59 protein-coding genes (1 of these 59 only partly in view) are annotated in these 55584 nt (G+C 71.7%); 28 read left to right on the top strand and 31 right to left on the bottom strand.

The window, feature by feature from the left end; genetic code table 11:
- Both AB0C38_RS37375 and AB0C38_RS37370 read right to left on the bottom strand, forming a co-directional pair.
- Positions 1-552 carry the 5' portion of a glycosyltransferase gene (locus AB0C38_RS37375; protein ID WP_360682503.1) on the bottom strand. Its footprint begins 1950 nt before the window's first position, so only the first 552 of its 2502 coding nucleotides appear in the window; the start codon lies at positions 550-552; its stop codon lies off the left edge, out of view.
- Between the two features lie 31 nt (positions 553-583).
- Entirely contained in the window at positions 584-1519 is a 936-nt protein-coding gene (locus AB0C38_RS37370) for a glycosyltransferase family 2 protein (RefSeq protein ID WP_360682502.1), read from the bottom strand.
- Positions 1520-1528: 9 nt separating this feature from the next.
- Here AB0C38_RS37370 and AB0C38_RS37365 point away from each other — a divergent pair, with 9 nt between their 5' ends.
- The 3 genes from AB0C38_RS37365 (at position 1529) to AB0C38_RS37355 (ending at position 4866) form a co-directional block, all read left to right on the top strand.
- A complete protein-coding gene (locus AB0C38_RS37365; RefSeq protein ID WP_360682501.1) occupies positions 1529-2605 on the top strand; it encodes a glycosyltransferase family 1 protein in 1077 nt (358 codons plus the stop codon).
- A 53-nt stretch (positions 2606-2658) separates the two neighbouring features.
- On the top strand, positions 2659-3807 hold the full coding sequence (locus AB0C38_RS37360) for a glycosyltransferase family 1 protein (RefSeq protein WP_360682500.1): 1149 nt from the start codon (positions 2659-2661) through the stop codon (positions 3805-3807).
- Positions 3808-4005: 198 nt separating this feature from the next.
- Complete coding sequence (locus AB0C38_RS37355) at positions 4006-4866, top strand: glycosyltransferase family 2 protein (RefSeq protein ID WP_360682499.1); 861 nt, start codon at positions 4006-4008, stop codon at positions 4864-4866.
- Here AB0C38_RS37355 and AB0C38_RS37350 read toward each other — a convergent pair.
- On the bottom strand, positions 4863-5339 hold the full coding sequence (locus AB0C38_RS37350; protein ID WP_360682498.1) for a hypothetical protein: 477 nt from the start codon (positions 5337-5339) through the stop codon (positions 4863-4865). The two genes, AB0C38_RS37355 and AB0C38_RS37350, sit on opposite strands and share 4 nt — an antisense overlap.
- A gap of 141 nt (positions 5340-5480) precedes the next feature.
- On the opposite strand from AB0C38_RS37350, the gene AB0C38_RS37345 reads away from it, so the two are divergent.
- Positions 5481-6560 (top strand): NDP-sugar synthase, encoded by a 1080-nt coding sequence (locus tag AB0C38_RS37345; RefSeq protein ID WP_360682497.1) that lies wholly within the window; start codon positions 5481-5483, stop codon positions 6558-6560.
- Positions 6561-6562: 2 nt separating this feature from the next.
- Complete coding sequence (locus AB0C38_RS37340) at positions 6563-7459, top strand: DNA-3-methyladenine glycosylase 2 family protein (protein ID WP_360682496.1); 897 nt, start codon at positions 6563-6565, stop codon at positions 7457-7459.
- 88 nt (positions 7460-7547) lie between these two features.
- On the opposite strand, the gene AB0C38_RS37335 is transcribed toward AB0C38_RS37340, so the two are convergent.
- From AB0C38_RS37335 to AB0C38_RS37305, 7 genes are read right to left on the bottom strand one after another with little or no spacing between them, the layout of a single operon-like run.
- Positions 7548-7811: a hypothetical protein gene (locus AB0C38_RS37335; protein ID WP_360682495.1), complete on the bottom strand. Its 264-nt coding sequence runs from the start codon at positions 7809-7811 to the stop codon at positions 7548-7550.
- A gap of 2 nt (positions 7812-7813) precedes the next feature.
- Complete coding sequence (locus AB0C38_RS37330) at positions 7814-8176, bottom strand: GntR family transcriptional regulator (protein WP_360682494.1); 363 nt, start codon at positions 8174-8176, stop codon at positions 7814-7816.
- Entirely contained in the window at positions 8173-8598 is a 426-nt protein-coding gene (locus AB0C38_RS37325; RefSeq protein WP_360682493.1) for a hypothetical protein, read from the bottom strand. The genes AB0C38_RS37330 and AB0C38_RS37325 overlap by 4 nt, the downstream gene beginning before the upstream one ends.
- Positions 8599-8624: 26 nt before the next feature.
- On the bottom strand, positions 8625-9170 hold the full coding sequence (locus tag AB0C38_RS37320) for an NUDIX hydrolase (protein ID WP_360682492.1): 546 nt from the start codon (positions 9168-9170) through the stop codon (positions 8625-8627).
- Positions 9167-10513: a coenzyme F420-0:L-glutamate ligase gene (locus AB0C38_RS37315; protein WP_360682491.1), complete on the bottom strand. Its 1347-nt coding sequence runs from the start codon at positions 10511-10513 to the stop codon at positions 9167-9169. The genes AB0C38_RS37320 and AB0C38_RS37315 overlap by 4 nt, the downstream gene beginning before the upstream one ends.
- Positions 10506-11495, bottom strand: coding sequence for a 2-phospho-L-lactate transferase (cofD, locus tag AB0C38_RS37310; RefSeq protein ID WP_360682490.1), 990 nt, complete (start codon positions 11493-11495; stop codon positions 10506-10508). The genes AB0C38_RS37315 and cofD overlap by 8 nt, the downstream gene beginning before the upstream one ends.
- Positions 11492-12244 carry a GNAT family N-acetyltransferase gene (locus AB0C38_RS37305; protein ID WP_360682489.1) on the bottom strand — a complete coding sequence of 251 codons (753 nt, stop codon included), beginning with the start codon at positions 12242-12244 and terminating at the stop codon, positions 11492-11494. Before AB0C38_RS37305 ends, cofD begins: the two co-directional genes overlap by 4 nt.
- A 58-nt stretch (positions 12245-12302) precedes the next feature.
- Here AB0C38_RS37305 and AB0C38_RS37300 point away from each other — a divergent pair, with 58 nt between their 5' ends.
- The 3 genes from AB0C38_RS37300 (at position 12303) to dapC (ending at position 14013) form a co-directional block, all read left to right on the top strand.
- Positions 12303-12485: a hypothetical protein gene (locus AB0C38_RS37300; RefSeq protein ID WP_360682488.1), complete on the top strand. Its 183-nt coding sequence runs from the start codon at positions 12303-12305 to the stop codon at positions 12483-12485.
- Between the two features lie 113 nt (positions 12486-12598).
- Entirely contained in the window at positions 12599-12925 is a 327-nt protein-coding gene (gene fdxA / locus AB0C38_RS37295; RefSeq protein ID WP_360682487.1) for a ferredoxin, read from the top strand.
- Entirely contained in the window at positions 12922-14013 is a 1092-nt protein-coding gene (gene dapC, locus AB0C38_RS37290) for a succinyldiaminopimelate transaminase (RefSeq protein WP_360682486.1), read from the top strand. Before fdxA ends, dapC begins: the two co-directional genes overlap by 4 nt.
- Here dapC and AB0C38_RS37285 read toward each other — a convergent pair.
- The 3 genes from AB0C38_RS37285 to AB0C38_RS37275 are packed head-to-tail and all read right to left on the bottom strand — an operon-like array spanning position 14010 to position 15738.
- Positions 14010-14834: an LLM class flavin-dependent oxidoreductase gene (locus tag AB0C38_RS37285; RefSeq protein ID WP_360682485.1), complete on the bottom strand. Its 825-nt coding sequence runs from the start codon at positions 14832-14834 to the stop codon at positions 14010-14012. The genes dapC and AB0C38_RS37285 overlap by 4 nt on opposite strands.
- On the bottom strand, positions 14831-15067 hold the full coding sequence (locus tag AB0C38_RS37280; RefSeq protein WP_360682484.1) for a hypothetical protein: 237 nt from the start codon (positions 15065-15067) through the stop codon (positions 14831-14833). The genes AB0C38_RS37285 and AB0C38_RS37280 overlap by 4 nt, the downstream gene beginning before the upstream one ends.
- A 23-nt stretch (positions 15068-15090) precedes the next feature.
- On the bottom strand, positions 15091-15738 hold the full coding sequence (locus AB0C38_RS37275) for a TetR/AcrR family transcriptional regulator (RefSeq protein WP_360682483.1): 648 nt from the start codon (positions 15736-15738) through the stop codon (positions 15091-15093).
- A 44-nt stretch (positions 15739-15782) separates the two neighbouring features.
- Between AB0C38_RS37275 and AB0C38_RS37270 the strand changes: the two genes are divergently transcribed.
- Complete coding sequence (locus tag AB0C38_RS37270; protein WP_360682482.1) at positions 15783-17195, top strand: FAD-dependent monooxygenase; 1413 nt, start codon at positions 15783-15785, stop codon at positions 17193-17195.
- A 118-nt stretch (positions 17196-17313) separates the two neighbouring features.
- On the opposite strand, the gene AB0C38_RS37265 is transcribed toward AB0C38_RS37270, so the two are convergent.
- From AB0C38_RS37265 to AB0C38_RS37255, 3 genes are read right to left on the bottom strand one after another with little or no spacing between them, the layout of a single operon-like run.
- Entirely contained in the window at positions 17314-18246 is a 933-nt protein-coding gene (locus AB0C38_RS37265; RefSeq protein WP_360682481.1) for a CHAD domain-containing protein, read from the bottom strand.
- A 28-nt stretch (positions 18247-18274) separates the two neighbouring features.
- The gene (gene dapD, locus AB0C38_RS37260; protein WP_360682480.1) at positions 18275-19258 is read right to left on the bottom strand and encodes a 2,3,4,5-tetrahydropyridine-2,6-dicarboxylate N-succinyltransferase; all 984 of its coding nucleotides are present in this window, start codon (positions 19256-19258) and stop codon (positions 18275-18277) included.
- Between the two features lie 28 nt (positions 19259-19286).
- Positions 19287-19694 (bottom strand): hypothetical protein, encoded by a 408-nt coding sequence (locus AB0C38_RS37255; protein WP_284748515.1) that lies wholly within the window; start codon positions 19692-19694, stop codon positions 19287-19289.
- A 44-nt stretch (positions 19695-19738) separates the two neighbouring features.
- Between AB0C38_RS37255 and dapE the strand changes: the two genes are divergently transcribed.
- Positions 19739-20809 carry a succinyl-diaminopimelate desuccinylase gene (dapE, locus tag AB0C38_RS37250; protein ID WP_360682479.1) on the top strand — a complete coding sequence of 357 codons (1071 nt, stop codon included), beginning with the start codon at positions 19739-19741 and terminating at the stop codon, positions 20807-20809.
- A gap of 219 nt (positions 20810-21028) precedes the next feature.
- Positions 21029-21829 carry a DUF3152 domain-containing protein gene (locus tag AB0C38_RS37245; RefSeq protein ID WP_360682478.1) on the top strand — a complete coding sequence of 267 codons (801 nt, stop codon included), beginning with the start codon at positions 21029-21031 and terminating at the stop codon, positions 21827-21829.
- Here the strand turns inward: AB0C38_RS37245 and AB0C38_RS37240 are convergent.
- The 6 genes from AB0C38_RS37240 to AB0C38_RS37215 form a co-directional block, all read right to left on the bottom strand.
- Positions 21826-22878, bottom strand: coding sequence for a chitinase (locus AB0C38_RS37240; RefSeq protein WP_360682477.1), 1053 nt, complete (start codon positions 22876-22878; stop codon positions 21826-21828). The two genes, AB0C38_RS37245 and AB0C38_RS37240, sit on opposite strands and share 4 nt — an antisense overlap.
- Positions 22879-23014: 136 nt before the next feature.
- The gene (locus tag AB0C38_RS37235; protein ID WP_360682476.1) at positions 23015-24619 is read right to left on the bottom strand and encodes a M28 family peptidase; all 1605 of its coding nucleotides are present in this window, start codon (positions 24617-24619) and stop codon (positions 23015-23017) included.
- Between the two features lie 96 nt (positions 24620-24715).
- Positions 24716-26980: a M4 family metallopeptidase gene (locus AB0C38_RS37230; RefSeq protein WP_360682475.1), complete on the bottom strand. Its 2265-nt coding sequence runs from the start codon at positions 26978-26980 to the stop codon at positions 24716-24718.
- A 333-nt stretch (positions 26981-27313) separates the two neighbouring features.
- Positions 27314-28579, bottom strand: a complete 1266-nt coding sequence (locus tag AB0C38_RS37225; RefSeq protein ID WP_360682474.1) for a helix-turn-helix domain-containing protein — start codon at positions 28577-28579, stop codon at positions 27314-27316.
- A 74-nt stretch (positions 28580-28653) separates the two neighbouring features.
- On the bottom strand, positions 28654-30681 hold the full coding sequence (locus AB0C38_RS37220) for a M4 family metallopeptidase (protein ID WP_360682473.1): 2028 nt from the start codon (positions 30679-30681) through the stop codon (positions 28654-28656).
- Positions 30682-30947: 266 nt separating this feature from the next.
- The gene (locus AB0C38_RS37215; protein WP_360682472.1) at positions 30948-32222 is read right to left on the bottom strand and encodes a tetratricopeptide repeat protein; all 1275 of its coding nucleotides are present in this window, start codon (positions 32220-32222) and stop codon (positions 30948-30950) included.
- Between the two features lie 120 nt (positions 32223-32342).
- On the opposite strand from AB0C38_RS37215, the gene AB0C38_RS37210 reads away from it, so the two are divergent.
- The 3 genes from AB0C38_RS37210 to AB0C38_RS37200 are packed head-to-tail and all read left to right on the top strand — an operon-like array spanning position 32343 to position 35557.
- On the top strand, positions 32343-34178 hold the full coding sequence (locus AB0C38_RS37210) for a glycoside hydrolase family 9 protein (RefSeq protein ID WP_360682471.1): 1836 nt from the start codon (positions 32343-32345) through the stop codon (positions 34176-34178).
- 9 nt (positions 34179-34187) lie between these two features.
- On the top strand, positions 34188-34973 hold the full coding sequence (locus AB0C38_RS37205) for a TIGR00730 family Rossman fold protein (protein ID WP_284750483.1): 786 nt from the start codon (positions 34188-34190) through the stop codon (positions 34971-34973).
- Positions 34973-35557: a TIGR00730 family Rossman fold protein gene (locus AB0C38_RS37200; RefSeq protein WP_360682470.1), complete on the top strand. Its 585-nt coding sequence runs from the start codon at positions 34973-34975 to the stop codon at positions 35555-35557. The genes AB0C38_RS37205 and AB0C38_RS37200 overlap by 1 nt, the downstream gene beginning before the upstream one ends.
- 98 nt (positions 35558-35655) lie before the next feature.
- Here the strand turns inward: AB0C38_RS37200 and AB0C38_RS37195 are convergent, their stop codons facing one another.
- On the bottom strand, positions 35656-36501 hold the full coding sequence (locus tag AB0C38_RS37195; RefSeq protein WP_360682469.1) for a LysR family transcriptional regulator: 846 nt from the start codon (positions 36499-36501) through the stop codon (positions 35656-35658).
- Positions 36502-36571: 70 nt separating this feature from the next.
- Here AB0C38_RS37195 and AB0C38_RS37190 point away from each other — a divergent pair, with 70 nt between their 5' ends.
- The 3 genes from AB0C38_RS37190 to AB0C38_RS37180 all read left to right on the top strand — a co-directional run bounded on the left by AB0C38_RS37190 (position 36572) and on the right by AB0C38_RS37180 (position 38102).
- Positions 36572-37288 (top strand): SDR family oxidoreductase, encoded by a 717-nt coding sequence (locus AB0C38_RS37190; RefSeq protein WP_360682468.1) that lies wholly within the window; start codon positions 36572-36574, stop codon positions 37286-37288.
- Positions 37289-37428: 140 nt separating this feature from the next.
- Complete coding sequence (locus AB0C38_RS37185) at positions 37429-37755, top strand: hypothetical protein (protein WP_360682467.1); 327 nt, start codon at positions 37429-37431, stop codon at positions 37753-37755.
- A gap of 20 nt (positions 37756-37775) precedes the next feature.
- Positions 37776-38102 carry a hypothetical protein gene (locus AB0C38_RS37180; protein ID WP_360682466.1) on the top strand — a complete coding sequence of 109 codons (327 nt, stop codon included), beginning with the start codon at positions 37776-37778 and terminating at the stop codon, positions 38100-38102.
- On the opposite strand, the gene AB0C38_RS37175 is transcribed toward AB0C38_RS37180, so the two are convergent.
- Positions 38103-38777: a lysophospholipid acyltransferase family protein gene (locus AB0C38_RS37175; protein ID WP_360682465.1), complete on the bottom strand. Its 675-nt coding sequence runs from the start codon at positions 38775-38777 to the stop codon at positions 38103-38105.
- A gap of 51 nt (positions 38778-38828) precedes the next feature.
- Here AB0C38_RS37175 and AB0C38_RS37170 point away from each other — a divergent pair, with 51 nt between their 5' ends.
- Complete coding sequence (locus tag AB0C38_RS37170; protein WP_360682464.1) at positions 38829-39731, top strand: glucosyl-3-phosphoglycerate synthase; 903 nt, start codon at positions 38829-38831, stop codon at positions 39729-39731.
- On the opposite strand, the gene cydC is transcribed toward AB0C38_RS37170, so the two are convergent.
- From cydC to AB0C38_RS37150, 4 genes are all read right to left on the bottom strand, one after another.
- Positions 39667-41244 (bottom strand): thiol reductant ABC exporter subunit CydC, encoded by a 1578-nt coding sequence (gene cydC, locus AB0C38_RS37165; RefSeq protein ID WP_360682463.1) that lies wholly within the window; start codon positions 41242-41244, stop codon positions 39667-39669. The genes AB0C38_RS37170 and cydC overlap by 65 nt on opposite strands.
- Positions 41245-41384: 140 nt before the next feature.
- The gene (cydD, locus tag AB0C38_RS37160) at positions 41385-42941 is read right to left on the bottom strand and encodes a thiol reductant ABC exporter subunit CydD (protein ID WP_360682462.1); all 1557 of its coding nucleotides are present in this window, start codon (positions 42939-42941) and stop codon (positions 41385-41387) included.
- Positions 42942-42950: 9 nt separating this feature from the next.
- Entirely contained in the window at positions 42951-43931 is a 981-nt protein-coding gene (gene cydB, locus AB0C38_RS37155; protein ID WP_360682461.1) for a cytochrome d ubiquinol oxidase subunit II, read from the bottom strand.
- A 3-nt stretch (positions 43932-43934) separates the two neighbouring features.
- On the bottom strand, positions 43935-45095 hold the full coding sequence (locus AB0C38_RS37150) for a cytochrome ubiquinol oxidase subunit I (RefSeq protein WP_360682460.1): 1161 nt from the start codon (positions 45093-45095) through the stop codon (positions 43935-43937).
- A gap of 141 nt (positions 45096-45236) precedes the next feature.
- Here AB0C38_RS37150 and AB0C38_RS37145 point away from each other — a divergent pair, with 141 nt between their 5' ends.
- Genes AB0C38_RS37145 through AB0C38_RS37125 form a run of 5 tightly spaced genes read left to right on the top strand, consistent with a single transcriptional unit; the run spans position 45237 to position 47550 of the window.
- The gene (locus tag AB0C38_RS37145) at positions 45237-45554 is read left to right on the top strand and encodes a helix-turn-helix transcriptional regulator (RefSeq protein WP_003086561.1); all 318 of its coding nucleotides are present in this window, start codon (positions 45237-45239) and stop codon (positions 45552-45554) included.
- Positions 45551-46219 (top strand): permease prefix domain 1-containing protein, encoded by a 669-nt coding sequence (locus AB0C38_RS37140; RefSeq protein WP_360682459.1) that lies wholly within the window; start codon positions 45551-45553, stop codon positions 46217-46219. The genes AB0C38_RS37145 and AB0C38_RS37140 overlap by 4 nt, the downstream gene beginning before the upstream one ends.
- Entirely contained in the window at positions 46216-46539 is a 324-nt protein-coding gene (locus AB0C38_RS37135) for a DivIVA domain-containing protein (RefSeq protein ID WP_285482672.1), read from the top strand. The genes AB0C38_RS37140 and AB0C38_RS37135 overlap by 4 nt, the downstream gene beginning before the upstream one ends.
- On the top strand, positions 46536-46994 hold the full coding sequence (locus AB0C38_RS37130) for an SRPBCC family protein (RefSeq protein ID WP_360682458.1): 459 nt from the start codon (positions 46536-46538) through the stop codon (positions 46992-46994). The genes AB0C38_RS37135 and AB0C38_RS37130 overlap by 4 nt, the downstream gene beginning before the upstream one ends.
- Positions 46987-47550: a DNA-3-methyladenine glycosylase I gene (locus AB0C38_RS37125; protein ID WP_360682457.1), complete on the top strand. Its 564-nt coding sequence runs from the start codon at positions 46987-46989 to the stop codon at positions 47548-47550. The genes AB0C38_RS37130 and AB0C38_RS37125 overlap by 8 nt, the downstream gene beginning before the upstream one ends.
- Positions 47551-47570: 20 nt before the next feature.
- Here the strand turns inward: AB0C38_RS37125 and AB0C38_RS37120 are convergent, their stop codons facing one another.
- On the bottom strand, positions 47571-48365 hold the full coding sequence (locus AB0C38_RS37120) for an enoyl-CoA hydratase-related protein (protein ID WP_360682456.1): 795 nt from the start codon (positions 48363-48365) through the stop codon (positions 47571-47573).
- A gap of 197 nt (positions 48366-48562) precedes the next feature.
- Here AB0C38_RS37120 and AB0C38_RS37115 point away from each other — a divergent pair, with 197 nt between their 5' ends.
- Both AB0C38_RS37115 and AB0C38_RS37110 read left to right on the top strand, forming a co-directional pair.
- Positions 48563-48730 carry a DUF3117 domain-containing protein gene (locus AB0C38_RS37115; RefSeq protein ID WP_013222969.1) on the top strand — a complete coding sequence of 56 codons (168 nt, stop codon included), beginning with the start codon at positions 48563-48565 and terminating at the stop codon, positions 48728-48730.
- 90 nt (positions 48731-48820) lie between these two features.
- Positions 48821-50281 (top strand): leucyl aminopeptidase family protein, encoded by a 1461-nt coding sequence (locus tag AB0C38_RS37110; protein WP_360682455.1) that lies wholly within the window; start codon positions 48821-48823, stop codon positions 50279-50281.
- Between the two features lie 334 nt (positions 50282-50615).
- Here AB0C38_RS37110 and AB0C38_RS37105 read toward each other — a convergent pair whose 3' ends face one another.
- Positions 50616-51518 carry a LysR family transcriptional regulator gene (locus tag AB0C38_RS37105; RefSeq protein WP_360682454.1) on the bottom strand — a complete coding sequence of 301 codons (903 nt, stop codon included), beginning with the start codon at positions 51516-51518 and terminating at the stop codon, positions 50616-50618.
- A 62-nt stretch (positions 51519-51580) separates the two neighbouring features.
- Between AB0C38_RS37105 and AB0C38_RS37100 the strand changes: the two genes are divergently transcribed.
- The gene (locus tag AB0C38_RS37100; RefSeq protein ID WP_360682453.1) at positions 51581-52765 is read left to right on the top strand and encodes an MFS transporter; all 1185 of its coding nucleotides are present in this window, start codon (positions 51581-51583) and stop codon (positions 52763-52765) included.
- Between the two features lie 238 nt (positions 52766-53003).
- On the opposite strand, the gene AB0C38_RS37095 is transcribed toward AB0C38_RS37100, so the two are convergent.
- Positions 53004-53648, bottom strand: a complete 645-nt coding sequence (locus AB0C38_RS37095) for an O-methyltransferase (RefSeq protein WP_360682452.1) — start codon at positions 53646-53648, stop codon at positions 53004-53006.
- A gap of 191 nt (positions 53649-53839) precedes the next feature.
- Between AB0C38_RS37095 and sigE the strand changes: the two genes are divergently transcribed.
- Positions 53840-54454 carry an RNA polymerase sigma factor SigE gene (sigE, locus tag AB0C38_RS37090; RefSeq protein ID WP_360682451.1) on the top strand — a complete coding sequence of 205 codons (615 nt, stop codon included), beginning with the start codon at positions 53840-53842 and terminating at the stop codon, positions 54452-54454.
- The gene (locus AB0C38_RS37085) at positions 54451-55104 is read left to right on the top strand and encodes a zf-HC2 domain-containing protein (protein WP_360682450.1); all 654 of its coding nucleotides are present in this window, start codon (positions 54451-54453) and stop codon (positions 55102-55104) included. Before sigE ends, AB0C38_RS37085 begins: the two co-directional genes overlap by 4 nt.
- The last annotated feature ends 480 nt before the right edge of the window (positions 55105-55584 follow it).

Below are 55584 nucleotides of genomic sequence, written 5' to 3'. Positions count from 1 at the left end.
GCCGTCGAGCTCGGCGAACACGGCCGTGCGGACGAACATCGCGGAGCCGGTGCCGAACAGGACGTCCTTCGCGACCTCGTGCTCGGCGGCCGGGACGTCGGCCAGCGGCGAGCCCGCGTGCCGCTTGTAGCCCATGCCGAACCAGGTCAGGCCGCCGTCGACGAAGTCGGTGCCGGTGCCGTCCCAGTCGAGGACCTTGCTGGCCACGGCCGCGACGCGGGGCTGCGCGCGCAGCTCGGCGACCGCGGCGGAGACCCAGCCGGGCGCCGGGCGGGCGTCGTTGTTGAGGAAGCCGAGGACGGTGCCCTTCGCGTGCTTCGCGCCGAGGTTGCAGCCGCCGGCGAACCCGGTGTTGCGGCCGGCCTCGATGACGCGGGCCTGGGGGACGGCTTCGCGGATGCGGGCGGCTTCGTCGGAGTTGTCGACGCAGATCAGCTCGAGCTCGGGGTAGTCGTGCTCGGCGAGCGCGCGCAGGCAGGTGATCGTGTCGTCGGCCCCGCGGTAGTTCACCACGATCACCGAGACGAGCGGTTGCTGTTCCCCCTGCACCAAAGCCAGCTCCTTCGTCGGATTGAGCGCCAGCTTAAAGGCCTGCCCAAGCCTCCCAGACCGCGCCTCGGCCGAGTGCCGCCCGACGGCCGATCCCGCGGCGGGCCGCCAGCGTCGCGGGCAGCCTCGCCACGACCTCGGCCAGGACGCGGCAGCGCAGGCCGAACCGGAAGTTCGCGGCCCGGGGCCGCCCGGGCCGCAGCGGCAGCACCGCTGTCAACACGGCGAACCTGAGCAGCTGGTTCACCGCGACCCCACGAGGTGCGCAGCGCAGCAGCATGAGCAGCCGGTTGCGCTCGTTCCAGCGGTGGAACAGCGCCGAACCCAGCTCGGTGCTGACGCCGTGGGCGTGCCGGACGCGGGCGTCCGGTGCCGCGACGACGTCCCAGCCGGCGAGCCGCAGCCGCCACGCGGTGTCGGTGTCCTCGTAGTAGCAGAAGAACCCGGCCGGGACGCCGCGCACGCTCGTCAGCGCTTCGGTGCGCAGCAGCGCCGCGCCGCCGCAGAAGGCGAACACCTCGCCGGCGGGTTCGGTGAGGTCGGCGCCGTGGCCGTCGGCGGTCAGCCGGACCCCGGCGGACTGCGTGGTGCCGTCGGGCCGGACGAGCCGCGACGTCGCCGCGCCGGCCAGCGGCGCCTTGCCGAGCGTGTCCTCCAGCGTCGCAAGCCAGTCCGGCTCCGGTTCGGCGTCGTCGTTCAGCCACGCCATCAGCGGGGTGCCGACGCGCTCCGCGGCGACGTCGAGCGCGCCCGCGTAACCCGCGTTGCGGGGCAGGCGAATTACTTGCGGGTGCGAAGGATGGGCCGCGAGCAGGGCGGCGGTGCCGTCGTCGGAGGCGTTGTCCACCACGAGCGTCCGATGTGGACGCGTCTGCGCGGCGAGCGCGTCGAGGCACGCGGTGACGTGCCCGGCACCCCGCCAGGTCACGACGACCACCGTGGTGGCGGGATTCGCGGTCACGTCCCGCACAATAGCCGCGTGCCCGAACTGGTCGTGCTCGCCGAGCAGCTCCTCGCGCCCGTGCCCGGTGGCACCGGGCGCTACACGGCCGAGCTGCTGCCCGCGCTCGCGAAGTCCGCGCCGCCGGGCTGGACGGTGTCCAGCGTGGTCGCGCGGCACGCGGACGTGGACGCGGCCCGGCTGGAGGGCGTCGAAGGCCCGCGGGTGCTGCGGATCCCGCCGCGGGCGCTGGTGGGCGTCTGGCAGCTGGGGATTCCCTGGTGGCCGGGCGGCGACGCGGTGCACGCGCCGACGCCGTTCGCGCCGCCGCGCGCGCCGGCCGGGCGGACGTTGAGCGTGACCGTGCACGACACCGTGCCCTGGACCCACCCCGAGACGCTCACCGCGCGCGGGGTCAGCTGGCACCGGTCGATGATCGCGCGGGCCGCGCGGCGGGCGTCCGGGCTGGTGGTGCCGACACGGGCGGTCGCCGACGAGCTGGCCGTGCTGATCGACGTCGACGTCCCGGTGCGCGTGGTCCCGCACGGCGTGCGGGTGCCGTCGGGTTCGGCCGAGCTGGACCTGCCTGCGGAGTACGTCCTCGCGGTGGGCACGATCGAGCCGCGCAAGGGAATCGACGTGCTGGTCGACGCGGTCGCGACGCTCGAGGGCACGGTGCTCGTGCTGGCCGGGCAGACGGGCTGGGGCGGCATCGACCCGGTCGCGCTGGCCAGGGAACGCGGCCTTCCGGCGGAGCGGGTACGGATGCTGGGGAAGGTGTCGGACGCCGAGCTCGCGACCGCGTTGCGGCACGCGAGCGTGCTGGCCGTGCCGAGCCTCGCCGAGGGGTTCGGGCTGGGCCTGCTGGAGGCGATGGCGGCGGGGGTCCCGGTGGTCCACACCGACGCGCCGGCGCTGGCCGAGGTGGCAGGCGGCGCGGGGATCACGGTGCCGCGCGGCGACTCGGCGGCGTTGGCGGCCGCGTTGCGAGAGGTGCTGAGTTCACCCTCCGTGGCGGCCGAGCTCACCCGTTCGGGCCGGGAGCGCGCCAAGGCGTTCACCTGGCGTCGCGCGGCGGAAGCCGTCTGGGCGATCCACACGCGGGTGCGTGGCTGACCGGTTTGCCAGTTCCCCACCATGACGCAGGGTTGCCGCCGTACCCTGCAGGGGTGAGCGATGATCCCCGGGTCCTGATCGACGCGACCGCGGTTCCCGCGGACCGCGGCGGGGTCGGCCGGTACGTGGACTCGCTCGTCGCCGCCCTCGACGCGGACGGGGCGCGGATCACCGTCGTCTGCCAGCCCCGGGACCTGCAGCTTTACGATCGGCTGGCGCCGCGCTCGCGCGTCGTACCGGCGTCGCCGTCGACGACCACCCGCACCGCGCGGCTGACCTGGGAACAGGCGACCCTGCCGCGGCTGGTGCGTCGCCTCGGCGCGGACGTCGTCCACTCTCCGCACTACACGATGCCGGTGGCGACGTCGGCCGCATCGGTCGTCACGCTGCACGACGCGACGTTCTTCACCGACGCCGTGCTGCACTCGTCGGTGAAGGCCCGCTTCTTCCGCGCGTGGACGGCGACAGCGCTTCGGCGCGCGACGCTGTGCGTGGTGCCCTCGGCAGCGACGGCCGCGGAGCTGGCCCGCGTCGGCCCGGTGCGGCACGCTTCCCTGGAAGTGATTCACCACGGCGTCGACACCGAGCGCTTCCACCCGCCGTCACCCTCGGAAGTCGACGCGGCCCGTTCGGCGGTCGGGCTCGGCCGGACGCCGTACGTGGCGTTCCTCGGGGCGCTGGAGCCGCGCAAGAACGTGCCGGCGCTGATCCGCGGGTTCGCCCGGGCGGTGGCGGGGCAGCGCGACGCGCCGGCGTTGGTGCTGGCCGGCCAGCCGGGCTGGGACACGCAGGTCGAGCGGGCGCTGGACGCCGTCCCGCACCGGCTGCGCGTGATCCGGGCAGGATATCTGCCCTTCGATACCCTGGCCGGCTTCCTCGGCGGAGCTTCGCTGGTGGCTTATCCGTCGCTGGGCGAGGGTTTCGGGCTCCCGGTGCTGGAAGCGATGGCGTGCGGAGCGTGCGTGCTGACGACCCGGCGGCTGTCGCTGCCGGAGGTCGGCGGGGACGCGGTGGCGTACTGCGGCGTCGGCGCGGGAGACGTGGCCGCGGCGATCGCGGAGCTGCTGGCCGACCCGGGCCGCCGCTCGGAGCTGGCCACGGCCGCTCAGCAGCGCGCGAAGGAGTTCTCGTGGGCGACGACCGCGGAGCGGCACCGTGAGGCGTACGCGAAAGCCTGGTCCCGCCACCTCAGCACCCGCTGACGCGTGATCCGAGAGCCGACACGCGTGATTGAAGGGTCGACTCGCGTGATTGGAAGGTCGACACGGCGGAACCCGGCCGCGCGCGGTGTGTCGACTCCCCAAACACGCGTGTCGGCTTCCTGATCACGCGTGTCGACCCTCCCGTCACCCAGCGCGGGGTGGCGGGGTCGCGTTCGGTGACCGGTGGACAATGGCCGGGTGACTGAGCACTCCCGCTATGGCGACGATGTCGGTGTCGTGACCGTGACCTACTTCTCCGAGGACACCATCGAGCGGTTCCTCGACACGCTCGAGAAGGCCACCGAGCGCGAGGTCAAGGTGGTCATCGCCGACAACGCGTCCGTCGAGGGTGCCCTCGAAAGGGCCATTGCCCACCGGAAGAACGCTCAGCTGCTCAGCATCGGGGAGAACGTCGGCTACGGGACCGCCGCCAACCGCGGGGTCGCCGAGCTGGACGACCGGTACGGCTGGGTCGTCGTCGTCAACCCGGACCTCGAATGGGAGCCGGGCTCGCTCGACACGCTCCTGGACGTCGCGAGCCGGTGGCCGCGCGGGGGTGCCTTCGGGCCGCTCATCCACGACCTCGACGGCACCGTCTACCCCTCGGCGCGGCTGCTGCCCTCGTTCGGGCGCGGCATCGGGCACGCCGCCTTCGCGAAGGTCTGGCCGGGCAACCCCTGGACGAAGCAGTACCGCCAGGAGACCGGCACGCCGGTCGAGCGCGTCTCGGGCTGGCTGTCCGGCTCGTGCCAGCTGATCCGCCGGGAGGCGTTCGACTCCGTCGGTGGCTTCGACACGCGCTACTTCATGTACTTCGAGGACGTCGACCTCGGCGACCGGCTGGCGAAGGCGGGCTGGCTGAACGTCTACGCGCCGTCCGCGAGCGTCACCCACGAGGGCGGGCACTCGACGTCGCAGGCGTCGGAGAAGATGCTCAAGGCCCACCACGACAGCGCTTACCGCTACCTCGCCGACCGTCACCCGGGCCTCGCCTGGAAGCCGGTGCTGGCCGCCGCGAAGCTCGGCCTGGCGCTGCGGCTGAAGCTGGAGACCCGCTAGATCCCGTCGAGCCGGCGCGAAAGGTCGGACCTGCCGTTGTTCTGCGTCACCGTCGGCACCAGGCCGGTGTCCTCCGGATCGGGCTCCTTCAGCGGGCTCGTGATCGGCTCGGCCTGCGGCCGGCGGGCCAGCGGCGTCGTCACCGGGGTCTTCATCGGTGTCGTCGGCGCCGGCGTGCTCAGCGGCGTCGTCACCTGCGGCCGCCGGGCCGGGCTCGAACCGCCGGAAGCCTCCAGCCGCCGCGTGGGCGACGCACCCGCGAGCGGGTGGTCGTTCTCCTCGATCAGCGACGCCGGGAGCTGCGTGGTCGTGTCCGGGTCCTGGCTTCTGTCGAGGCCGTCGATGGCGGCACGCGGTATCTGCTGCGTGTTCGAGGCGTCCATCGGCGAAATGGCACTGTCCGGCGTCACCACGAACACACCGCGCGCCTGGGCTCGTGCGAGCAGGGCGTCCGCCCGATCGCGGGGGTCCATCCCCTCGGCCTCCCGACTGACCCGGGGCCCTCTGGGGAAAGGCCCGCCTGTTTCCTGTCTAGGGTAGGCCCTCCGGGCGACCTCCGTCAGGGTTTCCCGCGGCTTGTCGCTCAGCGGTGCGTGATACAAGAGGAGATTTCCGTGACGTCCGAGGTCGAGATCGACGCCGTCGTGCTGGTCGGGGGCAAGGGCACGCGCCTGCGGCCACTGACCCTTTCGGCGCCGAAGCCGATGCTCCCGACAGCCGGGACGCCCTACCTGAGCCACCTGTTCTCCCGCATCCGCGAGGCCGGGATCAGGCACGTCGTGCTGGGTACGAGCTACCGGGCGGAGGTGTTCGAGGAGTACTTCGGCGACGGCAAGTCGATCGGTCTGGACCTCGAGTACGTCGTCGAGGAGGAGCCGCTCGACACGGCCGGTGCCATCCGGAACGTCTACGACAAACTGCGCGCCGACCACGTGATCGTCTTCAACGGCGACATCATCTCCGGCTCGGACCTCGGCGAGCAGCTGCGCGTGCACCGCGAGTCCGGGGCCGACGTCACGCTGCACCTGCAGCGCGTGCCCGACCCGAGCCGGTTCGGCTCGGTGCCGACCGACGAGACCGGCCGCGTCCAGGCGTTCCTCGAGAAGACGCCGAACCCGCCGACCGACCAGATCAACGCCGGCTGCTACGTCTTCCGCCGTCCGGTGATCGAGTCCATCCCGACGGGCCGCCGGGTGTCGGTCGAGCGTGAGACGTTCCCGCAGCTGCTGGAGCAGGGCGCGCACATCCAGGGGTTCGTCGACTCGTCCTACTGGCTGGACGTCGGCACGCCGGAGGCGTTCGTGCGCGGGTCGGCCGACCTGGTGCGGGGCGTGGCGCCGACGTCGGCGCTGCCCGGCCGGCCCGGCGACTTCCTGGTGCTCGACGGCGCTTCCGTCGCCGAAGACGCCCAGCTGAGCGGTGGTTCGACCATCGGCGTCGCGGCGGTGGTCGGCTCGGGCGCGAAGATCGACGGCTCGGTGCTGTTTGACGGCGCCGCGGTCTCCGAAGGCGCGATCGTCGAGCGTTCGGTGCTCGGGCACGGCGCGCGCGTCGGCGCCGGTGCGGTGCTGCGCGGGGTCGTGCTGGGCGACGGCGTGTCCGTCGGGGCCGGCTGCGAGCTGCTCGACGGCGCCCGCGTCTGGCCGGACGTCGTGCTGCCGGACGGTTCCGTCCGCTTCTCGAGCGACGCGTAGCGATGTTCTGGCGTCCCGCGTTCGAGGTCGACCTGGGCGGCGTCCTGGGTCCGCTGAAGCGCGGGCGCGGGTCGCTCAACATCCTCACCGACGAGCGCGGGATCACGTGGCTCGCGTCGAACACGCCGGACGGCCCGGGCACGCTGGCCCTGCGCAAGCTGACGGACGGCCGCGTCGAGGCGGCGGCCTGGGGCGACGGCGCGGACCGGCTGCTCAGCGGCGTCCCCGCGCTGCTCGGCGCGAACGACGACGACTCGGCGTTCGTCGCGCACCACGACGTCGTCGCGCGCGCCCGGCGGGAGAACCCGGGGCTGCGGCTCGGCGCGACCGGCGTCGTGTGGGACTGGCTGGTGCTCGCGGTGCTGGAGCAGAAGGTGACCGGCAAGGAGGCGATCCGGTCGTGGGCCGAGCTGTGCCGCCGGTTCGGCGCGCCGGCGCCCGGGCCGGGCCCGGAGCGGCTGCGCGTGCCGCCGACGCCGGTGGCGCTGCGGTCGCTGCCGGACTGGCACTGGCACCGCGCGGGCGTCGACATCAAGCGCCGCACGGCGTTGCTCAACGCGGCGCGCGTCGCGCACCACCTGGAGCGGGCGGTGGAGCTGGGCGGTCTCGAGGGCCGTCACCTGCTGCGGAACGTGCCGGGCATCGGGGTGTGGACGGCGGCGGAGATCGCCCAGCGCGCGTGGGGCGACCCGGACGCGGTCAGCTTCGGCGACTACAACATCCCGTCGATGGTCGGGAACGCGGTGCTGGGCCTGAAACTCGACGACGCGGGGTTGGCGGAGGTCTTGGCGCCGTACGCCCCGCAGCGGCAGCGGGCGGTGCGGTACCTGGAGGCGGCGGGGCATCGGCGGCCGCGCTTCGGCCCGCGCATCGAGCTGCGCGACTACCGCGCCATGTGAGAACCCGGGTGCCGCGGGCCCGGTCCGGAGGCCATGAACGACTCTTTCATGGCGTCGGACGTCATGAAAGAGTCGTTCATGACGTTGCCTACTGCTGCGGCGGGTAAGGCGGGTAGCCCTGCTGGGGCGGGTACGGCTGCTGACCCGGATAGCCCTGCTGCGGCGGATAACCCGGCTGCTGCTGGCCGGGATAGCCGCCCTGCGGCGGGTAAGGCGGGGGCGGGTAGCCCGGATACCCCTGCTGCGGCGGGTACGGCGGCGGCTTCGGCTTGTTCATGGTGACCAAGATGACCACCACTGTCACGACCAGTGCGATCGGCACCAGGATGATCAGCAGCAACAGCACGCTCACGCTCAGCTCTTCTCGTCGAGTGCGGCGCGGGCGATCGCCAGCGCTTCCGCGTCGTCCAGGCCCAGTTTGCGGGTGAGCGCAGCGTAATCGGCCGCGGCCCGCTGGGCGCGGCGGCGGCTCTGGTCGCCCGAAGCCGCGACGAAGCTGCCCGCCCGGCCGCGCGTCTCGATCAGGCCGGCCTCTTCCAGCTCGCGGTACGCGCGGGCCACCGTGTTCGGGGCGATCCCCAGGTCGGCGGCGAACTGCCGGACCGTGGGCAGCTTCGTGCCGACCGCCAGTGAACGGTCGTTGATCCGCGTCGCGAGCCCGGAGCGGACCTGCTCGAACGGCGGGACCGGCGAAGTGCTGTCGAAGGGGATGATCACCAGCTTCGCGGACCTGCTCCCGGACCCGGCGGCCGCTGCCCGTACGGCCCCTGCGGCGCGTACTGCTGCTGCGGCATCGGCTGGGACGGCGGATACCCCGGCTGCTGCGGCATCGGCTGCGAAGGCGGGAACCCCTGCTGCTGCGGCGCGAAGCCCTGCTGCGGCGGATAGGGCTCCTGCGGCGGCACGAACCCCGGTTGCGGCGGAAACCCTTGCTGCGGCGGGAAGTTCGACGCGGGCGGGAACTGCCCGCTGTTCTTCATCGCCTCTTCGCGGCGCATCTTCGACACGCGTACTGCCACCACGATCACGAACACGATGATCGCCAGGATCAGCAGCCCGAGGACGATGTAGCCGAACACGCCGGTGTCTCCGCCGCCGCCGGAGTGATAGTGCACCCGCTCGGGGAACTGCGTAGCCATGTGGTCCTCCCTCTCCGGGGCCCAGGCTAGTGCCCGGCACCGACAGGAATGGCCGCTTTCACCAGATCGGCGAGATCTTCCGACCCCGCCGGAAGCGCTTCCGCCGGCCACCACCGCAGGTCGTCGGACTCGTCGCTGCGCACCGGCTCCGCACCTGGCGGGGCGTGCACCGCGTACCGGACGTCGAAGTGCCGCGTCGGCACCCCGAGCGAGCACGTGATCGGGTGGACGTCGAGGTGCACCGGCGCGGCCCCGATCCGCAGCCCGGCGATGCCGGACTCCTCGGTGGCCTCCCGCAGCGCCGCCGCGGCGAGCGAGACGTCGCCGGGTTCGCAGTGCCCGCCGAGCTGCAGCCAGCGGCCGACCCGCGGGTGCAGCGTCAGCAGCACCCGCGTGCCCGTGTGGTCCAGCAGCACCGCCGACGCCGTCAGGTGCCCGGCCGCGCACGAGCGTTGGCAGGAGTCTTCCCGCGCCGCGAGGAACCCGAGGAACGCCTGCCGCAGCGACTCCTGGGACGCGCTCGGGGGCCGCCACGAATCCAGCGTCGTGACGGCGTCCGCGTGCAGGCTCACAGTTCCAGCAACCCGTCACCCGGTGCGGCCGAGACCCGCGGCTCCGGCTCGGTGAGCGGGATGCCGATCGCGACCGAGCCCAGCGGCTGCCAGCGCTCGTCCAGGCCGAGGACGTCGCGGACGATGTCGGCGGCGAAGATCGTCGAGCCGATCCAGCACGAACCGAGGCCTTCGGCCGCCAGCGCGACCAGCAGGCCCTGCACCGCGGCCCCGCCGGCGACGGTGAACATCGTCTTCTCGCAGTCGTTGCGGCGGGCGTCGGGGTAGGTGTGCGCGCCGTCCGGCACCAGGAACGGGATGACGATTTCCGGGGCCCGGTAAAGGATGTCGCCGCGGCTGAGCCGCTTCGCGACCTGCTCCGGGGTGAATTCGTCGCCGGTGAGGTCGGCCTGCCACGATTCGCGCATCGCGTCGAGCAGTTCTTTGCGCTTCGCGCTGTCGCGCAGCCAGACGAACCGCACCGGGTGCGTGTGGTGCGGCGCGGGCGCGGTGAGCGCCGAGCCGACGGCCCGCCGCATCGAGATGGGCGAGACCGGAGCGTCGCTGAACTGCCGCACCGACCGCCGCACCGGCACGGCCTCCCGGCGGCCCTGCGCGATCGCTTCGTTGGTGCCCAGCCGGAAGAGGTCCTCTTCGAGCGGTCGGATGAGCGAGCGCGCGTTCGAACCGTCGTCCTCCAGGACGAGCCCGCGGACGACGGCGACCGGCGTCCCGCCCAGCTTGCCCTTGACGAGGTCGGCGGCCGAGGCCAGCTCGTCGGCGATCGCGACCTCGGTGACGGCCAGCTCGTTGCCCTGGCCGTCGATCGTCCCCCGGTAGGCGTGCAGCACACGCAGCCCGGAGGAGCCGATCGCGGCGTCGGTCTGCCCGACCCGCCAGGCGCGACCCATCGTGTCCGTGACGACCACGGCGACTTCGACGCCGAGCCGCTCCCGCAGGCCGTTGCGCAGGGCCAGCGCCGACGCGTCGGGATCGGCGGGCAGCAGCGCGACCTCGTCACCGGCCACATTGGACGCGTCGATCCCGGACGCCGCCTGGACGATGCCCAGCGGGTTCTGGGTGATCACCGTGCGCGCGATCCGCGCGACGATCCGCACGGCTTCCTGTTTGACGAGGTCGCGGCGCGCGGCGTCCCGGGCCTCGGGGTCGGTCGGCACGCGGACGAGCCTGCCCTCGGCCTTCGAGACGATCTTGCTGGTCACGACCACGACGTCACCCGAGCGCAGCCACGGCGCCGCGGTGACGATCGCACCGGTCAGGTCGTCGCCGGGGCGGAACTCGGGCAGCCCGGTGACGGGCAGGATCTCCAGCTTCGCCGAAGCGTGGTCAGCGGTGTCAGTCAACAGGGGCTCCAGCCAGTTCGAGCGCCGCGCGGGCCATCGCCGCGGTCGCGTCCACATCGGACATCAGCAGCGGGACGTCGCGGACGGTCACGCCCGGCACGTCCGCCGTCTCGCCCTCGGCGATCAGCCAGCCGTCGAGCACGCCGGCGGCCTTGCGCGAGCCGTAGTGCCGGCCCACCGCCTCCGCCGACGTCTCGACGCCGATCGCGGTCAGGCACGCGTCGGCCATGCCGCGCAGGGCCTTGCCGCCGATGATCGGCGACACCCCGACGACACCTGCCGACGTCTTGCGCAGCGCGTCCCGGACCCCCGGCACGCCCAGCACGGTGCCCACCGAGACCACCGGGTTCGACGGCGCGAACAGCACCGCGTCCGCGTCCTTGAGCGCTTCGAGCACGCCCGGCGCGGGCTTGGCCTCGTCGGCGCCGACGGCGACGATCGAGTGCGCCTTCGGCTCGGCGCGGTAGCGCACCCACCACTCCTGGAAGTGGACGGCCTTCTGCTGGCCGTCCTGCTCCGGGTCGTCGATGACGACGTGCGTCTCGACGCGGTCGTCGGACATCGGCAGCAGGCGGACGCCGGGCTGCCAGCGGTCGCACAGGGCTTCGGTCACCGCCGAGAGCGGATAGCCCGCGCGCAGCATCCGCGACCGGATCAGGTGGGTGGCGATGTCCTTGTCGCCGAGGCCGAACCAGCTCGGCTCGGCGCCGTAGGCGGCCAGCTCCTCCTTGACGACCCAGGTCTCGCCCGAGTGCCCCCAGCCGCGGTCCTGGTCGATCCCGCCGCCCAGCGTGTACATGCAGGTGTCCAGGTCAGGGCAGATCCGCAACCCGTGCATCCAGACGTCGTCGCCGGTGTTGACCAGCGCCGTCACCTCGTGCTCCGAGTCTCCGGAACCTTCCGCGGGCATACCCAGCGCCGCCTTGACACCCAGCAGGAAGCGGGCCCCGCCCACTCCACCGACCACTACCACGATCTTCACGACGTCGAATCCTCGCACGAGCCGGGTGCGGGCACCCAGTACCGGTATCTGTGGTGCGGGGCGTAGCCGAGCCCCGCGTAGAGCGCGAGGGCGCTCGAGTTGCCCTCCGCCACCTGCAACACCGCGTGGTCCGCCCCGTGTTCCGCACCCCACGTGTGCAGGGCGCCCATCAGCGCGGACGCGAGCCCGCGGCGGCGGAAGGCCGCGCCGACCTCCAGGCGCCCGACGTGCAGCCAGCCGTCGACCAGCGCGCCGCGGACGACGCCGGCGGTGGCGCCGTCGAGCGTGGCGACGCCGTAACCGACCTTCCCGCCGGTCAGGACGCTGCGAGCGGCGGGGACGTCCTCGCCGGGCCCGAGCGTGAGCTCCCACCACCCCGGCGTCGGCTCCTCGTGCACGACGACGCCGTCGACGGCCGGTGAGCCGGTGAGCGGGGCGGTGAGCACGACGACCTCATGGCCGTGATGGTGCCGGGTCGCCTGGAACCAGCCCTCGGCGACGATCGCGCGCTCGTTCGGGCTGTCGCGGATCACCTGCACCATCGGCTGGATCCCCCGATCGTGGGCGAAGTCACACACCGCGCGCAGGGCGTCGGGGATGGGCCGGCCGGGGTCGCCGACGGCGAGTGCGCTGTTCGCGCGGCCGGTGAAGCCGCCGGCCCAGCGCAGCCGCCAATCTTTAAGGGGTTCCTCGACCAGGGGAGGCCATGCTCTGCTGCAGACGACTTCCAGCGCCTCGGGTGGGTTCACAGCTAGATTGTGACCGAGGCCGGCAACGGCGCGGGAGCGGATTTCCGAGGAGGTGGCCGTGGGCATCCAGCGCAAGGACGAGCGGCACAACGAGAAGACCGTCGACGAGATCTCCGAGGGGTTCAACCGCGCCGTGGGGGCGAAGAAGCCCGAAGATGAGGCGGACGAGGCGCCCAAGCCGCGCTTCGTCATCACCGGTGACGCCCGGGCCACCCCGCCCCCGCGCCGCCGGGAGAGGTGAGCACCCGCCATACCCGGGGTATGGCTAAGGCTTGCCTCACCAACCGAACGGGTGGCCGAACCGCGTAGTGTCGGCCACGACTGGCTATTTGCAGAGAAAAGCAGGAGTGCGCAGTGACCTACGTGATCGCCGAGCCCTGCGTCGACTTGCTCGACAAGGCGTGTATCGACGAGTGCCCCGTGGACTGCATCTACGAGGGCGAACGGATGCTGTATATCCACCCGGACGAGTGCGTCGACTGCGGCGCCTGCGAACCGGTCTGCCCGGTCGAGGCGATCTACTACGAGGACGACGTCCCGGACAACTGGTCGGACTACACCAAGGCCAACGTCGACTTCTTCGACGAGCTGGGCTCGCCGGGCGGCGCGTCGAAGGTCGGCAAGACGGCCCACGACCCCGCCTTCGTCAAGGCGCTGCCCCCTCAGTCTCAGGGCGAATGAGCCGCGTTGCGCTGCCCGACTTCCCCTGGGATTCGCTCGCCGAGGTCAAGGCCACGGCCCAGGCGCATCCCGGCGGGGTGGTCGACCTCTCGATAGGCACGCCCGTCGACCCGGTCCCGGCCGGCATCAGGGACGCACTGGCGTCGGTCTCGGAGATCCCCGGGTACCCGACGACCCACGGCATCCCGGCCCTGCGCGCGGCCGCCATCGCCGCGCTCGGCCGGCGGCACGGGGTCACCGGCATCGAGCCGGACGCCGTGCTGCCGACGATCGGGTCCAAGGAAGCCGTCGCCTGGCTTCCGCGGCTGCTCGGCTTCGGTCCCGGCGACCTCGTGGTCATCCCGGAGCTGGCCTACCCGACGTACGAGGTCGGGGCGCTCCTGGCGGGCGCGTCGATCCTGCGTTCCGACGGCCTGACCGCGCTCGGCCCGCAGAAGCCGGCGATGATCTGGCTGAACTCGCCGTCCAACCCGACCGGCAAGGTGCTCCCGGTCGAGCACCTGCGCAAGGTCGTCGAGTGGGCTCGCGAGCGCGACGTCGTGGTGGTGTCCGACGAGTGCTACCTGGCGTTGGGCTGGGAGACTTCGCCGCTGTCGGTCCTGCACCCGGACGTCTGCGACGGCCGCACGGACGGCCTGGTCGCGGTGCACTCGCTGTCGAAGTCGGCGAACCTGGCCAGCTACCGCGCCGGTTTCCTGACCGGTGACCCGCGCCTGATCGCGCAGCTGCTGGAGATCCGCAAGCACGCGGGCATGATCGTGCCGCGCCCGGTCCAGGAGGCGATGGTCGCCGCCCTGACCGACGACGAGGCATTGGCCGCCCAGCGCGAGCGTTACGCCCGGCGCCGGCTGGCGTTGCGGAAGGCGTTGCAGGACAACGGCTTCCGTGTCGACCACTCCGAGGCCGGGCTGTACCTGTGGGCCACCCGCGACGAGGACGCCCACGCGACGGTGGCGTGGCTCGCCGACCGCGGGATCCTGGTGGCCCCGGGAACGTTCTACGGCCCGAAGGGCGGCAAGCACGTCCGGGTGGCGCTGACCGCGACGGACGAGCGCGTCGACGCCGCCGTGGAGCGGCTCGCCGCCTAGCCGGCCAGCCGGAGCGGCCTCTTCGTCGCGGCGAAGAGGCCGGGTGCCACGTCCTCGGCCATCGCGGTCGCGGACTCCCAGGCCAGCTCGTGCGCCGTGCCGACGCCACCGCGGAAGAGCATGAACCGCGAAAGCCCGGCCGCGCGCAGGGCGGTCAGCTTGTCCCGGACCGTCTCGACCGACCCCACCAGGGCGAACGGGTTCTCGAGGTAGGCCTCGGCCGGGGCTTCGAGTACCGCGCGCAGCCCCGTTTCCTCCCGATCGGCCAAGGCTTCCAGCGAGCTTTCCCCGGGCGCGGCGCCGGCCACGCGGGAAAGGTGGGCCGCCGACGCTTCGATGTGCCGGACAAAACCTTCGCGGACGATTCCGGCCGCTTTCCGGTCGGTTTCGGCGATCACCGTGAAGCAGCTCGCCGTGATGTTCGCCATCGTCAGGTCGTGACCGTTTTCCCGGCCGATTTCCAGGTAGCGGTGCAACCGCGGCAGCATTTTCCCGATGCTCGTCGGCGCCATGCCGCCGGCCGCGGGCGTGATGTTCAGGCCGGTGAACACGCCCCAGCCGCGCCGGGCCGCGGCGGCCAGGGAGCCGTCGCTGGTCGCCGCCACCCAGAGCGGCACGCGGGGCTGAGCCGGCCGCGGCCACTCGGTGACCTTCGCGGTCTCGACGCCGGGGGTGAACGCGGCGGTGGCCGGGGTGAGGTCGGCCCGGGCCACGGGGTGGTCGTAGTCGTTGAGCACGCCGTCGATGAGGTCGTGGGCGGCACGGTCGCCGTGCCGGCCGAGACCCACCTCGAGCCGTCCGCCGGAGAGCACGTCGATCATGGCGAACTGCTCGGCGAGCTGGACCGGGTGGTGCAGCTTTCGTAGAGCTGGACGCCGAGCGCGGGGTCCCATTCTTCGGGCGCCCGCGATCCGGGTGGGCTGTAAGTCAGGTTGTCCCAGTAGACAAATTTGACGATTTCCGGGTTTTCGCCGAGAGTGTTCATGTCGCGGATTCCCCTCGATTCACGGAAATGGATTTGCTTCCATTGTCCGGACCTGAGCGGATCGGTCATCCTCCGTCGTGCCCCGAACGCGGTCAGTAATCCCGGCCGGTGAAGCCCCGGTAGACGAACCGGGTGAGCGCCTCGATCGCTTCCTCGTCGGTCGGTGGGGTCCACCCGGTCGGTACCGGGTCGAGCAGCCACATCTGCGCGAAGCTGTCGACCAGCTGGTACATCATCGAGATCGACATCTCCGTGCTCGCCGGCAGCCGCATCCCGGCCGCCGTGACGTGGGCCAAGTGGCCGTAGAGGTCCGCCGCCTGGCTCGCGCCGAAGCTCGCCAGCGTCCGGGCGAACGCGTCGTTCACCATCGCCGCCTGGCGCAGCGCCTGCATCGTCGACGCGTGCTCCTTGTAGAAGTCCCAGTACTGGGCCACGTGCCAGCGCACCGCCGCCGGGTCGCTGAAGTCCGAGAGGTGGCCCTCGCTCAGCGCGCTTTCGTCGCCTGACGTCGCCAGGTCGGCCAGGAGCGCTTCGAGCAGCTCTTCCTTGCCCGCGAAGTGGTTGTAGAACGACCCCGCGGCGCGGCCCGCCTCGGCGGTGATGTCCGTGATCTTCGTGTTCAGGTAGCCCTTCCGCGCGAACACGCGCCGGGCCGCCGCCTTCAGCGCGGTCTCCGTCTCCGCGGCCTTCTCCTTGCGGTTCACCGCCACCTCCTTGACTCCGGACGCTAGCAGTGTCATTCTGAATCCAGATTCACTGAATTTCAATTCACTGGGAGGACGAGATGGACACACGGGTGCTGATCGCGGGGGCGGGACCGACCGGGCTGACGCTGGCCATCGAGCTGGCGCGGCGCGACGTCGCCGTGCGGATCATCGACAAGGCGGAGACGTTCTTCATGGGCTCGCGCGGCGACGGGCTCCAGCCGCGCACCCTGGAGGTCTTCGAGGACCTCGGCGTGCTCGACGCGGTGTTGGCCGCGGGGGCCGCGCCGGTGCCGATGCAGATCCACGTCGGCGGCGAGGTGGTCGGCGAGCGGATGATGTTCGACCCGGTCGAGCCGACGCCGGACAAGCCGTACCCGACCGGCTGGTTCCTCGGCCAGTCGCAGACCGAGGGCATCCTGCGCGACCGGCTCGCCGAGTTCGGCGTCCACGTCGAGCTCGCGACCGCGCTGACCGGCTTCGAGCCGGAAGCCGACGGCGTCACGGCCACGCTGAGCACCGGCGAGACCGTCCGCGCCGAGTACCTGGTCGGCGCCGACGGCGGCAAGAGCGTCGTGCGCAAGACGCTGGGGATCGCGTTCGAGGGCACCACCGACGACTCGATCCGGATGCTGCTCGGCGACGTCCACGCCGAGGGCCTCGACCGCGGCTTCGGGCACTGGTTCGGCGCGTCGGACGACCCGATGCGCGGCATGATGTTCAGCCCGCTGCCGGGTACGCCGTGGTTCCAGTTCGGCTCGCCGCTCGGCGACGGCGACCTCGAGGTGGAGACGGCGCTGCCCGCCATCCAGGCCCGGCTCGACGCGCTCACCGGCGGCGGGATCACGCTGTCCGACCTGGCCTGGTCGACGGTGTGGCGGCCGAACGTCCGGCTGGCGGCGCGGTTCCGCGACGGCCGGGTCTTCCTGGCCGGCGACTCCGCGCACGTCCACCCGCCGACCGGCGGCCAGGGCCTAAACACCGGCGTCCAGGACGGCTACAACCTGGGCTGGAAGCTCGCGGACGGCTCACCCGAGCTGCTCGACAGCTACGAGATCGAGCGCCGGACCAACGCGGCCCGGGTGCTGGGGATCTCGACGGAGCTGATGCAGAAGTACGCCGACGGCGACGAGGACGCGCACAAGCGCGGCGAGGAGACCCAGCAGCTGGACATCAGTTACCGCGGCGGCCCGCTGTCCCCGGCCGGCACCGGCGCGCTGCGCCCCGGCGACCGCGCCCCGGACTCACCGCTGGTCGACGCGAACGGCAAGCGCGTCCGGCTGTTCGAGCTGTTCCGCGGACCGCACGCGACACGGCTGGTCTTCGGCGACGGCCCGGTGGGCGAGAACGGTTACCGGATCCTGCCCGCGGGCAGCGTCGCGACGGGCCCGGACCTGGTCGACGACGGCGGCCACGCGTACGCGGCCTACGAGGCTCAGGGCGGCCGGACGGTGCTCATCCGGCCGGATGGGTACGTCTGGTCGGTCGACTGATCAGGACATGCCATGAACGACTCTTTCAGGGCGTCGGACGCGATGAACGAGTCGTTCATGACGTCCGGGCTTCGGCGGCGGCAGCTCCGACCTCCCGGCGGGCGAGCGAGCGAGCGAGTCAGGCGTGCAGGGCTTGGGCGGCGTCGTCGACCGCTGCCCAGGAGGTGCGCCAGGTCGCGCGGGCCTCGGCGCGGCGGGCCAGCTCGCGCTCGGCGATCCGGCCGGCGACGAAGCCGACCTCGCCGTCCGCCGTCTCCAGCACCGTGCGCATCCGCTCGGCCGCGATCACCGCGTCCTGGTGGTCGCCGAGCACGGTCTGGAAGTCCCGGGTCGCTTTGATCAGCTTCTTGATCCGCTTGGCCCGCTTCTTCTTCGCCGACGTCTGGGCCAGCTCGGCGGCGTAGCGCAGCTTCTTGCCGTGGATGCGCAGGGCGTGCAGGTCGTCGTCCGGCGGGTCGGCGGGCAGCGCGCGGACGGCCTTGGCGAGCTTGCGGTGCGGCTTCGCCAGCCCGGCGACCAGGTCATGCTGCTCTTCCGTCGCCGCCACCGAACGGTCCCGGGTCAGCAGGCTGACCTCGCGCAGCAGCGTCGAGTAGCGCGCGCTGGACAGGGCCCGGATCAGCCGCCGCTTCGCCCCGGCGCGCTCGGTGACGAACAAGGACACGAGCCGGCGCCCGGGGGCCTGGTCGCGGACCTCGAAGTCGGCGATGACCTCGCGCAGGTGCCCGATCAGGACGTCGTGGTCGCGCACCTCGCCGAGTGACTGGCCGAGCCAGCCCAGCTCCGCGCGCACCGGCTCGGCGCCGTCCCCGACCAGCGCGCCGGACAGCTTCAGCACACTGCGCATCCGCCGCAGGGCGACGCGCATCTGGTGCAGGTCCTCGGGGTCGGCGCCCGAGCGCGTGCCGGGCTCGTACGCGAGCAGGGCGCGGATCTCCCGGTCGAGCTTGGCGCGCACGTGGTGGACCGCCGGATCCGCCGGCCTCGCCTCGACCGGGAGCTCCGGCAAGCCCAGTTCGGCCGGGGTCCGAGGCAACGATTCGGTGGTCACCCCATGAATGGTAAGTGAATTCCGTCGCTCAATCGTTGGCGTGCAGGATCGAGTTCAGCTCGACACCGGACCCCGTCCGCGGCACGACCTCGACCGCGCCGGTGCCCGAGTTGCGGCGGAAGACCGCGCCCGAGACGCCGTTGAGCTCGCGGGCCTTGACGACCTTGCCGTCGACGACGACCTTCGTCCCCGCCGTGACGTACAGGCCGGCCTCGACGACCGAGTCGTCGCCCAGGGAGATCCCGACGCCGCCGTTCGCGCCGATCAGGCAGCGCTCGCCCAGCGAGATCGTCTCCTTGCCACCGCCCGAGAGCGTGCCCATGATCGACGCGCCGCCGCCGACGTCCGAGCCGTCGCCGACGACCACGCCGGCCGAGATCCGGCCTTCGACCATCGACGCGCCGAGCGTGCCGGCGTTGAAGTTCACGAAGCCCTCGTGCATCACCGTCGTGCCGGCCGCCAGGTGCGCGCCGAGCCGGACGCGATCCGCGTCGCCGATCCGGACGCCGGCGGGCAGGACGTAGTCGACCATCCGCGGGAACTTGTCGACGCTGTAGACGGTCACCGCGCCGCGCGAGCGCAGCCGCAGCCGCGTCGTCTCGAAGCCCTCGACCGGGCACGGGCCGTGGTTGGTCCACACGACGTTCGCGAGCAGGCCGAAGATGCCGTCGATGTTCTGGCCGTGCGGGCGGACCAGCCGGTGCGAGAGCAGGTGCAGCCGCAGGTAGATGTCGTGCGTGTCGGCCGGCGCGTCGGCGAGCTTGCCGATCGTGGTGCGGACGGCGACGACCTCGACCCCGCGGTCGGTGTCCGGGCCGAGCAGCGCCGCGGCGGCCTCGCCGAGCAGCTCCTTGGCCTCGTCGGCGCCGAGGCGTTCCGTGCCGGCGGTGCCGCCGTCGGTCAGCTTCGGCTGCGGGTACCAGGTGTCGAGGACCGTCCCGTCGGTCGCGACGGTGGCCAGCCCGACGCCGCTGGCGCCGGTCGTTTCGGGGTTCGGGCTCTGCTCGCTCACGGCCCACACGGTAGTCGAGTGAGCTGGATCAACCCGTCGTGGGCCGGGCGTCGACCTGCTTCTTCAGGCCGGAAAGGGCAGCGGCGACGTCGACCAGCGCCTGCGTGCAGGGGCCTCCCGCGTCGGGCACGGTCGTGCATCCGGCGCTGCGGAACGCCTTGACGGCCGTGTCCAGCTTGTCGGCTTCGGCGACCAGCTGCGGGTCGCGGTCGTCCGCGCGCTTGCGGGCCGTGCCCGGCACGTTGGCGACCTCCGTGACGTACTTCTCGCAGCCCTTAGGCAGCTGGGTGCGCGGGCTCGCGAAGCACTGGTCGGCGGTCAGCGCGTCCAGCTTCGTCGGGAGCGCGTCCGGCCCAGGCTCGCCGCCCTGCTTGGGGGTCGGGCCCGCTTCGTTGCCGCAGCCGGACAGAACCAGGACCAGCAACGCGCCGCCCACGGCGACCGGGAACCTACGCACACCCCCACGGTAGCGTGCCGGGCATGAGCCTCGACCTGCACGCCGACCCCGTCGACCTGACCGCCGCGCTCGTGGACGTCTTCAGCGTCTCCGGCAGCGAGGCCGAGCTGGCGACGCTGGTGCAGGACGCGCTGGAGAAGCAGGCACCGCACCTCGAGGTGATCCGCAACGGCGACGCGGTCCTCGCGCGCACGAACCTCGGCCGCGCGTCGCGGGTCGTGCTCGCCGGGCACCTGGACACCGTGCCGGAGAACGGCAACCTGCCTTCCCGGCGCGAAGGCTCCGGCGCCGACGAGATCCTGCACGGGCTCGGCACGGTCGACATGAAGAGCGGCGACGCGGTGTTCCTGCACCTCGCGGCGACGCTGCCGGAGCCGAAGCACGACATCACCTTCGTCTTCTACGACAACGAAGAGGTCGAAGCGGTCAAGAACGGCCTCGGGCGGATCGAGCGCGAGCAGCCGGAGTGGCTGGCGGGCGACCTGGCGATCGTCGGCGAGCCGTCGAACGGCGTGATCGAGGCCGGCTGCCAGGGCACGATGCGCGTCGAGCTGCGGCTTTCCGGCAAGCGCGCGCACACCGCGCGGGCGTGGATGGGGGAGAACGCGATCCACGCGCTGGCCGAGCCCCTGCGGCGGCTGGCGGAGTACGCGCCGCGGGTCGTCGACATCGACGGGCTCACCTACCGCGAAGGCCTGCAGGCGACGTCGATCAGCGGTGGCGTGGCGGGCAACGTGGTCCCGGACGCGGCGGTGCTGACGGTGAACCACCGCTTCGCGCCGGACCGAGACCCGGCGGCCGCCGAGCGTCACCTGCGCGAGGTGTTCGACGGCTACGAACTGTCCGTTGTGGACCTTTCACCGGGAGCACTGCCGGGCTTGTCGGCCCCGGCGGCGGCCGAGCTGGTGGCGGCGGCGGGCGGTCGCGCGGCGGCGAAGCTGGGTTGGACGGACGTGGCGCGCTTCGCGGCGCTGGGGATGCCGGCGGTGAACTTCGGCCCGGGCAACCCGACGCTGGCGCACACGAAGCAGGAGAACCTCCACACGGCGGAGATCCGCCAGGTGACCGAGGTCCTGCGCAAGTTCCTGAGCTGAGAGCGCCCCAATGTGGCCTTCGGTGCGCTCAACGCACCGAAGGGCCCCTTGGGTGCGTTGAACGCAACCAAGGCCACATTGGGGCGCAGTGGCGACCGTCACACTCGCGCCTGGTGAGCTGCGATGACACCCTGGTGCGCGATACCGGTGGCCGGAGCGTGCAACTTTTCCCCGGCGGGAGCCGTATTCCCTGGTGAAGCCGCATGTTCGGGAGGACCCATGCCGAAAACCGCGAGACGGGCCGCGGCCGTCGCCGTGCTCGCCCTGGCGGTCATCGGTGCTCTGACCGCCTGTGAGCAGCAGCCCGTCGCCGCGCCGGCCGCCGGTCCGATCGTCACCGCCATCGGGGACGCCACCTCGCTGCCGCCGCCACCCGAAGCGCGCGAGCCCGTCACCCAGTCCGCGCCCGTCGAGGTCGCCGTCACGTTCCCGCGCACCGGCTCCGGCCAGTGGATGTTCACCCCCGGCAGCGACGAGGTCGCCGGCACCCAGGGCCGCCTGATGCGCTACCGGATCGCGCTCGAGACCGACATCGACGGCGTCGGGCCGGCCGCGTTCGCCAAGAGCATCCGCGGCATCCTCGGCGACCCGCGCGGCTGGACCGGCGGTGGCGAGTGGCGGCTGCAGCAGGTCGGGCCCGAGGACAGCGCCGACTTCACGATCTACCTGGCGACGCCCGCCAGCCGCGACAAGCTGTGCGGCGGCACCCCGGACAGCTACACGTCCTGCCGCAACGGCAGCAACGTCGTGCTCAACGTCGCCCGGTGGGCCAACGCCGTCCCGAACTACGGCGCCTCACTGGACGTCTACCGCCAGTACATGGTCACCCACGAGACCGGGCACCGGCTCGGCCACGGCCACGAGCTGTGCCCGGGCGCGGGCCGGCCGGCGCCGGTGATGGAGCAGCAGACGCTCGGGCTGCACGGCTGCGTCCCGAACCCCTGGCCGTTCCCGAACGGCCGCGAGTACGCGGGCCCGTCGGGCGAGTACGACGACCCGATCCCGGCCGGCGACTCCTAGCGGCCCTGCAACGACTTGACGTTGTCGCCGAACGTCCAGCCCTTCGAGCCGTCCCAGTTGATCGACCAGTCCATCAGGCCCTTCAGCCCCGGAACCGACCGCCACGCCTGGGAAACCAGGCTCGTCGCCATGTAGCCGCCACCGGCGCCGGGCTGGGCCGGCAAGCCCGGGACCTGCTTGTCGTACGGCACGCGGATCGTCGTGCCCTGCACGACCAGGCCCTGGTTCAGGCACTGCGTCTGGACCGTGAAGCCCTGCACCGTCCCGGCCTGGTACGAATCGCCGGAGCAGCCGTACATCGAGCCGTTGTAGTACTGCATGTTCAGCCACCACAGCCGGCCGTTGTCGGCGTACTTCTTGATGATCGGCAGGTACGCGCCCCAGATCGAGCCGTAGGTGATGCTGCCGCCGGTGACGTACGCGGTCTCCGGCGCCATCGTCAGCCCGAAGTTCGACGGCATCTGCGCGAGCACGCCGTCGATGATCCGGATCAGGTTGGACTGCGACGCCGACAGCGTCTTGATGTTGCCGCTGCCGGTGAGGCCGGTCTCGATGTCGATGTCGATCCCGTCGAAGTTGTATGCCTTCAGGATCGGCACGACCGTTGCGACGAACTTGTCGGCCACGGCGCTGGATGACAGGTCTATACCAGCGGCCGCGCCGCCGATCGACATCAGGAGCGTCGCCCCCGCGGCCTTCGCCGCGCACATCTCGGTGGGCGTGGACACCTTGACGCCGGCGTCCATCCCGTTCTCCCACAGCACGGTCCCGTCGGACCGGATCACCGGGAAGGCGGCGTTGATGACGTTGTAGCCGTGCTGGGCCATGCGGCTGTCGGTGATGGGTACCCAGCCCATCCCCGGGTGGACGCCGTTGGCGGCGCCGTCCCAGTTCTCCCAGTAGCCCTGGAGGACCTTGCCGGCGGGCCGGGATTTCACCGCGCACGTGTCGGCCGGCACCGCCCCCTGCGCGGGGGCCGACACGAGCAGCGGGACGGCCAGCACCGCAGCCAGAAGGGTTCCGAACAAGCGGGTTCTGCGACCGGACATACCGGCTCCCATCGTCGTTGAGGGCGAACGCGGCGTGTCCGTCCACGATAGGGACCCGGGGAAAGCACTGACTACCTACGAACGGGTGGTCTAGACAACCGGGGGCGCTCCGGCGAGGAGCGCCCCCGGTCGCGGCTCAGACGGTCAGCGTCCAGGAGGACAGGTAACCGGTGTCGGCCGGGCCGACGTCACGCAGCCGCAGCTGCCACGCACCGTTCGCGGCCTCCGAAGAAGCGTTGACGGTGTAGGTGGTGTCGAGGTTCGGCGTCGAGTCGCTGCTGGAGTTCTTCAGCCGGTACGCCGTGCCGTCCGGGGCGACGAGGTCGAGGACCAGGTCACCGCGGTAGGTGTGGGTGATGTGCACCTCGACCTTGGTGGCGTTGGACGCGCTGCGCGCGCAGCCGCCGACGGTCGCGGTGCTGTTCACCGCGGCACCCGGGTAGTCCGGGATGGTCAGCCGGGTCCCGTTGGTCACCGGCGCGCACGACGAAGTGCCGACACCGAGCGAGAACGACGCGGTGTGGTCGACGCTCGCGCCGTCGGCCGTCACGGTGATCGGGAAGGTGCCGGTCGGAGTCGACGACGTGGTCGCGATGGTCAACGTCGAGGAGCCGCCCGACTGGACGGTGGCCGGGCTGAACGACGCCGTCGCGCCCGAGGGCAGGCCCGAAGCCGACAGCGAGATGGACTGCGCGCTGCCGGACGTCGTCGCGGTGCTCACCGCGACCTGCAGCGACTGTCCGGGTTGGACGGTCCCGGCGGTCGGGTTCAGGTTCACCGAGAAGTCGTTGCCCTGCGTCGTGGCGACGGCCAGCTTCCAGAGCGCGTACCCGATCGCGTCGGAGTTCTTCTCCAGCGGGGTGTCCGGGATGTTCGACGTCGTGTCGCACGCGCGGTGGTAGCAGTTGTCGAACGCCGCACCCGCGGTGCCGCCCCACTTCTGGGCCTGCGAAGAGCTCTTGATGTCGCCGGCGCCGGTGGCCAGGCCGCCGACCGGGATGCCCGCGCTCTTGAAGGACGCGTGGTCGGACCGGCCGTCGCCTTCGCTGTCGCCCTCGGTCTGGATGCCGATCGAGGAGAAGTATTCGTCGAAGATCGCCTTGACCGAAGCGACGTCGTCGTAGACGAAGTAGCCCCAGTTCTTGGAGCCGATCATGTCGAAGTTGAGGTAGGTCTTGATCTTCGTGCGCTCGCTGCTCGGCAGGTTGTTCACGTAGTACTTGGAGCCGACCAGGCCGGACTCTTCGTCGGCCCACCAGCCGAAGCGGACGCGCTTGGCCATCGCCGGGTTGGTGCGGGCCAGCGTCAGCGCGGTCTCGAGGATCGACGCGCTGCCGGAGCCGTTGTCGTTGATGCCGGGGCCGGCGCTCACGCTGTCGAGGTGCGCGCCCAGCATGATGACCTGGCTGGCGTCACCCTGCGGCCACTCCGCGATCAGGTTCTGCGACTGCCCGATGCAGCTGGTGCACGTCTGCCGCGTCGTGGTGTACCCGGCGTTCTTGAGCAGGTTTTCCACGTAGGTCACGGAAGCCGCGTAACCTGCGCCGCGCGGCGAACGCGTCCCGCCGTTGTTGTTGGCGATGGTCTGCAGCTGGTTGAGGTGGGTCTTGATGTTGGCCAGCGAGATGTCCGGCGCGGCGAGCGCTGTGGCCGGCGCAGCTGTAGCCGCGGGCGCACTGACGACGCCCAAAACGGCGGCGAGGGCGGTGACCCCGGCGCCGAGTCTGGTCTTCCACTTCATGGCGGTGATTTCCTTCGGTGGGGGTTGGGGAGAACCGCCGTGAAGGACTCCTTACCGGCTCTTGAGGCCGGTAAGGAGTCCTTCACGGATTTGGGACTAGACGGTCAACGTCCAGGAGGACAGGTAACCGGTGTCGGCGGGGCCGACGTCTCGGATGCGGAGCTGCCACGCGCCGTTCCCGGCTTCCGAAGAAGCGTTCACGGTGTAGGTGGTGTTGATGTTCGGCGTCGAGCTGCTGCTGGAGTTCTTCAGCCGGTAGGCGGTGCCGTCCGGCGCGACCAGGTCGAGGACCAGGTCACCGCTGTAGGTGTGGGTGATGTGCACCTCGACCTTGGTGGCGTTGGACGCGTTGCGCGCGCAGCCGCTGACGGTGCTGGTGCTGCTGACCGCGCTCGCCGGGTAGTCCGGGATGTTCAAGCGGGTCGAGTTGGTCACCGGCGCGCACGATCCGGTGGTACCGACGGTGAGCGAGTACGACGCCGTGTGGTCCGTGCTGGCCCCGTCGGCGGTGACGGTGATCGGGAAGCTGCCGGTCGGGGTCGACGACGTGGTCGCGATGGTCAGCGTCGAGGAGCCGCCCGACTGGACGGTCGCCGGGCTGAACGACGCGGTCGCGCCGGCGGGCAGGCCCGAAGCGGACAGCGTGATCGACTGCGCCGCGCCGGAGGTGATCGCGGTGCTGACGGTCGTGGTGGTCGAGCCACCCGGCTGCACGGAACCCGAAGCCGGGTTCAGCGCGACGGAGAAGTCCGGCCCGCCGCCGCTGCACGAGGTGGGCTCACCGCTGACCGTGGTGACGGAGATGGCGTCCCACGCGGCCTTGGTGGCGTTGTACTCGGTGCAGCTGCCCGGGTAGAGGGCGATCGCGGCTTCGAGGGTCGCCTTGCGGGCGGCCTTGTGGTTCCACGACGAGGTCTTCTTCAGCAGGCCGTTGTAGAAGATCTTGCCGGCCTTCTGGATGCCGATGCCGGTGACGGTCGAGCTGTTGCAGGTCGGGCTGGCCGGCTTGCCGCCACCCGGGTTCGAGCCCTCGGCGAGGAGGTAGAACCAGTGGTTCTGCGGGCCGGCCGCGGCGTGCACCTCGGTGCTCGGGATCGACGACGAGTAGCAGTTCGGGTCGCCGACCTTCGACGGCTGGTACATGTAGCGGATCGGGCCCTGGCCGACCAGGTTGACGCCCTCGCCGACCTCGTAGTCCGGCGTGTCCTTGGCGTTGTTCGCGTACGCCTCGGTCAGCGCGCCGAAGATGTCGCCGGTCGACTCGTTCATGCCGCCGTTCTCGTTGCCGGAACCGGCACCGCCCGGGGTGAACTGGAAGATGCCGTGGCCGAACTCGTGGCCGACGACGTCGATCGAGGTGGCCTGGCGCTGGTTGTCCTGCGAGTGCCCGAAGTGGGTCGAGGATCCGTTCCAGTAGGCGTTGACGTCGTTGAGGCCGACGCTCGCGGGGTAACCGGTGCCGCTGCCGTTGATGCCGTTGCGGCCCAGCCACTCCGAGAGCATCTTCCACTCGGTCTGGACGCTGAAGAGCACGTCGACGCAGCCGGTCTCGAGGTCCGTGCCGGAGCCGTTGCCCCACGCGTTGTCGGTGCCGCTGTAGACGGAACCGCCTTCACGGCCGCAGCTGATGCCGGTGCGGCCCGGGTCGCGCAGCGTGTAGGTGCTGCCGGACTGCGTCGTGTCGATGGAGACGTTGCCGACGTAGTAGCTGTTGCCCGTGCCTGCGACGTTCACCGTGCTGGGCTGGGCCTGGCTCTTGACGCCCGAAGCGAACGTCTTGACGTCGTCCCGCTTGTCGAGGATCGCGCCGGTCGCGGCGTCGACGAAGACGTGCAGGTTGCTCGGCGCCGTGGCGGTGCGCCCGGCGACGACGACCTCGTAGGCCAGCTTCGGGCTCGCCCCGGCCAGCACGACCTTCTCCGGCGTGCTCACACTGTCCACAGTGGCCAGTTGAGCGCGCGCGGTGGCCGCGGCCTTCGCGGCGTCGAGGGCGGCCTGCGTCCCGACGGTGATGGCCGCGGTCTCGGCGGCGCTGGTGCCGTGGACGCGCCCGGCCCCGTCGGCGACGACGACCGCGTCCCCGCCCACGACCCGCAGGCCCTGGTAGGTCCGCTGGTAGGCGCCGTAGAAGAGGCCACCGCCGCCGGCGGTGAGGCCGACGCGTTGGAACGATTCGGCGGGGCCGCGCTTGAGCGCGTCGAGCCCGCTCGCGGCGGCCTGGTCGGCGGCGCGGGCGGCGGCCACGTCCGGTGCGGCGGGCTGGGCCGCCGGTGTCGCGCTGGCCGGTGCTACCGGCAGCGCGAGTGTCATGGCGAGCCCGGCGGCGGCCGCCAAGCCCGTTCTGAACCCACGATGGGTCATCGAGGTCTTCCTTCCACGAAGGCAGGACGATGGGAGCGGTGCGGGGAAAAGGGGGACGTGTCCGGCGTGCTAACAGGAGGTATGCGTCCGGACGCATCCGAGTAAAGGATCAGGGCATCGGGGCGTCAATGCGCCGAACGGACCAACGCCGCGTTCCGGATTCGGCGGTCAATTCGTACAAACCCCGCCCGTGCAGGGGATTCACCGCGCATTCCGCACCGGAACGACTTTCGTAGGGACTGTCCCGGACACCATCCGAACGCCGGAAGATCTCGATCAACGGGAATCGTTAGTACTGCTCAGGAAACGTTGTCGCAGCGGGATCAATCCGCGTCAGTCGGCTTCGGCGCCCAGCGCGATGAGCCCGTTCCGCAGCACGTCCGCGGCTTCGGCCTGCCGTCCGGTTTCGCCGAGCAGCTCGCTCAACGGCCGTAGCGCCCGCACCAGGACTCCGCGCGCCCCGAGCCCGGTGGCCAGCTCGACCGCCGCCCGCAGGTACTCCGCCGCGCCCCGGGCGTCACCCCGCGCCCGGGCCAGCGACCCGAGCTGCAACCGGAGCTCCGCCGCCAGCGCCGTGCCCGCCACGACGGCCGGGCGGACCTGGTCGAGCAGTGCGCCCGCCGTCTCCAGCCGGCCCGCCGCCAGGTACTCCGAGGCCAGCTCGACCGTGATCGCCGGGACGTCGTCCGGCCACGCCGTCTCCCGCGCCGCGCCGAGGTCGGCCAGCGCGCCCTCGACGTCGCCCGCGCGGCCGCGGACCCGGGCCCTGGCCAGCAGGCAGTGCGCCATCGCCGGGTGCAGGGCCCGTTCCTGCATCAGGTCGTACGCCGCGGCGGCCGACGCGGCGGCGTCGGCGAACCGGTCCGCCGCCAGGTGGCTGCGGCACACCTCGACGTGGCTGCGGGTCAGCTCGGCCAGCACCGCCGGGCCACCCCGGGTGAGCCGCAGCGCCGACTCGGCGTACTCCGCGGCCCGCTCCAGGTCGCCTTGACGCAGGTGCCGCTCGGCCAGGCACGCCCGCAGCGTCAGCAGCATCGACGGCTGCGGGTAGCCGTCGCGCAGGAGCTCCGCGTGCGCGGTTTCCAGCAGGTGCAAGGAATACTGCGCCTCGCCCCAGTCACTCAGCACCGCCGCGCGCAGGGGCACGACCATCGCCCGCACCGGTGGCGGCTCGCCCGACAACGTCGTCTCCGCCTCCGCGACGTACTTCGTGCGGACGTCGCCGGAGGAGTACCCGGCCAGCCACAGCAGGGCGATGCCCGCCTGCCGCGGCCGGTCCAGCCGTTCGGCGCGGCGCCGGATCCGCTGCATCCGCGGGGTCGCGCGGCGGGCGTCGCCGGCCAGGAACCGGTCCGCCGTCTCGATCAGCTCGAGGTCCAGCTCCAGCAGCTCGCGGGGTGAGCTGCCGCCGAGCAGCTCGTCGGGGTCGATGCCGAGCTGCTGGGCGAAGAACCGCAGCGCGTCGCCCGACGGCGTCCGCGCGCCGGTCTCGACCGACGACACGTACGCCGCGGAGTACTGCGGCCCGGCCAGTTCGCGCTGCGTGAGCCCGCGCTCGGTGCGCAGCTCACGCAGGCGTTCACCGACGCTGTCGCTCACTCAGCCCGCCTTTCCACCGGTTCAGGGTAGGCCGCGTGGCGGCGGGGGAGTCGCCCGCCGCCGCGCGACCGTGATCAGCAGGCGCCGCCGTCGCTCCACACGGCCCACGAGGTGGGCGCGCCGGGCTCGGCACCGGTCGAGTACCACAGCGACGTCCACTTGTGACCGTTGTGGCCGACGACGTCGTTGGGCACGTAGGCCTTCGCGGAGTCCCACTCGCCGAGCCCGTCGCAGCCGGTCGGCGGGGTGCCGGTGCCGACGGTGAGCGAGAACTGCGCGGTGTGGTCGGCGTCGGTGCCGTCGCCGGTGACCGTCACCTGGCTGGTGCCCTCCGGCGTGGTCGCCGAGGTGGTGATGGTCAGCGTCGAGGTGCCGCCGGACTGGACGCTCGCCGGGCTGAAGGTCGCCTTGGCGCCTTCGGGCAGGCCGGTCGCCTGCAGCGCCACGGTCTGGGCGTTGCCGGAGGTGATCCGGGTGGTCACCGTGGTGGTCGCGGTCTGTCCCGGTTGGACGGACGCGGACGTCGGCGACAGCGTCAGCGAGTAGTCGTTGCCGGCCGGCGGCTGGCCGCTGCAGGTCGGCTCACCGCTGACGGCGGGCACGCTCACCGCGTCCCACGCGGCCTTGGTGGCGGTGAACTCGGTGCAGCTGCCGGGGAAGAGCGCGATCGCGGCTTCGAGCGTGGCCTTGCGGGCCGTGCGGTGGTTCCACGACGACGTCTTCTTCAGCAGTCCGTTGTAGAAGATCTTGCCGGCCTTCTGGATGCCGATGCCGGTGACGGTGGAGCCGTTGCACGTCGGGCTGGCCGGCGAGGCGTTGCTGCCCTGGGAAAGCAGGTAGAACCAGTGGTTCTGCGGGCCCGCGGCGGCGTGCACCTCGGTGCTCGGGATCTGCGCCGAGTAGCAGTTCGGGTCGCCGACCTGCGACGGGTTGTACATGTAGCGGATCGGGCCCTGGCCGACGAGGTTGACGCCCTCGCCGACGGTGAAGTCCGGGGTGTCCTTCGGGTTGTTGGCGTAGTACTCGGTCAGCGCGCCGAAGATGTCGCCGGTGGACTCGTTGAGCCCGCCGTTCTCGTTGCCCGAGCCGGCGCCGCCCGGGGTGGTCTGGAAGATCGCGTGCCCGAACTCGTGGCCGACGACGTCCATCGGCGTCGCCTGGCGGCGGTTGTCCTGAGAGTGCCCGAAGTGGGTCGAGGAGCCGTCCCAGTAGGCGTTGACGTCGTTGAGGCCGACGCTCGCGCGGAAGCCGCCGCCCGCGCCGTCGATGCCGTTGCGGCCCAGCCACTCGCCGAGCATCTTCCACTCCGTCTGGACGCTGTAGAGTGTGTCGACGCAGCCGGTCTCGAGGTCGGTGCCGGAGCCGGTGCCCCAGGTGTTGGTGCTCTTCGTGAAGATCGAGCCGCCTTCGCGGCCGCAGCTGATGCCGCGGCGGGCCGGGTCGGTCATCGAGTACGAGCTGCCGGAGCCGGACGTGTCGATCGAGACGGTCCCGGCGTAGTAGGAGTTGCCGGTGCCTGCTTCGCGCACGTCGTCGCGGGTATCGAGGACGGCGCCGGTCGCGCTGTCGACGAAGACGTGCAGCTTGGTCGGGGTGGTCTTCGTGTGGCCGGAGACGACGACCTCGTAGGCGAGCTTCGGGGCGTCTCCGGCGAGCACGACGAGCTTCGGGGTGGTGACGCTGTCTACTGTGGACACCTTGGCGGTGGCGATCTTTGTTGCCTGGCTGGCGTTGAGCGTGGCCTGGGTTCCGACGGTGATCGGCGCGGTCTTGGCGGCTTCGGTGCCGCGGACGCGCCCGGCCCCGTCGGCGACGACGACCGCGTCCCCGCCGACGACCGGCAGGCCGTGGTAGGTGCGCTGGTAGGAGGCGTAGTAGAGCCCGCCGCCACCCGGGGTGACGCCGGTGCGGACGAAGGCCTCCCCGGCGCCCTTGGCGAGCCGGTCGGCGCCGCTGAGGGCGGCCTGGTCGGCGGCGCGGGCGGCGAGCGCCTCGGGCGGGGTGGCGGCGGGGGTACCGGGAGTGGCGGTGGCCGGGATCGCCGGCACCGCGAAGGTCAGGGCGAGGCCGGCGATCGCCGCCAGCCCTCGTGGGGATCTCATGGGGAACCTTTCCGGGGACACGGGGAGTGTGCCCGGCGGAATAACTGGTGTTATTGAGCCGGACGCGTCCGAGTAAAGGTTCCGGTCGTCCGCCGGTCAATGGGCCGAACGGCCTAGTGGAAGGCCTCGAAGATCACGACGTTCCGCGGGAAAGCCCAGGAAACACGCCGGTTGCTGACTGGTCTGAACCAATTCACCAACTTTGGTAGGAAACTTCCGCAACCCGGACCACCACACCCGCAGGTCCGCCGTGTCGACCCTCCGTGTCAGGTGTCGGGGGTGGCTGCCGAGTCGAGGCCGTCCAGGTAGGCCTTGATCGCCTCGTCGAGATGACCACGTTGTCGGAGCACGTCACCCAGGCGCAGGGACGTCGAGACCGCCGCGCCGTGCAGGGACGCCCGGGTCTGGATCTCCGCCGCTTCGCGCAGGAGGCGCGTCGCCTCGGGAAGGTCGCCGCGCGACTGCGCGATCTGGCCCAGCAGGCCCGTCGCCTCGCCCAGGGACTCCACGTCGCGGGCCAGCAGCGGCCAGACGTCCGATACGAGCGCGGCCGCCTCGGCGGGCGCCCCCTGGCGCAGCCGGACCTCGGCCAGTTCCAGGGTCGCCCCCGCGACGCCTTCCTCCGCGCCGATCGCCGCCAGCTGGTCGCGGGCCGACGTCAGTTCCGCGCGTGCCTCGTCCAGCCGGCCCAGTCTGCGCAGCAGATACCCGCGCGCCCAGCGGCAGCGGGCCGCGTCGCGGTCGAAGCCGACCGACGCGAACAGGCGGCACGCCTCGATCAGGTCCTGCTCGGCCCGCTCGGACTGCCCGGTCGCCTGCCACACCTGCGACGCCTGCCGGTGGAACCGCGCGACGAAGTCCGGTCGCGAAGCCGCGCGGGCCAGCCGAAGGCCGTCGAGCGCCGCGCGGTGGGCCCGGTGCAGCCCGCCCATCTCCATCAGCGGGTGGATCAACGCGCTGAGCAGGCACAACTCGGCATCGGGGTCGAGATCCGGGGAAGTCAGCGCCGATTCGACGCGGGCGATCGCCGCACCCGCGTCGCCGCTCAGGTACCGGCAGCCCGACCAGCGGTGCACGATCATCGCCCGCAGCCACGGCGGCGCCGCTTCGCTCAGTTCCGAAGCGTGCTCCAGGTCCTTCTGTGCACCTTCGACGTCGAACAGCTGCCACTTCACCTCGGCGAGGCAGAACCGCGCGTAGCACTCGACGTCGTCGAGGCGGTAGCCCGCGGCCTGCTTCCCGACGGCGGCGAACCGTTCTTCCGCCAGAGCGACCCGGCCCTGTTCGAGGTCGCGGTAGCCCTCGTCGAGGGACGTGCGCAGCTCGTCGGCGACGCCCGGGGGACGGCCGAACCGCAGGTCGTCGGCGGTCAGGCCGAGCCGTCCGGCCAGGTAGGCCAGCATCTCCTCCGACGGCGGCCGGCTGCCGGTCTCGACCTTCGCCAGGAACCCGCGGTCGTAGCCCGGCTCCGCCAGCTCGCGCTGGGTCCAGCCCCGGCCGGTGCGCAACCGCCGGATCCGCGCGCCGAGCGGTTCGGTCATCTCCCCACGGTAGGTCATCGGCGCGGTCGTCGCGGAAACGGACATATTGACGCCCCGCCCGCGCCGGGATAGCGTTCTCGCGCTAAATAGGAAACTTTCCTAACAAAGTGGAGGGCGACCATGCGCCTGCTTCCCCTCGCGACGGCGGTCGCGCTCGCCGTCCCGCTCGCCGCGACCCCGGCCGAAGCGGCCGCCGCTCCGGCGGAGGTGCGCGTGGACCAAGTCGGCTACGCGCTGGGCGAGGCGAAGCACGCGTACCTGCTCGGTGGCGCCCCGGGGAAGTTCGCCGTCGTCGACGAGCGCGGCCGCACCGTCCGGGAAGGCCGCACCGGCGAAAGTCTCGGATCCTGGAACGCGAGGTACGCCAAGGTGTTCGACCTCGACCTGTCTACTGTGGACCGGCCGGGCACCTACCGCGTCAAGGCCGCGGGCGCGACGTCGCCGCCGTTCCGGATCGACACCGCGAGAAGGCTGTTCCGCCCGCTCGTACGCGCCACCACCGAGTTCTTCCAGGCCCAGCGCGACGGCCACGACGTCGTCCCCGGCCGTCTCGACCGCAAGCCCTCGCACCTCGCGGACGAGCGGGCCACCGTCTACGCCGAGCCGAAGTTCGCCGGCGAGGGCGGCGACGAAATCGTCGAACCGCTCAAGCCCCAGGGCGGCCCGGTCGACGTCGAAGGCGGCTGGGTCGACGCGGGCGACTTCGTCAAGTTCACCTCCAACACGGCGTACTCGCTGGCCGAACTGGGTTTCGTGCTGCGTGACGACCCCGACCCGGTGCTGGCGAAGGAGGTCCGCTTCGGCCTCGACTGGCTCGACAAGATGTGGGACGGCCGGACGAAGACCCTCTACGCCCAGGTCGGCATCGGCACCGGCAGCGAGGAGTTCGGCTTCCTCGGCGACCACGACGTCTGGCGCAGCCCGCAGGACGACGACGCGCTCGACGTCAAACCCGGCGACCCCGCCTACTTCGTCAAGTACCGCCCGGTGTTCCCGGCGGCCCCCGCGGGCGCGCCGCTCTCCCCGAACCTCGCCGGGCGAGTCGCCGCCGCCTTCGCGCTCGGCGCGCAGGTGCAGGCCCACCGCGACCCGCGCCTGGCCCGGCACTACCTGAGCGAGGCCGCGGCCGTGTTCGCCCAGGCCAAGACGGCGGACGTCGGCGAGCTCGTCAGCGCGTTCCCGCACGCCTACTACCCGGAGTCGTCCTGGGAGGACGACCTGGAACTGGGCGCGACGCAGCTCGCGCTGGCCGCCCGCAAGCTCGGAGACCCGCGTGCGAACGGCTGGGCCCGCGACGCGGCGAAGTGGGCGAAGGCGTACATCGGCAGCGACGACACGAGCACGTTGAACCTCTACGACACCAGCGCACTCGCCCACGCCGACCTCGCCGTCCTGCTGCGGACCGGGGTCCCCGGCGCCGCGCTCGGCGTCCGTGAGCTGGCCGAGGACCTGCGGCGGCAGCTGGACGCCGGAGTCGAGTCCGCGAAGAAGAGTCCATTCCGGACCGCCGTCGACGTCACCGACTTCGACGCCGCCAGCAAGAGCTTCGGCTTCGCGGCCACCGCCCGGCTCTACCAGCGCGTCACCGGAGACACCCGCTATGCGGCCTTCGGCACGCAGCAGCGTGACTTCACGCTCGGCGCGAACGCCTGGGGAGTGTCGCTCGTGGTCGGCGCCGGCACGACGTTCCCGCAATGTCCGCACCACCAGGCCGCGAACCTCGCCGGACCTTCGAAAGTGCTGTACGGCGCGGTCGTCAACGGCCCGAACGGCGCGGACAACTTCGCCGATCTGCCGTTCCCCGCGGGCGCCAAGGAATGCACCCGTCCGTATGAATCCTTCGACGGGCAAGGAAGTCGCTACGCGGACGACCTGAGTTCATGGCCCAGCAACGAGCCCGCCATCGACTTCACCTCCACCGCCCTCTTGGCATTTTCGCTGGCGGGCAGGTCGTAGCATGGCCGGGTGAGCGAACAGTCTGAATTCCCCGACGGCCAGTACCCCGAGCGTCCGGTCGAGCGCCAGAAGGGCCCGGTCGTGCTGCGTGGCGACCGCCGTGACCAGGGCAGCACGACCGACCAGCGGCTGCTCGACTCGCGCGGGCCCACCGACTGGGTGCACACCGACCCGTGGCGCGTGCTCCGGATCCAGGCCGAGTTCGTCGAGGGGTTCGGCGCGCTCGCCGAGGTCCCGCGCGCGGTCACGGTGTTCGGCTCGGCGCGCACCAAGCGCGATCACCCGGAGTACGAGCTCGGCCGCAAGATCGGCGAGGCGCTGGCCAACGCCGGGTTCGCCGTGATGACCGGCGGTGGCCCTGGCGCGATGGAGGCGGTCAACCGCGGCGCGGCCGAGGCCGGCGGCTTCTCCGTCGGGCTGGGCATCGAGCTGCCGTTCGAGCAGGGCCTGAACCCGTGGGTCGACCTGGGCGTCAACTTCCGGTACTTCTTCGCCCGCAAGACGATGTTCATCAAGTATTCGCAGGCCTTCATCTGCCTGCCCGGCGGCTTCGGCACGCTCGACGAGCTGTTCGAGGCGCTGACGCTGGTGCAGACCAAGAAGGTCACGAAGTTCCCGGTGGTGCTGTTCGGCAGCGAGTACTGGGGCGGGCTGTACGACTGGATCGCCAAGACCGTGCAGGCCGAGGGCAAGGTCAGCCCGCACGACCTGGACCTGCTGCACGTCACCGACGACATCGACGACGCCGTCCGCGTGGTGCAGGAGTCCTACCAGGCCTGGGAGGACACGCACTGATGAGCCGGATCTGTGTTTTCTGCGGTTCGTCCATGGGCTTTTCGCCGCGTTACGCCGAGCAGGCGGCCGCGCTCGGCAAGCTGCTGGCCCAGCGCGGCATCGGCCTGGTCTACGGCGGCGCGAGCGTCGGCACGATGGGCGTCGTCGCCGACGCGGCCCTGGCCGCGGGCGGCGAAGTGATCGGCGTGATCCCCGAGGCGCTCTCGTCGGTCGAGATCTCGCACGCGGGGCTGTCGGAGCTGCACGTCGTGAAGGACATGCACGAGCGCAAGGCCAAGATGGCGGCGCTGTCCGACGGCTTCCTGGCCCTCCCGGGCGGCGCGGGCACGCTGGAGGAGCTGTTCGAGGTCTGGACGTGGGCCCAGCTCGGCCTGCACGGCAAGCCCATCGGCCTGGTCGACGTCGACGGGTACTACGGGCCGCTGGTGGCCTTCGCCGACCACATGGTGACCGAGGGGTTCGTCAAGCCGGAGTACCGGCAGCTGCTGATGACCGACGCCGACCCGGCGGTGCTGCTGGACAAGTTCGCGACGTACGAACCGCCGGCCCCGCCGAAGTGGGCGAAGGAGCCACCAGGCATCTAGGGCTGAAGCGCCCCAATGTGGCCTTCGGTGCGTCCAACGCACCCAAGGGCCCCTTGGGTGCGTCAGACGCAACCAAGGCCACATTGGGGCGCTTGACGCTAGCGGTCCGCGGTCGCGCGCCCGGCCTCGGCGACCGCGGTACTGGCCCGGACGAACGCGGCCACCGCGCGCGACCGCGTCCGGTCGGGCCAGGCCAGCAGGACGCCGGTCCGGGGCGCGTCGAGCACCGGCACGCACGCCACGTCCGCCCGGACGTGGCGCCGGGCCGACTCCGGGACCACCGCCACCACCTGGCCCAGCGCCACCAGCTGCAGCAGCTGACCGGGGTCGCGCACCTCGGGACCGCGCACGTCGCTGCCGGGCCAGCGGGGGAACGGCTCGCCGTCGAGGTCGGCGAGGACCAGGGCCGCCCGGCCGGCCAGCCGGTGGCCGCGGGCGAGCATCGCCACCTGGTCCTGCTCCAGCAGCAGCTCGGTGTCGAACCCCGCGACGTCGTCGTGCGGGGCGTGCAGGAACGCCAGGTCGACGCGGCCGTCGCGCAGCATCCGAGCCTGCTCGCCGATCCCGCCCACGACGACTTCGACCTCGACGGCGTCCGGATCCTGCCGGTAGCCGGGCAGGATCCGTTCCAGCAGCCCGGCGTCGCCGTCCGGCTTCATCGCCACGAGCAGCTTCGGGTCGTCCTGCCCCGCGCGCTGCGCCCGGCGCACCGCGGCCTCGACCGCGTCGAGCGCTTTGTGGCTCTCCGCAAGGAAAACCGCGCCCGCGGGCGTCAGGTTCACGCCGCGGCTGGTGCGCTCCAGCAGGGTCACGCCCATGCGGCGTTCGAGCTGCTGGATGGCGCGCGACAGCGGGGGCTGCGCCATGCCGAGGCGCTGCGCCGCACGGCCGAAGTGCAGTTCCTCGGCGACGGCGACGAAATACGCGAGCTCCCGCGTCTCCATATCACCAGGGTATCGGCCGATGCGGCATCGGTGTTGGCCCGCGCGGGCACCCCGCTGGTGTCCTGGAGCCATGAACGAAATCACTTTGGTCACCGGCGCGAACAAGGGCATCGGCCGGGAGATCGCCGCCCGGCTCGCCGCCCTCGGGCACACCGTCGTCATCGGCGCCCGCAGTGCGGAGCTCGGCGAGCAGGCCGCCGCGGAGCTGGGCACCGAGTCGGTGGTGCTCGATGTGACCGACCCCGCGTCGGTCGCCGCGGCCGCCTCCCGCATCGAAGAGCGTTACGGCCGTCTCGACGTGCTGGTCAACAACGCGGCCATCAGCCGCCCGCCGGGCACGGACCTCTCGCACCAGAGCCCCAGCTCCGCCGACCTCGGCACGCTCCGCGCCATCTTCGAGACGAACTACTTCGGCGTCATCACGGTCACGAACACCCTGCTGCCGCTGCTGCGCCGCTCGGCCGCGCCGCGCATCGTCAACGTCTCCAGCAGCGGCGCGTCGCTGGCGCGCAATGCCGACCCGGCCACCGAGCTGCCGATTTCGGCGGGCTACACCCCGTCGAAGACCGCGTTGACGGCGTTGACCCTGCAGTACGCGAGGGAGCTGCGTCCCGACGGGATCCTCGTCAACGCCGTCTGCCCGGGCTACTGCGCCACCGACCTGAACAACCACTCCGGGTATCGGACACCGGCCCAAGGTGCGGCGTCGGCGGTCCGGATGGCGACGATCCCGAAGGACGGCCCGACCGGCACCTTCGTCGACGACGAAGGCCCGGTGCCTTGGTGACCTGATCGGTTGTTTCGGGTGCGAAATCGATCTTGAAGGGTTGTGCCGCCTTTGCCCGGCTGAGACGCTCGATCTCGAGTCAGGAGCGATCCTCGGCAGGGGGGAACCCAGTGAAGAGATCTCTGCTCACCATCGGCGCCGTGGGCGTTTTGCTGTTCGGAACGGCCGGCCCGGCCGCGGTCGCGGCGCCGGCACCGGATCACTCCGGTTCTTCGAAGGCCAGGCCGGCCGGGTGGCCGAGCGACTGTCGTGACGAGGTGATGAACAAGTACCAGACCGGTGCTTATTGCCTGCACACGAATGGTGGTTTCTACCAGGCGATCGCCGTCTGCAAGTTCAAGGACACCGGAAAGACCGGCCTGTTCTACGGCACCTGGGAAGGGCGCGGGGCGCCGTCGTATGCCTATTGCCAGGGCTACTCGTACGTGGATTCCTCGGGTATCAACACGACACCCACACCGCCGTGACGAACCAGGGGAGGAATGGCATGAGCAAGCGGATCGCGCATTGTCTCACCGTCGTGGCGGTGGTGGCGGCGCTCTTCACCGCCAGTCCCGGTGGCGCCGTCGCCGCACCGGCCGGCTGGCCGGAGAGCTGCTGGGACGGCCCGTCCAAGGTCGGCAACGGGTGGATGGCCAAGTGCGACGCCGGCACCGGCAAGTACCAGGCCGTCGTCTTCTGCCAGGTGATCCTGGGCGGTCAAAAGCTCGTCCGCCAGGGCGGGTGGACCCACGCCGGCACCTGGGCCACCGCCTTCTGCCCGGGTGGGACGAACCGCACCAGCGGCGGGATCAACTCGTCTCCCGACCCGTGATCAGGCGACGCCTTCGCTGGGCCGCTTGTGGTAGGTGTCCACGTACTCCTGGCCCGAGATCTCCAGGATCTGGTACATCACCTCGTCGGTGACGGACCGGCGGATCGCCGGCGAGTAGTCCTGGCCCTCGTAGCGCGAGAAGTCCAGCGGCTTGCCGAACGTGATGGCGATCTTCGCCGGCCGCGGGACGCGCTTCCCCGCGGGCTGGAGGTTCTCGGTGCCGGTCAGCGCGACCGGCACCACCTTCGCGCCCGTCGCCAGGGCCAGTGCCCCGACGCCCGTGTGGCCGCGGTGCAGCCGGCCGTCCAGGGAGCGTGTGCCCTCGGGGTAGATCGCGAAGACGCCACCCGCGTCGAGCACCTTGCGCGCCGCTTCCAGGGCGGCCAGCCCGGCCTGGGCGTTGCCGCGCTCGACCGGGATGTAGCCGAGCCCGCCGACGAACCCGGCCATCAGCTTGCCCTTGACGCCCTTGCCGGTGAAGTACTCCGCCTTGCCGAGGAACTTGACCTGCCGCGGCGTCGCGAACGTGATCACGCCGGTGTCGAGCGCGGCGCGGTGGTTGGCCGCCAAGAGCACCGGGCCGGTGGTGGGCACGTTCTCCACGCCCCGCACCTCGGGCCGGTACACCGCCCTGGCCAGCGGCCCCAGCACGAACCGGACAAGCAGCGCGATCAAGTGGTCCTCCTCCTCGGGTGCGGTGACACCAGCATGGCACGATCGCTACTCGTGAGTTGGTTCGAGCGGCGTACGTGGCAGGAGCCCGGTTGGACGCCCGAGGACATCGTGGCCGCGAAGGGTGACCGCACGGTTTCGGTCGTGCTACCGGCACTGGACGAAGAGCGGACCGTCGGCGACGTCGTCGCGTCGGTGCGGCCGCTCGTCGGCAACGTCGTCGACGAGCTCGTGGTCATGGATTCGGGTTCCACGGATGCCACCGTCGAAACCGCCGAAGCCGCCGGCGCCCGGGTCGTCCGCCGTGAGGACGTCCTGCCGGACCTGCCGCCGGTGCCCGGCAAGGGCGAGGTGCTGTGGCGCTCGCTGGCCGCGACCAGCGGCGACTTCGTCGTGTTCCTCGACTCCGACCTCGTCGACCCGGACCCGGCGTTCGTGCCGTCGCTGCTCGGGCCGCTGGTCGCCGAAAGCGGCGTCCACCTGGTGAAAGGCTTCTACCGCCGTCCGCTGCGGCTGGAGAGCACGGGCGGCGGCCGCGTCACCGAGCTGCTGGCGCGGCCGGTGCTCTCGGCGCTGCGCCCCTCGCTCGGCGGGCTGGTCCAGCCCCTCGGCGGCGAGTACGCGGGCACGCGCGCGTTCCTGGAGTCGGTGCCGTTCGCCGCCGGGTACGGCGTCGAGATCGGGCTGCTGCTCGACGCCGAGGCGCGCTACGGCCTCGACGGGCTCGCGCAGGTCAACCTCGGCGTCCGCAAGCACCGGAACCGGTCACTGCTGCAGCTCGGCGCGATGTCCCGGCAGATCCTGGGCACGGCCCTGTCGCGCTGCGGGGTCCCGTCGTCGGATGCGCCGCTGACGCAGTTCGTGCAGGTCGACGGGGAGTGGCTCCCCGACGTCACGGAGGTCCGGGTCGCGGACCGGCCGCCGATGCGGGAAGTGCTCGCCCGTCCTCGAGGGTGAGGACCTCGTCGAAGCCGGCCAGGTGCTCGGGGCGGTGCGTCACCAGGACGACCGTGCCTCGCGCCTGCGCCAGGACGCGCTCCAGGACAGCGTCGCCGTGGACGGGGTCGAGGCCTTCGACCGGCTCGTCGAGCACGAGGACCTCCGGTGCCGCCAGGACCGCGCGGGCGAGGATCAGCCGCTGGCGTTGACCGCCGGAGAGCGCGTCGCCGTCCGGTCCGGTGTCGCGGTCCAGGTCGAGGTCGAAATCGGCGTTCGCGCAGGCCTCTCTCAGCTCTTCGTCGGTCGCTTGCGGCTTCGCGAGCAGGAGGTTTTCGCGGACGGTCGTGTGGAACACGTGGGCGTCGGCCAGCGCTCCCGAGACGAGGTTCGGCAGGTCGGCGTACTCGGCGAGCGGGTGGCCGTCGAGGAGGACCTCGCCGTCGGTGGGGGTTTCGAGGCCGAGGAGGAGACGCAGCAGGGTCGTCTTGCCGGCGCCGCTGGGGCCGAGGATCCCGACGCGTTTGCCGGGCGGGAGGTCGAGGTCGAGGTCTTTCACCGCGGGCGCCCGGCCGGGGTACCGGACCGCGGCTTTCCGGATCGTGAAGTGTCCTTTTTGTACCGACCGCGTGCCCTGGGGGATGGCGGGTTCGGTGAGCACGGCTTTCACCCGGGCGGCCGACGCGCGGATCTCGGGGACGCGGCGGGCGGCGCCGACGAGCGGCAGGACGACTTCGAAGGTGGTCAGGGCGGCCAGGGTGAGCGCGGCGGTCCAGGGCACGGAGGCGTGGCAGAGCAGCGCGACGGCGGCGGTGGTGACCAGCTGGACGAGCGTCCCGGCGGCGGTGAGCACGGCGGTACTGGCTGACGTTCCCCGCTCACTCGCGGCGAGGTGGTCGACGACGTCGGTGGCTCGCGCGCGGGTCTGCGTCAAGGCACCGGCGGCGACGAGCTCCCGGTGCCCGGTGACGAGCTCGACGGCCCGTTCGGCGAGTTCGGCCCGCTTCGGAGCGTCGTCCCGGGCGGCGCGCCCGGTGACCCGGATGACCAGCCACGGCAGAAGCACCCCGGCGACGAGCAGCCCGCCCGCGAGCGCGACGGCGGCCGGCGCCGACGCGGTGGCGGTGACGGCCACGGCGGCGCCCCCGACGAGCGCGGCGACCCCGGCGGGCAGCAGCCACCGCAGGACGGCGTCCTGCAGAGCGTCCACATCGGACACGAGCCGGGTGAGGAGGTCTCCGCCGGAGTACCGCGACCCGGGGACCAGGGCTTGGTAGACGCGGGTGCGAAGGGAACCGAGCCACCGCAGGACGACTTCGTGGCCGGCGAGCCGTTCGGCGTACCGGAGGCCACCGCGAAGGAGAGCGAGGGTCCGGACGGCCACGATGGCGACGGTGAGGGCCCCGAGCGGAGGTTGTTCGGCGGCGCGGAGAAGCAGCCAGGCGGCGGTGGCCATGAGGCCGAGGGCGGCGAGCTCGGCCCCAGCCCCGACGAGGGCGGCGCGGAGGAGGCGGAGAAAGTCTTTTGTGGACACGCCCCACGCCCGCAGAGCAGCCCCCACCCTGCCCGGGGGGCGTCCCCGATCCCATCGTACCGGCGCCGGCTCGTGAAAAGGGGCCACTCGGCGATCTGTGGACAACTGCCCTCCTGTGGACAGAGAACTTGACAAATCCATCAAGCTGTCACCTCCGCGCACACCCGGCCGTCGCGCAGCTCGACCACCCGGTCCGCCAACCCGGCCATCGCCGGGCGGTGGGCGACCAGCACCGCGGTCCGGCCGGGCAGCAACCGCCGCGTTGCCGACAGCACCGTCGCCTCCGTCCGGGAGTCCAGCCGGGCCGTCGGTTCGTCCAGCAGCACCAACCCCGCCGAAGTGCGTGCCAACGCCCGGGCCAGTCCCACCCGCTGGCGCTGGCCCGCCGACAGGACCTCGCCCAGCTCGCCGACCGGCGTCTCGAACCCGGCAGGCAACCCCGCCGCCACCGAATCCAGTGCCGCTGCCCGGGCCGCCGAAGGAACGTCCGCGGAAGCGAGGCCCAGCGCGATGTTCGACTCCAGCGATCCCCGGAACAGCGTCGGCCGCTGCGGGACCCAGGCCACGTCGGCCAGCCAGTCGGAAGGGGTCAGCGTCCGCAGGTCCACCCCGTCGACCAGGACCTGCCCCGAAGACGGCGTCACGAACCCCAGCAGCACCGCCAGCACCGTGCTCTTCCCGGACCCGCTGGGCCCGACCAACGCCACCCGCGAGCCGGCGGGCAGCGTCAAGTCCACATCGGACAGAGCCGGAACGCCGGAGTAGGAAACCGAAACCCGCGAGAAAACCACCGAAGGCGCGCCCCGGCGCCGGCAACGGGCCCCCGACAGCGCAGGAATCACTGGCATGGCAAGAGCCTCCCGCAACGCCGTCAGCCCCTCGGCCGCCGCGTGGAACTTCGCCCCGGCAGCCCGCAGAGGCAAGTACGCCTCCGGCGCCAGCACCAGGATCAGCAGCGCCGTCCGGGCATCAAGAGAGCCGGCGAGCAGCCGGAACCCGATCGGCACCGCCACCAAAGCCACCGAGAGCGTCGCCACCAGTTCCAGCACCAGGGAAGACAAGAACGCGACCCGCAAAGTCTTCATGGTCGCGTCGGCGTGAGCGGTAGCCATCGAACGGACCGTCGAAGCCTGCGCCGAGGCCCGCCCGAACACCTTCAGCGTCTCCAGGCCGCGGACGACGTCGAGGAAGTGCCCGCCCAGCTTCTTGAGCAGGTCCCACTGGGTCCGCGCCGCCGTGTGCTTGCCGACGAGGATCGCGAACACCGGGATCAGCGGCAGCGTCGCCGTCACCACCAGCGCCGACACGACGTCCGTCGTGAACAGCCGCACGACCACCGCGATCGGCACCACCACCGACACCACCAGCGACGGCAGGTACCCGCTCAGGTAGCTGTCCGTCGCGTCGACTCCCCGCGTGACCTGCGTGGCGACGACGCCGGCCCGCTCGGATGACGAGTCGAGCAGCCGCCGCCGGAGGCCGCCGCGGACCGAGGCCGCGAACCGTCCACTGAGGACACCGTGGCCGCAGGTGAGCGCGACCCGGCCGGCCAGCGCCACCACCAGGAAGAGGGAAACCCCGCCGCCGGTCAGCAGCGTCGCGAGTCCTTCGGCCTGGAGCAACACGAAAACCGCGGAAAGCACTCCGAGCACGGCCAGCACGACCAGGTACCGCCGGAGTCCGGGAAGAGCAGGCACCGCGTCCTCCTAGAAGTGCAGCAGCGAGCGCTGGTCGAGCGGATTCCGGTGCGCGCGCCAGGTCAGCCACTGCACCACCACGAGGGCCAGCACCGCCGGCGCGGCGAACCAGCCCAGCACCGCGAACGTCCCGGACGCCGTCGCCGCCTGGTCGACGGTCAGCGTGTACGCCGAGGACACGAGCACCGTCGGGAACCGCAGCGTGCCCGCGAGCAGCGCGGGACAAGCCGCGAGCACCATCGCCCCGACGAGCGCGACCCGGTACCGCTTGGCCCCCAGCGCCAGCCGGAAGACGCCGAAAGCGACGAACGTCAGCACGACCACGCCGGCACCGAGAAGCGTGCCGCCGTCCACGGCGAAGAAGCCCCACACCGTCGCGATCACGAGGAAGGCGAACACGGGCGCCGAGAAGGCCCGCGCCAGCCGCACCGCGCGGCCGGTCAGCTCCGCCGGCGCGCGCACGGCGAGGAACGCCGCGCCCTGCAAGCAGAACAGCGCGACGAACCCGAGCCCCCACAGCACCGCGTACGGGTTGAAGAGCGCGAGCACGGTCGGCGAGCCGTCGGCCGCCAGGGGCAGGCCGAGCACCAGGTTGCCCAGGAACATGCCCCACGACAGCGCCGTCACCACCGCGCCGCCGACGATGCCCGCGGTCCAGGCACCGCGCCGCGCGTCCGGGCGCCGGCTGCGCAGCTGCATCGACGCCGTGAACGTGACCAGGCCGAGCAGCAGCGTCACGACCAGGACGTACGCCCCGGTGAACACCTTGCCCTCCAGGTGCGGGAACGCGCCGAAGAGCAGGCCGACCGCGGCCACCAACCACACCTCGTTGGCCAGGAAGAACGGCCCGAGCGCACCGAGCGTCTGCCGTCGCCGCCGCTCGTCGGCTTCGAACGCGGGCAGGAGCATGCCGACGCCGTAGTCGTAGCCCGCCAGCGCGAAGTATCCGCAGGTCAGCAGGCCGAGCAGGCACCACCAGAAGGTCACCATCGGTCAGACTCCGCTCAGGACGGGCAGCTCGGCGGCCTCGTCGACCGGCTCCGGGCCGCGCTTGGCGACGCGCGCCATGAGCACCCAGTCGGCGACCGCGAGCGCGGCGAACAGCAGTGAGAAGGCGATGAAGGAGAACAGGATCTGGCCGGCGGGGACGTCCGCGATCGCGTCGGCGGTGCGCAGCTTCCCCCAGACCAGCCACGGCTGACGGCCGAGCTCGCGCACCAGCCAGCCGAGGATCGCGGCCGCGAACGGCAGCGGGATCGCCGCGACCATCAGGTAGTGCAGGAACCGCGCCTTGGTGATCCAGTTCCGGACCAGCAGCAGCGTGCCGAGGATCGCGCAGAGGAACATGACGAACCCGAGCGTGATCATCAGGCCGAGCGGGAGCCCGACACCGCCGAACTCCAGCTTGTCCGGCTGGTACATCCGCAGCTGCCCGAACTGCTCGAAGCCCTGCTGGATGACGAAGAACGAGCCGACGAGCGCCGTCACGACGCCGATGCGCATCGACCGGCGGAAGAACTCGACCTCGGTGGTGCGCTTCAGGAAGTGGTACGCGCTGACGCCGACGACGAAGAACCCGCCGGTCACCAGCGCGGCGCCGAGCACGTGCGGCAGCGACGCGACCAGCGCCGGGTTCGAGAACAACGCGCCGAAGTCGTCGAGGTGCAGGGTGCCGCCTTCGAGCCGGCTGCCGACCGGGTTCTGCAGGAACGAGTTGGCCAGCATGATGAACAGCGCCGACGCGTACGCGGTCAGCGTGACCAGCCAGACCAAGGTCAGGTGCAGCCACTTGTTCAGGCGCCCGAAGCCGAAGATCCACAGGCCGAGGAAGGTCGACTCGAGGAAGAACGCGACCAGCGTCTCAATGGCCAGCGGAGCGCCGAAGACATCTCCGGCGAAAGCGGAGAGACCGGTCCAGGTCAGTCCGAACTGGAATTCCATCACGATTCCGGTGACAATCCCCAGCGCGTAATTGATCACGTACAGCCGGCCCCAGAAGCGGGTCATCCGCAGCAGCTCGGGCTTGCCGCCGAGCGTCCAGCGCGTCTGCATCACGGCCACCAGCGTGACCAACCCCAGTGTGAGCAGCACGAAGAGGAAGTGGAACGAAGTCGTCGTCGCGAACTGGAGTCTCGCGACCGGGAGTGCGTCCATGCCGAGCGACTATATACGTAGCCTGGCTACATGTAGCCACCAAATCCATGAGATCCGGGTCATCTCCGGGAAATCCCCGGGTGTCCCCGGTGCGTCCGGTCAATAGTCTTCCCGGGGTGGTCATGCGTAGACTGCGTACCTATGAAGGCGGACACCTTGCGCGGGCACCTCGACGCGTTGCTGCTGGCCGTGCTCGACGGCCGGAAACTGCACGGCTACGCGATCATCGAGGCGCTCCAGCTGCGCAGCGACGGCGCGCTCGACCTGCCGACCGGCACCGTCTACCCGGCGCTGCGCCGGCTCGAGCGGGCCGGCTGGCTGGCCAGTGAGTGGGACGTCGTGTCCGGCCGCAAGCGCCGGACCTACCGGCTCACCCGCTCCGGCGAGCAGGCCCTGGCCGCCGAACGCACGGAGTGGCGGGAGTTCACCACGGTCATCGGGGGAGTACTGGGCGCATGATCGACGAATACCTGGGGGACCTGGACCGCAGACTGCACGGCTGCGGCCGCTTCAAGGCCGACCTGCTGGAAGAGGCTCGCGACGGCCTGCACGACGCCGCCGACGCCTACCGCGCGGGCGGCTGGACCGACGAGGACGCCGAGCGCCGCGCGGTCGCGGACTTCGGCCCGGCGGGCGTCGTCGCCCGCGACTACCAGGCCGAGCTCGGCATGCTCAGCGGCGTCCGGACGCTGTGGAAGCTCGTCATCGGCGTCCCGGCGATGCAGATCGCGTGGGACTACGCCCGCATCCTCACCTTCGGCGAGTGGACGAAGATCTCGACGCCGACGCCCGAGTGGTACAAGGTCGTCACGCACGTCAGCCACGGCGCGGTGTTCGTCGTGCCGGTGATCGGCGTGCTCGCGCTGCTCGGCATCCGCTGGCTGAGCCGGCGCCTGGACGGCACCGGGCTCGCCCGGTTCTGCGGCATCCTCATCGCGCTCGCGGTCGGCGTGAACCTCGCGTCGGTCGGGCTGCTGATCAGCGCGACCGGGTTCGTGGACGCGTCGAGGCTGTTCCTGAGCGTCCCGTGCGCCTTGCTGATGGTCGCCTGGGTGCTGCTTTCGCTGCGGCTCGTCGTGCTCGCGAGACGATCCTGGGGCGGGTATGCCACGATCGTCGCGTGACGACCGCGCTGATCTACCTCGTAGTCATGCTGCTGGTGGCCGCCGTGGTGTTCCTGCTCGCCGCCGTCGTGTTCGGCCGGGGTGAGGAACTGGCCCCGCTGCCGCCGGGCAGCTCGCCGACGCGGCTGCCCGCCGAGGACATCACCGGCGAGGACCTGCAGGAGGTCCGCTTCCAGCTGGTGCTGCGCGGCTACAAGATGTCCGAAGTGGACTGGGTGATGCGGCGCCTCGGCGTCGAGCTCGACGAGCTGCGCACCCGGGTCGCCGAGCTGGAGCAGCGCGAACGCGAGCGGGAGAGCTCGCCCGAAGGCGCCCAGTGACGGACCTGATCCTTTCGGTCGACGTCCGCGCACCGGCCGGGACGACCTGGCTCGCGCTGACGGACTGGACGCGCCAGGGCGAGTGGATGCTCGGCACCGAGGTCGAGGTCGTCGAGGGCAACGGCCGCAGCGTCGGGTCGCGGCTGGCGGCGTTCACCGGGGTGGCCGGCATCGGCTTCACCGACAAGATGGAGATCACCAGCTGGGAGCCGCCGGTGCGGTGCGGGGTCCGGCACCTCGGCAGCTTCGTGCAGGGCACGGGCGTGTTCCAGGTGGTGCCGAAGGGTGCGCAGCGCTCGACGTTCGTCTGGGCCGAGCACCTGCGGCTGCCGTTCGGGCCGCTGGGCCGGCTCGGCTGGCCGGTCGTGCGGCCGGCGTTCGCGCTGGGGGTGCGCCAGTCGCTGCGGCGGTTCGCGCGGTTCGCGGAGGACTATTCGGTGGGTGGGCATGAGTGAGCTGGTCGGCGCCGACGGCGTCGCGCGGTGCGGCTGGGGCAATTCGACCCCGGACTACGCGGACTACCACGACCAGGAGTGGGGCACGCCGCTCCACGGGCAGGACGAGCTGTACGAGCGGCTGTGCCTCGAGTCGTTCCAGTCGGGGCTTTCGTGGATCACGATCCTGCGCAAGCGGGAAGGCTTCCGGAAGGCATTCAAGCAGTTCAAGCCGGCGAAGGTGGCCAAGTTCGGCGACGCCGACGTCGAGCGGCTGATGCAGGACACGTCGATCGTGCGGAACCGGGCGAAGATCCTGGCCACGATCAACAACGCGAAGGCGATCGCCGCGCTGGACACACCGCTCGACGACCTGCTGTGGTCGTTCGCGCCGGCGTCGCACCAGCGGCCTGCGTCGATGGCGGACGTCCCGGCGATCACCGACGAGTCCAAGGCGATGGCCAAGGAGCTGAAGAAGCGCGGCTTCGTCTTCCTCGGCCCGACGACGTGCTACGCGCTGATGCAGGCGACCGGCATGGTCGACGACCACGTCAAAGGCTGCTTCCGGGCCGGCTGACCCGGAAGCAGCCTCGCGCCTTACTTGCCCTGGAAGTCCGGCTTGCGCTTGCCGACGAAGGCTTCGACGGCCTCGCTGTGGTCGGCGGTCGCGCCGAGCGCGGTCTGGGCGGCGTCCTCCGCGGCCAGTGCTTCCTCGAAGGTCGACTGCGCGGCCAGGTTCAGCACACCCTTGATCTTTGCGTAGGCGACCGTCGGCCCGGCCGCGAGCTTCGCCGCGATCTTCTGGGCGCGCGCCGGCAGTTCTTCGTCCGGCACGACTTCGCCGACCAGGCCGAGCCGCAGCGCCTCCGCCGCGTCGACGGTCCGGGCCAGCAGCATCAGCTCGGCGGCGCGGCCGTAGCCGACCAGCCGCTGCAACGTCCACGACGCACCCGAGTCCGGTCCGAGCCCGACGTTGGCGAAGGCCATCAGGAACGACGACGACTCGGCGGCGATCCGCAGGTCACTGGCGTAGGCGAAGGCGGCCCCGGCACCGGCGGCGGTGCCGTTGACCGCGGCGATCACCGGCTTCTCCATGGCCACGATCGCCTGGACGATCGGGTTGTAATGCTCCTTCACCGTGTGTAGCGGAGCGGGGTCACCCGCCTGGAGCAGTCCCACGTGCTCCTTCAAATCCTGGCCGGCGCAGAACGCCTTGCCGGAACCGGTCAGCACGACCGCGCGGACGGTTTCGTCGTCCGCCGCCTCGCGCAGCGCCGCGAGCAGTGCTTCCTTCAGCTCGACGGTCAGCGAGTTGTACGCCTGCGGCCGGTTGAGGGTGAGGGTGCGCACCCCGTCGGCGTCGGCGATCAGCAGGACGTCGGATGTGGTCACGTCTTCTCCTTGCGCGGAAACATCGGTCGACCGACAGTCTCACACCCCTCGCGGGCCGCATACCAGCACCGATACGGCGGCAAAAGATCGGTCCGCTGATGCGCCCGGCCGCTGATGAGGGACAATGGACACCAGACCCGGCTGGCTTTCACGCGAGCGCGACCCGGGCGCGCCGGTTGAGACGGAGGGAGCACGCTATGGCGGCCATGAAGCCCCGGACCGGAGATGGTCCCCTCGAAGTGACTAAGGAGGGACGGGGCCTCGTGATGCGCGTACCGCTCGAGGGTGGCGGGCGACTCGTCGTCGAACTCTCCGCGGAAGAAGCGAAGGACCTCGGCGCCGCTTTGGCGGAGGTCACCGGCTGAGCCGACCCCCTCGAACCGTCCTTCCGTCGCACCCCGGTCTCCCTTCGGAGGCCGGGGTCGCGGTTCCTCTGCGCCCGAAGGTTGCTCACTGTGCGTAATCCGCTACCCCCCGTTCCGACCAGTCTGCTCGACATCGAGGTGGCGGGCGACCTCCGCCGCGGCGCCCCGACGGCCCGGCTGGTGACCGCCCCCGCCGACGACGTCGAGTCCGAGCCCTTGGAGATCGGTGGCGTCCGGATCACCGGCAAGGCGGGGGACGTGCAGACGGTTCCCGCCGGCGAAGCCCGCTGGATCGCGGGCCTGGGCGACGGCGAGCCGAAGCAGTACCGGAAGACGGGCGCGGCGCTGGTCCGCGCGGTCAACGCCGCGCTGGCCGACGACGTCGACCACGGTGGCAAGGCGTTCCGCACGGTGCAGCTGGTGCTGCCGGAAGAGGCGAGCGGCGAGCATGTGACCGAGCTGGCGCTGGGGCTGCTGCTCGGCGGGTACCGGTTCAAGGTGACGGGTGAGGACCCTGCGCCGTCCGTCCGGACGGTGCGGCTGGTGGCTCATGACCGGGCGGTCTCCTCTTACACCGAACTGGTCTCGCGGGCTTCGGTGCTGGCCTCGTCGACGGCGCTGACGCGCGACCTCGCGAACACGCCGTCCAACATCAAGAGCCCGGCTTGGCTCGCGGACACGGCGGCCCGGGTGGCCGGTCCACGCGTCGAGGTGGCGGTGCGGGACGAGAAGTGGCTGGCGGCGCAGGGCTTCGGCGGCGTCCTGGCGGTCGGCGGCGGGTCGTCGCGGCCGCCGCGGCTGATCGAGATGACGTACAAGCCGTCGGGGGCGGCGAAGCACCTGTTGCTGGTGGGCAAGGGCATCACGTTCGACACGGGCGGCCTGTCGATCAAGCCGGCCGACGGAATGCACCTGATGCGCACGGACATGGCGGGCGGCGCGGCGGTGATCGCGGCGATCCGCGGGATCGCGGAGCTGGGTCTCCCGGTGCGGGTGACGGCGCTGGTGCCGGCGGCGGAGAACCACGTGTCGGGGTCGGCGTACCGGCCGGGCGACATCGTCCGGCACTACGGCGGCAAGACGACCGAGGTCGGCAACACGGACGCGGAGGGCCGGATGGTCCTGGCGGACGCGCTGGCGTACGGAATCCGCCGGTACAACCCGGACCTGATCGTCGACGCGGCGACGTTGACCGGCGCGATGAAGGTGTCGCTGGGGCTGCGAACGGGCGGCTTGTTCGCATCCGACGACGCGTTGGCGGCATCGGTCGCGGCGGCGGGCGCGCGGGTGGGCGAGGCGTGGTGGCGCATGCCGTTGGTGGAGGACTACGCGGAGAACGTCCGCGGCGAGTTCGGCGACATCCGCCAGACCCCGGCGGGCCCGGGCAGCATCACGGCGGCGCTGTTCCTTCGCGAGTTCACGGAAGGGTTGCCGTGGGCCCACCTGGACATCGCGGGACCGGCCCGCTCGGAGAAGAACTACGACGACGTGGTGCCGGGAGCGACGGGCTTCGCGGCCCGGACCTTGGTGGAGCTGGCGGCTTCGCTCTGAGTTTTCCCCAGGTCGGCTGGGCTGTGGACAACCTGGTGTTCGCGGCCGGTCTTGTCGGTGGGGGCCGATAGACTGGACAGGGGACGCCCCCAGGGACGGGCGGGGGCTGTCCGGTGGCGGCCCCTGGGCTCAGCCTTCGGCCCGCGGTGGCTCGGATGTCTTGAATGACTCATTCCTGTCGTCGGATGAGGTGAATGGGGCATTCACGACACCGCAACTGCGTGATCGCGCCCCCGGCCGGCGCCGGCACACCGCCAGCGCCTCGAGCTGGCCACGCAGACCCGACTGCGTCGGAGCCCTGCCAAAGAGGGCCGTCCAGCGGCGGCCCCGGGGCTCAGCCTTCGGCCGCAGTCGTCAGAACGTGGTCGCGGAAGCCGGTGACCGCCGGGGTCATCGGCTCGTCGGCCCGCCACACCAGCCCGATCGTCCGGTACGGCCGCGGTTCCAGCGGCACCTCCGCCACCCCGGCCGGCGTTCCGGGTCCGAACCGCGGCAGCAGCGCCACTCCGAGGCCCGCCGCCACCAGGCCGCGCACCGTGTCCGATTCCTGGCCCTCGAACGCGATCCGTGGCGTGAAGCCCGCCGCCGCGCAGAGCTCGTCCGTCAGCGTCCGGACTCCGTAACCCGGTTCCAGCAGCACGAACTCCTCGTCCGCCAGCTCCGCCATCCGCACCGAGCGCCGCCCCGCCAGGTGGTGGCCCGCCGGGACCGACAGCAGGATCTCTTCCTCGACCAGTCCCGCCGACGTCAACGACGGAAGCGACGGCAGCGGCGCGAGCAGCGCCAAGTCCAGCTCGCCGCCCGCCAGCCGGTCGAGCATCACCTGCCGTGAGCCCTGGACCAGCGTGAACCGCACCTCCGGGTACCGCGCCCGGTGGCCACGCAGCAGCGAAGGCACCAGCGACCGCCCGAGCAGGTGCAGGAACCCCAGCACGACGTGCCCCGACTCCGGCGCCACCTCCTCGCGCGCCAGCCGGACGCCGGTGTCCACCGCCGCCAGGCCACGCTCGGCCGCTTCGGCCAGCAGTTCCGCCGCGCGCGTGAGACGGATGCCACGCCCGTCCGGGACCGTCAACGGTGCTCCCAGCGCGTCGGCCAGCGCCGCGAGCCGCCGGCTCACCGTCGGCTGCGGCACGCCCAGCAGCTCGGCCGCGCGTGTGACGTTCCTCGTCTCGCGCAGGGCGGCGAGCAGCGGCAGGTGCGGCGCCACCTGCGCCGACAGCGAGTCATACGTCACCGCATCAATCATGCCAGAGCAGTGCATTGGACGTATTGGTTAGCTCTGCTTACTTTCAGGTGGTGACTTCCACGCGCCGAGTCAAGATCGCCGTCGCCGCGGCCGGGATCTCCTCCTTCGCCCTGCTGTACGCGCCGCAGCCGGTGCTGCCCCAGCTCGCCGCGCAGTACCACCTCGACCCCGGCGGCGCGGCGCTCGCGGTCAGCGTCGCGACCGGCGCGCTCGCCATCGCGGTGCTGCCGATCGCCGCGCTGTCCGAGGTGATCGGCCGGCGCCCGGTGATCCTGACGTCGGTGATCGCGTCCGTCGTCTTCGGGCTGCTGCTGCCGCTGATGCCGACGTACCCGGCACTGCTCGTCCTTCGCGCTCTCCAGGGCATCGCCATCGCCGGGTTCCCCGGGGTCGCGGCCGCCTACCTGGCCGAACGCCTCGGCCGCGCGGGCGTCGCCGCGGCGGTCGGCGCGATGATCGCGGGCAACACGATCGGCGGCATGCTCGGCCGGCTGGCCAGCGGGTTCACTGCGGGGCCGATCGGCTGGCGCGGCGCGCTGTTCGTCGTCGCGGGTGTGGGCGCGATCTGCTCGGCGATCACCGTCGTGACGCTGCCCCCGGGCACGCGTCCGCGCGGCGACGCCCAGCTTCGCGCCGTCGCCCGCGGGCTGGTCACGGCGGTGAGCAAGCGGGTGCTGCTCGCCCAGTACGCCGTGGCGCTGCTCGCGATGGGCTCGTTCGTCGCGCTCTACAACGCGGCCGGCTTCCGGCTGACCGGTGAGCCGCTGAACCTGTCCCCGGCGATCGCGTCGCTGGTCTTTCTCGCGTACGCGACCGGTTCGGTGTCCTCGGCCGCGGCCGGACGGCTGGTGGCGCGCGTCGGCCGCCGCCGAGCGCTGATCGGCGCGTTGCTGCTCACGGCCGTCGGCGCGGCGCTGACGCTGCCGGACTCGTTGCCGCTGGTCATCGCCGGGTTCCTGGTACTGACGTGCGCGTTCTTCGCGGCGCACGCGGTCGCGAACGGCTGGGCGGCGGCCGACGCCCCCGAGAACGCGCGCGGCCAGGTGGGCGGCATGTACACGGCGACGTACTACCTGGGCAGCAGCGTCGGCGGCGCGGCAGGGGCGGCGGTCTACGGGCACGCGGGGTGGCCGTGGTTGATCGCGGTGGTGGCGGTGTGGCTGCTGCTGGCGGCGGCTGCCGTCGGGGCCGGGACGCGGGTTCGCGCGGAGCGTCGGGAGCTGGTGACGAGCTGACGCAGGTCGCGACGGGTGCCCGGCGGCCCGGACGTCATGAACGACTCGTTCATGACGTCGGGCGAGGTGAAAGAGTCTTTCATGACCTCGCCGCGGCCTGCCGATCGAACTCGAGGCCTCCAGACATGCCCCCACCCTGCCCTGGGGGGCGTCCCCGCTCCAGTCTACCGGCGCCCCCCGACGCAACCCGCCGCGAACGGTGAGTTGTCCACAGTCCGACAAGCCTGTGGACAGACTCTCAGATCGCCGCCGCGACCAGCAGTCCGCCGCCGACCGGAAGGAGCGCCGGGACCAGGCGTTCGTCCTCCCGGAACGCTCGCGCCACCTCGCGCAGGGCGAGGGTCTCCGGGTCTCGATGGGACGGGTCGATCACGCGGCCGCCCGCCAGCACGTTGTGGAACGCGATGATCCCGCCGCGCCGCAGCAGCGACACGCCCAGCTCGTAGCAGCCGGGGTACTCGATGTGCGCGGCGTCGACGAACACCAGGTCGTAGCCGCCCGGGGTGAGCCGCTGGAGCACGTCCAGGGCCCGGCCGACGATCAGCCGCGTCCGGCCCGGTGCGTAGCCGGCTTCGCGGAACGTCACGCGCGCGGCCCGCTGGTACTCCGGCTCGACGTCGATCGAGGTCAGGATGCCGTCGGGTGCCATGCCGCGCAGCAGGCTCAGCCCGCTCACCCCGGCGCCCGTGCCGACCTCGACGACGGCCTTCGCGCACAGCGTCGCGGCCAGGAACCGGAGGGTCGCGCCCGCCCCCGCGCTCAGCGAGCTGCAGCCCAGGTCGTCGGCCCGTGCGCGCGCCGAAGAGAGCACCTCGTCGTCGGGCAGGTACCCGTCGACGAACCCGGAGTCGGCCGGTGCGGCCGCAGGGGTGGGCGTGTTCACGCACGGAGGTTAGCGTTGGTTGTCGATAAATCCGCGCAGGCTCCCTGGTAAGCACTCCGAGAGAAGTTCTCAGCCTGCTCTCAGTCCAGTCTCACTAGAACCATAAGGAGTCCGGAGAGACTGAAATCCGAGCACACGGGGAACACCGTGGCGACAGCCCGCGTTGGGTGGAGCAGACAGGAGAAACGCAGATGGAGGTGCCTGCTCCCACGATGCAGAACGCCGATGAGGACGTCGACGCGGCTCAGACCGTGTCCCTGGACGAGGCGGCCTGGACGCCACCGTCCTGGGACGAGGTCGTCCGCGAGCACAGCGACCGGGTCTACCGGCTCGCCTACCGCCTGACCGGCAACACGCACGACGCCGAGGACCTCACCCAGGAGACCTTCATCCGGGTCTTCCGGTCGCTGGCGTCCTACAAGCCCGGCACGTTCGAGGGCTGGCTGCACCGGATCACCACCAACCTGTTCCTCGACATGGCCCGCCGGCGCTCACGCGTGCGGATGGAAGGCCTGCCGGAGGACACCGACCGCATCGTGGGCGACGACCCGAGTCCCGAGCAGGTCTTCTCCGACACCCACCTGGACCCGGACCTGCAGGCGGCGCTCGACGAGCTGCCGCCGGAGTTCCGCGCCGCGGTGGTGCTGTGCGACGTCGAAGGGCTCTCGTACGAGGAGATCGGCGCGACGCTCGGTGTCAAGCTGGGCACCGTCCGCAGCCGGATCCACCGTGGGCGTCAGGCGCTGCGCGCGTCGCTCGAGCGACGACGCGCTCACGCCCCGGAGTCTGCGAAGGTGTCGGTATGACCGCACCGCGAGGCTGGGGACTCCCCGAGTCGCACCTGCTGCCGGACGCCGTGGTCGCGTTCGTCGACGGCGAGCTTTCCCACGGCGCCCGCGACCGCGCGGCGTCGCACATCACGCGCTGCGCGGCGTGCGCCGCCGAAGTGCGCGCCCAGCGCCAGACGGTGGACGCGATCCGCCGCGCGGGGGCGCCGTCGATGTCGGCGGGGTTCCTGGCGAGCCTCCAGTCGATCCCGGAGCACACGGACCTCCCGAGCGCGCCGGACAACCTGGCCATCACGGCCGACGGCCAGCTGGTCGCCGTCCAGCGCCCGGACCGGGTCGCGGGGCTGCGGGACACGGGGGTCCTGGGTGGTGTCGCGCCGTTGGGATCATCGGCGCCGCTGGGCCAGTCCCCCAACGTTCTCGGCGGCGGCAGGTTTAAGCGTAGGGCGGCGCAGGGTGCCGGAGTGGTGGTGTCCGGGCTGGTGCTGAGTGCGCTGGCGCTGGTCGGGACGTCCGCGGACGGCGGAGACGGCAACCCGGAGACCGGCGGCGCGGTCCCGCAGCAGGCGAACTTGCTGCCGGCCCAGATGGCGGTGCCGCAGCCGGTGGTGCCGGCATCGACCCCGGCGAGCACGACGCCGGTCGCGGTGCCCGCGGGTATTCGCTGAGACTTGTTTCCCGCGAAGGCCGCCATGAGGGACTCCTCGTGGCGGCCTTCGCTTTTGCGTAGAGCTGGGGTGACTGGCGCTGTCGGCTGAGTAGGTCGGACGCCTTGCATGACTCATTCATGTCGTCGGACGAGGTGAATGAGTCATTCAGGGCACCTCGGCGGCGCGACCACGCTCCTTGAGTGCAGAGCCCAGGGCCGACTTCGCCGGGCCAGCTCAGGCCTGGGCCGGCTTCGGCGGACTGCCGGGCTTGGCAAGGCCCCCGGTCCACGCTGGGTCCCCCAGGCAGGGACACGGCAAAGCCGGCGCGTGCGGCCAGGGTCCAGCGTCGCGAATGAGTCATTGGGGACCTCTGGCGCCCCGAATGAGTCATTCGCGACGTTCGGATCGCGGGCGAGCGGGTGGGGACTCGTTCCGCGGCAGCGGTCATGAACGACCCATTAAACACGTCAGTCGAGGGGTAATGGTCGTTCATTTAGT

Source organism: Amycolatopsis sp. NPDC048633, from assembly GCF_040650695.1.
Lineage (GTDB): Bacteria > Actinomycetota > Actinomycetes > Mycobacteriales > Pseudonocardiaceae > Amycolatopsis.
This window is presented reverse-complemented; position numbering and strand designations above follow the sequence as displayed.

Coding starts and splice junctions, on each gene's coding strand:
- AB0C38_RS37140 (WP_360682459.1), top strand. CDS start 45,551: ATGATCGACGAATACCTGGGGGACCTGGACCGCAGACTGCACGGCTGC.
- AB0C38_RS37230 (WP_360682475.1), bottom strand. CDS start 26,980: ATGACCCATCGTGGGTTCAGAACGGGCTTGGCGGCCGCCGCCGGGCTC.
- AB0C38_RS37340 (WP_360682496.1), top strand. CDS start 6,563: ATGTTCTGGCGTCCCGCGTTCGAGGTCGACCTGGGCGGCGTCCTGGGT.
- AB0C38_RS37125 (WP_360682457.1), top strand. CDS start 46,987: ATGAGTGAGCTGGTCGGCGCCGACGGCGTCGCGCGGTGCGGCTGGGGC.
- dapE (WP_360682479.1), top strand. CDS start 19,739: ATGAGCCTCGACCTGCACGCCGACCCCGTCGACCTGACCGCCGCGCTC.
- AB0C38_RS37235 (WP_360682476.1), bottom strand. CDS start 24,619: ATGAAGTGGAAGACCAGACTCGGCGCCGGGGTCACCGCCCTCGCCGCC.
- AB0C38_RS37190 (WP_360682468.1), top strand. CDS start 36,572: ATGAACGAAATCACTTTGGTCACCGGCGCGAACAAGGGCATCGGCCGG.
- AB0C38_RS37195 (WP_360682469.1), bottom strand. CDS start 36,501: ATGGAGACGCGGGAGCTCGCGTATTTCGTCGCCGTCGCCGAGGAACTG.
- AB0C38_RS37085 (WP_360682450.1), top strand. CDS start 54,451: ATGACCGCACCGCGAGGCTGGGGACTCCCCGAGTCGCACCTGCTGCCG.
- AB0C38_RS37145 (WP_003086561.1), top strand. CDS start 45,237: ATGAAGGCGGACACCTTGCGCGGGCACCTCGACGCGTTGCTGCTGGCC.
- sigE (WP_360682451.1), top strand. CDS start 53,840: ATGGAGGTGCCTGCTCCCACGATGCAGAACGCCGATGAGGACGTCGAC.
- AB0C38_RS37245 (WP_360682478.1), top strand. CDS start 21,029: ATGCCGAAAACCGCGAGACGGGCCGCGGCCGTCGCCGTGCTCGCCCTG.
- AB0C38_RS37350 (WP_360682498.1), bottom strand. CDS start 5,339: ATGGACCCCCGCGATCGGGCGGACGCCCTGCTCGCACGAGCCCAGGCG.
- AB0C38_RS37115 (WP_013222969.1), top strand. CDS start 48,563: ATGGCGGCCATGAAGCCCCGGACCGGAGATGGTCCCCTCGAAGTGACT.
- AB0C38_RS37275 (WP_360682483.1), bottom strand. CDS start 15,738: ATGACACTGCTAGCGTCCGGAGTCAAGGAGGTGGCGGTGAACCGCAAG.
- AB0C38_RS37285 (WP_360682485.1), bottom strand. CDS start 14,834: ATGATCGACGTGCTCTCCGGCGGACGGCTCGAGGTGGGTCTCGGCCGG.
- AB0C38_RS37220 (WP_360682473.1), bottom strand. CDS start 30,681: ATGAGATCCCCACGAGGGCTGGCGGCGATCGCCGGCCTCGCCCTGACC.
- AB0C38_RS37215 (WP_360682472.1), bottom strand. CDS start 32,222: ATGACCGAACCGCTCGGCGCGCGGATCCGGCGGTTGCGCACCGGCCGG.
- AB0C38_RS37200 (WP_360682470.1), top strand. CDS start 34,973: ATGAGCCGGATCTGTGTTTTCTGCGGTTCGTCCATGGGCTTTTCGCCG.
- AB0C38_RS37210 (WP_360682471.1), top strand. CDS start 32,343: ATGCGCCTGCTTCCCCTCGCGACGGCGGTCGCGCTCGCCGTCCCGCTC.
- AB0C38_RS37150 (WP_360682460.1), bottom strand. CDS start 45,095: ATGGACGCACTCCCGGTCGCGAGACTCCAGTTCGCGACGACGACTTCG.
- AB0C38_RS37240 (WP_360682477.1), bottom strand. CDS start 22,878: ATGTCCGGTCGCAGAACCCGCTTGTTCGGAACCCTTCTGGCTGCGGTG.
- dapC (WP_360682486.1), top strand. CDS start 12,922: ATGAGCCGCGTTGCGCTGCCCGACTTCCCCTGGGATTCGCTCGCCGAG.
- AB0C38_RS37325 (WP_360682493.1), bottom strand. CDS start 8,598: ATGGCTACGCAGTTCCCCGAGCGGGTGCACTATCACTCCGGCGGCGGC.
- cydB (WP_360682461.1), bottom strand. CDS start 43,931: ATGGTGACCTTCTGGTGGTGCCTGCTCGGCCTGCTGACCTGCGGATAC.
- AB0C38_RS37280 (WP_360682484.1), bottom strand. CDS start 15,067: ATGACCGATCCGCTCAGGTCCGGACAATGGAAGCAAATCCATTTCCGT.
- AB0C38_RS37270 (WP_360682482.1), top strand. CDS start 15,783: ATGGACACACGGGTGCTGATCGCGGGGGCGGGACCGACCGGGCTGACG.
- AB0C38_RS37180 (WP_360682466.1), top strand. CDS start 37,776: ATGAGCAAGCGGATCGCGCATTGTCTCACCGTCGTGGCGGTGGTGGCG.